57 protein-coding genes (2 of these 57 cut by a window edge) are annotated in these 57,671 nt (G+C 45.6%); 39 read left to right on the top strand and 18 right to left on the bottom strand.

Annotated features, from left to right (window positions below; all coding sequences use genetic code 11):
- The 5 genes from dcuC to VIA_RS09185 all read left to right on the top strand — a co-directional run.
- A protein-coding gene (gene dcuC, locus VIA_RS09205; protein WP_004412639.1) for a C4-dicarboxylate transporter DcuC crosses the window boundary here: on the top strand, window positions 1-848 show its 3' portion. Its footprint begins 514 nt before the window's first position; 848 of the gene's 1,362 nt are visible here — the last part of the coding sequence; the start codon falls outside the window, past its left edge; its stop codon occupies window positions 846-848.
- A 12-nt stretch (window positions 849-860) separates the two neighbouring features.
- Window positions 861-2,096: a peptidase T gene (pepT, locus tag VIA_RS09200; RefSeq protein WP_004412636.1), complete on the top strand. Its 1,236-nt coding sequence runs from the start codon at window positions 861-863 to the stop codon at window positions 2,094-2,096.
- 11 nt (window positions 2,097-2,107) lie between these two features.
- Complete coding sequence (pepE, locus tag VIA_RS09195) at window positions 2,108-2,839, top strand: dipeptidase PepE (protein ID WP_004412634.1); 732 nt, start codon at window positions 2,108-2,110, stop codon at window positions 2,837-2,839.
- Between the two features lie 122 nt (window positions 2,840-2,961).
- A complete protein-coding gene (locus VIA_RS09190; RefSeq protein ID WP_004412632.1) occupies window positions 2,962-3,960 on the top strand; it encodes a succinylglutamate desuccinylase/aspartoacylase family protein in 999 nt (332 codons plus the stop codon).
- A gap of 356 nt (window positions 3,961-4,316) precedes the next feature.
- Window positions 4,317-5,690 (top strand): YjiH family protein, encoded by a 1,374-nt coding sequence (locus VIA_RS09185; protein ID WP_004412630.1) that lies wholly within the window; start codon window positions 4,317-4,319, stop codon window positions 5,688-5,690.
- 57 nt (window positions 5,691-5,747) lie between these two features.
- On the opposite strand, the gene VIA_RS09180 is transcribed toward VIA_RS09185, so the two are convergent.
- Window positions 5,748-7,139, bottom strand: a complete 1,392-nt coding sequence (locus tag VIA_RS09180; protein ID WP_004417012.1) for an aminotransferase-like domain-containing protein — start codon at window positions 7,137-7,139, stop codon at window positions 5,748-5,750.
- A gap of 103 nt (window positions 7,140-7,242) precedes the next feature.
- On the opposite strand from VIA_RS09180, the gene VIA_RS09175 reads away from it, so the two are divergent.
- Window positions 7,243-8,139: an EamA family transporter gene (locus VIA_RS09175; RefSeq protein ID WP_004412626.1), complete on the top strand. Its 897-nt coding sequence runs from the start codon at window positions 7,243-7,245 to the stop codon at window positions 8,137-8,139.
- A gap of 44 nt (window positions 8,140-8,183) precedes the next feature.
- Here the strand turns inward: VIA_RS09175 and VIA_RS09170 are convergent, their stop codons facing one another.
- The 4 genes from VIA_RS09170 to VIA_RS09155 form a co-directional block, all read right to left on the bottom strand.
- Complete coding sequence (locus tag VIA_RS09170) at window positions 8,184-9,218, bottom strand: FAD-binding oxidoreductase (RefSeq protein WP_004412625.1); 1,035 nt, start codon at window positions 9,216-9,218, stop codon at window positions 8,184-8,186.
- Window positions 9,219-9,291: 73 nt separating this feature from the next.
- Window positions 9,292-10,953: a hydroxylamine reductase gene (gene hcp / locus VIA_RS09165; protein WP_004412623.1), complete on the bottom strand. Its 1,662-nt coding sequence runs from the start codon at window positions 10,951-10,953 to the stop codon at window positions 9,292-9,294.
- A gap of 192 nt (window positions 10,954-11,145) precedes the next feature.
- On the bottom strand, window positions 11,146-12,675 hold the full coding sequence (gene norR / locus VIA_RS09160) for a nitric oxide reductase transcriptional regulator NorR (RefSeq protein WP_004412621.1): 1,530 nt from the start codon (window positions 12,673-12,675) through the stop codon (window positions 11,146-11,148).
- 110 nt (window positions 12,676-12,785) lie between these two features.
- Window positions 12,786-13,724: a helix-turn-helix domain-containing protein gene (locus VIA_RS09155; protein ID WP_004412619.1), complete on the bottom strand. Its 939-nt coding sequence runs from the start codon at window positions 13,722-13,724 to the stop codon at window positions 12,786-12,788.
- A 123-nt stretch (window positions 13,725-13,847) separates the two neighbouring features.
- On the opposite strand from VIA_RS09155, the gene VIA_RS09150 reads away from it, so the two are divergent.
- The 6 genes from VIA_RS09150 to VIA_RS09125 all read left to right on the top strand — a co-directional run bounded on the left by VIA_RS09150 (window position 13,848) and on the right by VIA_RS09125 (window position 17,350).
- Window positions 13,848-14,270 carry a rhodanese-like domain-containing protein gene (locus VIA_RS09150; RefSeq protein ID WP_004412618.1) on the top strand — a complete coding sequence of 141 codons (423 nt, stop codon included), beginning with the start codon at window positions 13,848-13,850 and terminating at the stop codon, window positions 14,268-14,270.
- Between the two features lie 81 nt (window positions 14,271-14,351).
- Window positions 14,352-14,531 carry a hypothetical protein gene (locus tag VIA_RS09145; RefSeq protein WP_004412617.1) on the top strand — a complete coding sequence of 60 codons (180 nt, stop codon included), beginning with the start codon at window positions 14,352-14,354 and terminating at the stop codon, window positions 14,529-14,531.
- A 9-nt stretch (window positions 14,532-14,540) separates the two neighbouring features.
- Complete coding sequence (locus VIA_RS09140) at window positions 14,541-15,761, top strand: MFS transporter (protein WP_004417006.1); 1,221 nt, start codon at window positions 14,541-14,543, stop codon at window positions 15,759-15,761.
- Between the two features lie 82 nt (window positions 15,762-15,843).
- Window positions 15,844-16,572, top strand: a complete 729-nt coding sequence (locus VIA_RS09135) for a sulfite exporter TauE/SafE family protein (RefSeq protein WP_004412613.1) — start codon at window positions 15,844-15,846, stop codon at window positions 16,570-16,572.
- 35 nt (window positions 16,573-16,607) lie between these two features.
- Window positions 16,608-16,901 carry an antibiotic biosynthesis monooxygenase family protein gene (locus tag VIA_RS09130; RefSeq protein WP_004412611.1) on the top strand — a complete coding sequence of 98 codons (294 nt, stop codon included), beginning with the start codon at window positions 16,608-16,610 and terminating at the stop codon, window positions 16,899-16,901.
- Window positions 16,902-16,921: 20 nt separating this feature from the next.
- Window positions 16,922-17,350 carry a YccF domain-containing protein gene (locus VIA_RS09125; RefSeq protein ID WP_004417003.1) on the top strand — a complete coding sequence of 143 codons (429 nt, stop codon included), beginning with the start codon at window positions 16,922-16,924 and terminating at the stop codon, window positions 17,348-17,350.
- Window positions 17,351-17,407: 57 nt separating this feature from the next.
- On the opposite strand, the gene VIA_RS09120 is transcribed toward VIA_RS09125, so the two are convergent.
- Window positions 17,408-18,274 (bottom strand): hypothetical protein, encoded by an 867-nt coding sequence (locus VIA_RS09120; RefSeq protein WP_004412608.1) that lies wholly within the window; start codon window positions 18,272-18,274, stop codon window positions 17,408-17,410.
- Between the two features lie 49 nt (window positions 18,275-18,323).
- The gene (locus VIA_RS09115; RefSeq protein ID WP_004412606.1) at window positions 18,324-19,097 is read right to left on the bottom strand and encodes an AraC family transcriptional regulator; all 774 of its coding nucleotides are present in this window, start codon (window positions 19,095-19,097) and stop codon (window positions 18,324-18,326) included.
- Between the two features lie 99 nt (window positions 19,098-19,196).
- Between VIA_RS09115 and VIA_RS09110 the strand changes: the two genes are divergently transcribed.
- Entirely contained in the window at window positions 19,197-20,315 is a 1,119-nt protein-coding gene (locus tag VIA_RS09110) for an MFS transporter (RefSeq protein WP_004417001.1), read from the top strand.
- Between the two features lie 24 nt (window positions 20,316-20,339).
- Here the strand turns inward: VIA_RS09110 and nagA are convergent, their stop codons facing one another.
- Genes nagA through VIA_RS09095 form a run of 3 tightly spaced genes read right to left on the bottom strand, consistent with a single transcriptional unit; the run spans window position 20,340 to window position 23,050 of the window.
- Entirely contained in the window at window positions 20,340-21,473 is a 1,134-nt protein-coding gene (gene nagA, locus VIA_RS09105) for an N-acetylglucosamine-6-phosphate deacetylase (RefSeq protein WP_004412604.1), read from the bottom strand.
- A gap of 3 nt (window positions 21,474-21,476) precedes the next feature.
- Window positions 21,477-22,340: an N-acetylmannosamine kinase gene (locus VIA_RS09100; protein WP_004412603.1), complete on the bottom strand. Its 864-nt coding sequence runs from the start codon at window positions 22,338-22,340 to the stop codon at window positions 21,477-21,479.
- Window positions 22,328-23,050, bottom strand: a complete 723-nt coding sequence (locus tag VIA_RS09095; RefSeq protein ID WP_050778692.1) for a putative N-acetylmannosamine-6-phosphate 2-epimerase — start codon at window positions 23,048-23,050, stop codon at window positions 22,328-22,330. The genes VIA_RS09100 and VIA_RS09095 overlap by 13 nt, the downstream gene beginning before the upstream one ends.
- Before the next feature lie 237 nt (window positions 23,051-23,287).
- Here VIA_RS09095 and VIA_RS09090 point away from each other — a divergent pair, with 237 nt between their 5' ends.
- From VIA_RS09090 to VIA_RS09055, 8 genes are all read left to right on the top strand, one after another.
- Window positions 23,288-24,253 (top strand): sialic acid TRAP transporter substrate-binding protein SiaP, encoded by a 966-nt coding sequence (locus VIA_RS09090; protein ID WP_004412600.1) that lies wholly within the window; start codon window positions 23,288-23,290, stop codon window positions 24,251-24,253.
- Window positions 24,254-24,321: 68 nt separating this feature from the next.
- Complete coding sequence (locus tag VIA_RS09085) at window positions 24,322-24,831, top strand: TRAP transporter small permease (protein WP_004412599.1); 510 nt, start codon at window positions 24,322-24,324, stop codon at window positions 24,829-24,831.
- A 9-nt stretch (window positions 24,832-24,840) separates the two neighbouring features.
- Window positions 24,841-26,124 (top strand): TRAP transporter large permease, encoded by a 1,284-nt coding sequence (locus VIA_RS09080; protein ID WP_004412597.1) that lies wholly within the window; start codon window positions 24,841-24,843, stop codon window positions 26,122-26,124.
- Between the two features lie 26 nt (window positions 26,125-26,150).
- A complete protein-coding gene (locus tag VIA_RS09075) occupies window positions 26,151-27,041 on the top strand; it encodes a dihydrodipicolinate synthase family protein (protein ID WP_004412595.1) in 891 nt (296 codons plus the stop codon).
- Window positions 27,042-27,102: 61 nt separating this feature from the next.
- Entirely contained in the window at window positions 27,103-27,981 is an 879-nt protein-coding gene (locus VIA_RS09070; RefSeq protein WP_004412594.1) for an N-acetylneuraminate lyase, read from the top strand.
- A 79-nt stretch (window positions 27,982-28,060) separates the two neighbouring features.
- Window positions 28,061-28,894: a MurR/RpiR family transcriptional regulator gene (locus tag VIA_RS09065; RefSeq protein WP_004412593.1), complete on the top strand. Its 834-nt coding sequence runs from the start codon at window positions 28,061-28,063 to the stop codon at window positions 28,892-28,894.
- 223 nt (window positions 28,895-29,117) lie between these two features.
- Entirely contained in the window at window positions 29,118-30,275 is a 1,158-nt protein-coding gene (locus VIA_RS09060) for an N-acetylneuraminate epimerase (RefSeq protein ID WP_004412591.1), read from the top strand.
- A 12-nt stretch (window positions 30,276-30,287) separates the two neighbouring features.
- Window positions 30,288-31,355: a YjhT family mutarotase gene (locus VIA_RS09055; RefSeq protein WP_004412589.1), complete on the top strand. Its 1,068-nt coding sequence runs from the start codon at window positions 30,288-30,290 to the stop codon at window positions 31,353-31,355.
- A gap of 63 nt (window positions 31,356-31,418) precedes the next feature.
- Here VIA_RS09055 and VIA_RS09050 read toward each other — a convergent pair whose 3' ends face one another.
- A complete protein-coding gene (locus VIA_RS09050; RefSeq protein WP_004416996.1) occupies window positions 31,419-33,122 on the bottom strand; it encodes a diguanylate cyclase domain-containing protein in 1,704 nt (567 codons plus the stop codon).
- A 215-nt stretch (window positions 33,123-33,337) separates the two neighbouring features.
- Window positions 33,338-35,287: a glycogen debranching protein GlgX gene (glgX, locus tag VIA_RS09045; RefSeq protein ID WP_174269821.1), complete on the bottom strand. Its 1,950-nt coding sequence runs from the start codon at window positions 35,285-35,287 to the stop codon at window positions 33,338-33,340.
- A 442-nt stretch (window positions 35,288-35,729) separates the two neighbouring features.
- On the opposite strand from glgX, the gene lamB reads away from it, so the two are divergent.
- From lamB to VIA_RS09025, 4 genes are all read left to right on the top strand, one after another.
- Entirely contained in the window at window positions 35,730-36,953 is a 1,224-nt protein-coding gene (lamB, locus tag VIA_RS09040) for a maltoporin LamB (RefSeq protein WP_004412583.1), read from the top strand.
- Between the two features lie 149 nt (window positions 36,954-37,102).
- Window positions 37,103-37,936, top strand: coding sequence for a MalM family protein (locus VIA_RS09035; RefSeq protein ID WP_004412581.1), 834 nt, complete (start codon window positions 37,103-37,105; stop codon window positions 37,934-37,936).
- A 322-nt stretch (window positions 37,937-38,258) separates the two neighbouring features.
- A complete protein-coding gene (locus VIA_RS09030; protein ID WP_004412577.1) occupies window positions 38,259-39,266 on the top strand; it encodes a porin in 1,008 nt (335 codons plus the stop codon).
- A gap of 210 nt (window positions 39,267-39,476) precedes the next feature.
- On the top strand, window positions 39,477-40,091 hold the full coding sequence (locus tag VIA_RS09025) for a fumarylacetoacetate hydrolase family protein (protein WP_004412575.1): 615 nt from the start codon (window positions 39,477-39,479) through the stop codon (window positions 40,089-40,091).
- Between the two features lie 181 nt (window positions 40,092-40,272).
- Here the strand turns inward: VIA_RS09025 and VIA_RS09020 are convergent, their stop codons facing one another.
- From VIA_RS09020 to VIA_RS09010, 3 genes are all read right to left on the bottom strand, one after another.
- Window positions 40,273-40,581 carry an AzlD domain-containing protein gene (locus VIA_RS09020; RefSeq protein ID WP_004412574.1) on the bottom strand — a complete coding sequence of 103 codons (309 nt, stop codon included), beginning with the start codon at window positions 40,579-40,581 and terminating at the stop codon, window positions 40,273-40,275.
- Entirely contained in the window at window positions 40,578-41,297 is a 720-nt protein-coding gene (locus VIA_RS09015) for an AzlC family ABC transporter permease (protein WP_038211072.1), read from the bottom strand. The genes VIA_RS09020 and VIA_RS09015 overlap by 4 nt, the downstream gene beginning before the upstream one ends.
- A gap of 103 nt (window positions 41,298-41,400) precedes the next feature.
- Window positions 41,401-42,225 (bottom strand): AraC family transcriptional regulator, encoded by an 825-nt coding sequence (locus VIA_RS09010; protein WP_004412571.1) that lies wholly within the window; start codon window positions 42,223-42,225, stop codon window positions 41,401-41,403.
- Window positions 42,226-42,447: 222 nt separating this feature from the next.
- On the opposite strand from VIA_RS09010, the gene VIA_RS09005 reads away from it, so the two are divergent.
- The 6 genes from VIA_RS09005 to VIA_RS08985 all read left to right on the top strand — a co-directional run bounded on the left by VIA_RS09005 (window position 42,448) and on the right by VIA_RS08985 (window position 47,430).
- The gene (locus VIA_RS09005; protein ID WP_004412569.1) at window positions 42,448-43,080 is read left to right on the top strand and encodes a LysE family translocator; all 633 of its coding nucleotides are present in this window, start codon (window positions 42,448-42,450) and stop codon (window positions 43,078-43,080) included.
- Window positions 43,081-43,160: 80 nt separating this feature from the next.
- Window positions 43,161-43,580 (top strand): GNAT family N-acetyltransferase, encoded by a 420-nt coding sequence (locus tag VIA_RS09000; protein WP_004412566.1) that lies wholly within the window; start codon window positions 43,161-43,163, stop codon window positions 43,578-43,580.
- Between the two features lie 81 nt (window positions 43,581-43,661).
- Window positions 43,662-44,027 (top strand): hypothetical protein, encoded by a 366-nt coding sequence (locus tag VIA_RS21675; protein WP_038211061.1) that lies wholly within the window; start codon window positions 43,662-43,664, stop codon window positions 44,025-44,027.
- 85 nt (window positions 44,028-44,112) lie between these two features.
- The gene (locus tag VIA_RS08995) at window positions 44,113-46,224 is read left to right on the top strand and encodes a protein-disulfide reductase DsbD family protein (RefSeq protein WP_004412564.1); all 2,112 of its coding nucleotides are present in this window, start codon (window positions 44,113-44,115) and stop codon (window positions 46,222-46,224) included.
- Complete coding sequence (locus VIA_RS08990; protein ID WP_004412562.1) at window positions 46,221-46,721, top strand: protein disulfide oxidoreductase; 501 nt, start codon at window positions 46,221-46,223, stop codon at window positions 46,719-46,721. The genes VIA_RS08995 and VIA_RS08990 overlap by 4 nt, the downstream gene beginning before the upstream one ends.
- 10 nt (window positions 46,722-46,731) lie before the next feature.
- The gene (locus tag VIA_RS08985; RefSeq protein WP_004412560.1) at window positions 46,732-47,430 is read left to right on the top strand and encodes a DsbA family protein; all 699 of its coding nucleotides are present in this window, start codon (window positions 46,732-46,734) and stop codon (window positions 47,428-47,430) included.
- A gap of 96 nt (window positions 47,431-47,526) precedes the next feature.
- On the opposite strand, the gene aqpZ is transcribed toward VIA_RS08985, so the two are convergent.
- Both aqpZ and VIA_RS08975 read right to left on the bottom strand, forming a co-directional pair.
- Window positions 47,527-48,222, bottom strand: a complete 696-nt coding sequence (gene aqpZ, locus VIA_RS08980; protein ID WP_004412559.1) for an aquaporin Z — start codon at window positions 48,220-48,222, stop codon at window positions 47,527-47,529.
- Between the two features lie 241 nt (window positions 48,223-48,463).
- On the bottom strand, window positions 48,464-50,170 hold the full coding sequence (locus VIA_RS08975) for a phospho-sugar mutase (protein WP_004416984.1): 1,707 nt from the start codon (window positions 50,168-50,170) through the stop codon (window positions 48,464-48,466).
- A gap of 345 nt (window positions 50,171-50,515) precedes the next feature.
- On the opposite strand from VIA_RS08975, the gene coxB reads away from it, so the two are divergent.
- From coxB to VIA_RS08955, 4 genes are read left to right on the top strand one after another with little or no spacing between them, the layout of a single operon-like run.
- Window positions 50,516-51,670, top strand: a complete 1,155-nt coding sequence (gene coxB / locus VIA_RS08970) for a cytochrome c oxidase subunit II (RefSeq protein ID WP_004412555.1) — start codon at window positions 50,516-50,518, stop codon at window positions 51,668-51,670.
- Window positions 51,667-53,331, top strand: coding sequence for a cytochrome c oxidase subunit I (gene ctaD, locus VIA_RS08965; protein ID WP_004412553.1), 1,665 nt, complete (start codon window positions 51,667-51,669; stop codon window positions 53,329-53,331). Before coxB ends, ctaD begins: the two co-directional genes overlap by 4 nt.
- 9 nt (window positions 53,332-53,340) lie before the next feature.
- Window positions 53,341-53,943 (top strand): cytochrome c oxidase assembly protein, encoded by a 603-nt coding sequence (locus tag VIA_RS08960; protein ID WP_004412551.1) that lies wholly within the window; start codon window positions 53,341-53,343, stop codon window positions 53,941-53,943.
- On the top strand, window positions 53,940-54,824 hold the full coding sequence (locus VIA_RS08955; protein WP_004412549.1) for a cytochrome c oxidase subunit 3: 885 nt from the start codon (window positions 53,940-53,942) through the stop codon (window positions 54,822-54,824). Before VIA_RS08960 ends, VIA_RS08955 begins: the two co-directional genes overlap by 4 nt.
- 16 nt (window positions 54,825-54,840) lie before the next feature.
- On the opposite strand, the gene VIA_RS08950 is transcribed toward VIA_RS08955, so the two are convergent.
- Window positions 54,841-55,092: a DUF2909 family protein gene (locus tag VIA_RS08950; RefSeq protein WP_004412546.1), complete on the bottom strand. Its 252-nt coding sequence runs from the start codon at window positions 55,090-55,092 to the stop codon at window positions 54,841-54,843.
- On the opposite strand from VIA_RS08950, the gene VIA_RS08945 reads away from it, so the two are divergent.
- The 4 genes in view from VIA_RS08945 to cyoE are tightly spaced (at most 15 nt apart) and all read left to right on the top strand, a layout consistent with a single transcriptional unit that may run on beyond the window.
- On the top strand, window positions 55,091-55,828 hold the full coding sequence (locus VIA_RS08945) for an SURF1 family protein (RefSeq protein WP_004412543.1): 738 nt from the start codon (window positions 55,091-55,093) through the stop codon (window positions 55,826-55,828). The genes VIA_RS08950 and VIA_RS08945 overlap by 2 nt on opposite strands.
- Entirely contained in the window at window positions 55,828-56,376 is a 549-nt protein-coding gene (locus VIA_RS08940; protein WP_174269820.1) for a hypothetical protein, read from the top strand. Before VIA_RS08945 ends, VIA_RS08940 begins: the two co-directional genes overlap by 1 nt.
- Before the next feature lie 15 nt (window positions 56,377-56,391).
- On the top strand, window positions 56,392-57,423 hold the full coding sequence (locus VIA_RS08935; protein ID WP_004412539.1) for a COX15/CtaA family protein: 1,032 nt from the start codon (window positions 56,392-56,394) through the stop codon (window positions 57,421-57,423).
- Window positions 57,420-57,671, top strand: partial view of a heme o synthase gene (gene cyoE / locus VIA_RS08930; protein ID WP_004412537.1) — the beginning only. It continues 645 nt past the right edge of the window; 252 of the gene's 897 nt are visible here — the first part of the coding sequence; its start codon is at window positions 57,420-57,422; its stop codon lies off the right edge, out of view. The genes VIA_RS08935 and cyoE overlap by 4 nt, the downstream gene beginning before the upstream one ends.

Below are 57,671 nucleotides of genomic sequence, written 5' to 3'. Positions count from 1 at the left end.
GTCCAGCGTCTTCGGCAGCGAATAAAGCCGCAGAAGTGGCGGGCATTGATGTGGCGACTTACTTCATCAGTTACCAGATGATTGTCGCGGGTGTTGCCATGTTCGTTATTGCCGCATTGCACTTTGTTTGTCAGCGATACTTTGACCGTAAAGATGCAGAAAATGGCGTTGAGCATGACTTTAACTTAGAGATGAAAGAGCAGCGCGAAGTACCAAAATGGTTTGCGATTTTGCCTGTGCTACCCCTTCTATTACTTCTGACTTTCAGCAAGTTCGCAGTTACCAGCATCAAGATGAACGTGGTTACCGCTATGTTTATCGCCTTATTTGTCTCTATGGTCGCAGATTACATTGTGACTCGTGACGGCAAATCGGTAGCCGCCTCTCTCAAGGTCTACCTTGATGGTATGGGCGCAGTATTTGCGAGTGTGGTGAGTTTGATCATCTCTGCGCAAGTGTTTGTAACGGGTTTAAAATCCATTGGCTTCATCTCAATGTTGCTTAACTCAGCGTCTAGTCTTGGCTTTGGCTATCTAGCAATGGTGTTGGTACTGGTACTAATTATCACGGTCGTGACCTTATTATCAGGTTCAGGAAATGCGTCGTTCTTTAGTTTCTCTAACTTAGCGCCGGATGTAGCAGGACAAGTAGGTGCGTCGGTTGCGGCGGTTGCTTTACCTATGCAGCTAGCCTCAGGTTTGATGCGCTCAGCTTCTCCGGTTGCAGGGGTAGTGATTGCATGTGCTGGCGTTGCGAACGTCTCTCCTATTGAGTTGGCAAAACGTACCGCAATTCCGATGCTAGGTGGTCTAGCGACGGTGTTAGTTGTTTCTCAGATGTTAGCGTAACAGGAAAGTATTATGGATATTGTTGAACGCTTTTTGAGCTATACCAAAATTAATACCACTACCGATAGGGAAAAGGGTGCCGCGGGCATCATGCCTTCTTCCCCTGGGCAAATGGTGCTGGCAAAACAACTCGAGCAGGAATTACTTTCACTCGGTCTAGAAGAGGTTCAGGTTAGCGACAAAGCAATTGTTACGGCGACACTGCCAGCCAATATTGATGTACACACTCCGACGGTTGCCTTTTTCGCCCACCTTGATACCAGTGCTGAGCAAAAAGCCGATACCAATGCACAGATTGCGACTCATAGCAGTGACTCGATTTGCTTGAATGAAGCGCTAGATATTCACTTGACCGAAAAAGCGTTCCCAGAGCTTGCTCAATATCGCGGACAAGAGATTTTAGTGACTGATGGGACTAGCTTGTTGGGGGCGGATGACAAAGCGGCGATCGCATCCATCATGGATATGTTGCAATACTTCACTGCGAATCCTGATGTTCCCCATGGCCCTGTCAAAGTGGCATTCCTGCCTGATGAAGAGCAGGGGCTTCGAGGAGCAAAAGCCTTCGACGTGGAGAGTTTCGGCGCCGATTTTGGTTACACGCTCGATTGCTGCGGTATTGGCGAATTTGTGTGTGAGAACTGGAATGCGGGCAATGCTGTGGTGACGTTTACCGGGCAATCCGCGCATCCGATGTCAGCCAAAGGGAAACTGAAAAACTCGTTACTCATGGCCCACAAATTTATCGCTATGTTGCCTGCGGGTGAAGCGCCGGAGTATACCGAAAACAGAGAAGGGTATTACTGGGTTAAAGAGCTGTCTGGAAACAGTGCGAAAACCATACTTAAGCTTGATATTCGTGACTTTTGCCTAGAGGGTTACAACAAGCGCATGGCTTTTCTTGGTCGATTGGCTCAGCAGATGAGCGACCTTTATGGTGGTGTAGAGATTGAATTGAGTGATCGCTATGAAAATGTCGCCAATAGTTTGCAAGGAAGCAACCGTTACCCGATTGATATTGCTCAGCAAGCGTATCAAGATTGCGATATAGAGATGCGTCAAATACCGATGAGAGGCGGTTATGATGGGGCAGTGCTTTCACAGAAAGGGTTACCTTGTCCTAACCTCTTTACGGGTGCTCACAATTTTCATTCCATCTACGAGTATCTACCGGTGAATTCACTAAGATCCGCTAGTGAGGTCGTCCAGAAAATCGTATTAATTACACATAATAAATTCAGTCAGTAGCAGGTAATACTATGAATGTAATGCTTTTTAGTAATGGTAAAATTGCGGGAAACACTCAAATTTTAGAGTACGGCTTTGAGTGGATTGCGCCAATGATAGAAAAGACGCAAGCGAAGAAACTGGTTTTCATTCCTTATGCGGTTATACGCGGAAGTTACGACGAAAGAACAGAACAAGTTCAGCAATCATTTGCTCAATTTGATTGTGAGATTGTTGGTATCCATACCTGTGATAACCCAGTCAAAGCGATTGAAGAAGCGGATGGCGTTGTTATCAGTGGCGGAAATACGTGGGTACTGAACAGAGAGTTGCATGACAATGGGCTTATCGCGGCGATTCGTAAAGCAGTGCTAAAGCAAGATAAACTTTTCATTGGTTGGAGTGCTGGGACCAACGTTGCGACGCCGACAATTCGAACCACGAATGATATGCCGATTATTAGCGCTGCTATTCTTCCTGCACTGAACTTGGTGCCATTCCAGATTAACCCTCACTACATTGATGGCTCTATTTCTGGTCACATGGGCGAAACTCGTGATGAACGTATTGAAGAGTTTTTGGTGATGAACCCTTCTGAAGTGGTGGTGGGTATTCCTGAAGGAACCATGCTGCAAGTAGAGGGAGAACAGTTGACTTACCACTCAGCGAATAGCAAACCTCTTAAATTGTTCAGACATCAGAGTGAAGCAGTGACGTTTGCCCCTCAAGAAGACGTACAGTTTCTTATGGATGAGGGCATCTAGCCATCACAAAAATGTCACGTTCACTACTCAAGCATGCGAAGACAGTTTAAAGTAGCTTCAGCTTGTTAGAGATGATTAGAAAGGCGAGCCAATGTGCTCGCCTTTTGTTTTTGAGGATTACCATGACCAAACCATTAAACGAATGCATTGTGCCTATGTACCCAACCATTCAAGCACTGGATGTGGATGCGCTTGAAGCAGGGGAGCACAAATTTTGGTTTGCTGTTGCCACCGACGCGATTGGTCATCCACAAACGCTTCCTGTTCGAGTATTTAAAGGCGCCAAACCCGGTAAGCGTATTGTGATTACCGCGGGTGTTCATGGTGATGAGCAAAATGGCATTTTAAGCGCGCAGAAAATCGCGCGTGAGCTTGAAGGGCAGGATATTTCAGGTTGTATCACTATTGTCCCTGCCGTGAACTTATCGGGTATCGCTCGTCACAGTCGAGACTTTCACTCTGCTGCGCCAGATAGCTCTTCGGCGAACCTCAATCGGATTTTTCCCGGCAACCCACAAGGGGATGATGCCAGCCGTTATGCGCATAGCTTGTGGGAAAACCTACTCAAACCTAATGCGGACTTAGCGATTGATCTTCATTCTCAAACCAGTGGTAGCGCATATCCTCTGTACGCTTTTGCCGACTACCGAATTGAGGATGCGATTCGCATGGCGAGGCTTATTAACCCTGACGTTATTCTTAACGATCCTGGTGACCCTGGCATCCTAGAAACCGTTTATAATCGCGCAGGTATTCCATCGATCACCATCGAGGTTGGCGTTGGACGTTATACCGATCTAGAGATGGTAGAACGCGCGACCGCTGGGGTAATGAACGTCTTGCGTGACTATCAACTGCTTGAAGGTGACGTGATTGCCCCTGAGCAAAACTGTGTTGAGGGCAATAGCATCACCAGTGTTAGAGCTGAGCAAGGCGGATTTGTGATTTGCCACGTTGAGTTAATGCAGCCCGTTGAAACCGGTCAGAAGCTTGCAACGCAATACAACAGTTTTGGTGATGAAATTCAAACCTACTTTTCTCCTACGCAAGGTACAGTGATCAGTCACAATGTTGAATCGGTACGTGCTCCTGGCTCGCTGGTAGTTCGACTGATTCATTAGTCATTGATGGATACCTGACTTTTCTTGTGTTGGGTATCCTTCCTTTCATCTTTTTCTGACTTTATAAATCTCCCTTACTTGTATAAATATTCAAATTCTTCTTCAATTAGAGCTATCCTTTAGCCCGCTTACAGGGCTAAGTGTGTTTGGCTATCTAGATAAAGTGTCCTTGTGTAAATAAAAGATTAAAACTCTGGTTTGTGAATGTTAAATGGAGAGTGGTTTTGATTTTATTTTTATTAATGGTGAATAAATTTTCATTATTGCCTTGTTTTGGCGTTTTTTGCGGATATAATCAATTTCATTGAAAAGTTATTCATTATTTATGAGTTTATAGTCATCTAGGGAGTAGTCAGATGAGCGATACACTTCTTGCCCAAGAGAGCCAAAAATCAAGCAGAAACCTGCTGATGTTTGCGATTCCATCATTATTGGGTTTGTTCTTTTTCCTTGCGCCACTTACTCACGACGGTAGCTTTACCTTTCCTTTAGCTTTAATGGCGAAAGCATTTAAAGCGGTTCTTGGTGATGCAATTCTACCAACCGTAACTGGAGTCATTTGTTTTTCTGCGATTGCTTCGATTGCCGCAAGTCTTATTAAGCCAACTTTTGTTACTCAATCTCCTCTGCTGACTAGACTTTTTGTTCTTACACCAACTTGGTTGGCCATTCGTACTCTAGGTGCGGTATTTACTCTGCTAGCACTGCATCAAATCGGTCCAGAGATCATTTGGAATGGCAATACAGGTGGACTGGTTCTAAACGATCTTCTGCCATCACTGCTTGTGACTTTTTTCTTAGCTGGATTATTGCTGCCACTTCTACTGAACTTTGGCCTTCTAGAGCTGCTAGGCACCTTACTAAGTAAGTTTATGCGCCCAGTTTTCCGTCTACCGGGTAGAGCTGCGATTGACTGCATGTCTTCATGGCTAGGTGATGGTACGGTCGGTGTTATCCTGACTAGTAAGCAGTATGAAGATAAAAAGTACACAGCACGTGAAGCTGCGGTTGTGGCAACCATGTTCTCACCAGTGGGTATTTCGTTCTCGCTCGTTGTTCTTACTCAGGTCGGTTTAGCGAACTATTTTGTACCGTTCTACTTCGCTATCTGTCTATCGGGCGTGGTGGCGGCGATGGTGATTCAGTTCTTACCACCTCTGTCATACAAGAAAGATCTCTACATTGATGGTACAGCACCAAACCGTGACGATGAGCTAGTACCAGCAGGCAAATCGACCGCTGGCTATGGTCTTGAGCTAGCACTAAAACGTGCTGACAAAGTGAAAAGCTTAGGCTCAGTAGCAAAAGAAGGTTTCAGTAACGCGCTGGATATGGTGTTTGGTGTACTTCCAGTGGTAATGGCGATTGGTACCTTAGGTCTTATCGTTGCTGAGGCAACTCCAATCTTCTCACTAATGGGCGCGCCGTTTGTCCCACTGCTTGATATGCTAAATGTGCCAGAAGCAGCGGAGGCGGCAGAGACAATGTTGGTTGGCTTTACCGATATGTATGTTCCTTCGATCATTGCAGCATCGACGATTAGTACTGACTTAACCAAGTTTGTTGTGGCAGCTCTGTCAGTTACTCAGCTTATCTTCATGTCAGAAACGGGCTCTGTCATTCTAAGCAGTAAAGTGCCAATTAACTTCCTAGAGCTGATGGCAATCTTCCTGCTAAGAACGTTAGTGACTTTACCAATCATTGTTCTAGTGGCACACGCTATCTTTTAACTAGAACAGCGGTGAAACTTACAGCCCGATAGGCATTTGTCTATCGGGCTTTTGTTTTTAATTCAGTTTCGAATGGCTAATAATCAACGCAATTAGCGTGTCCAAATCCTGCTTTGCTTTATCTTGGAGTGGAAAGCCCATGTTGACTCGAATGCAGTCAGTGTAGAGATCTAACGTGCTAAACAAGCTGCCAAGACGAATATCCAATTGGAGCTTATCAACTTGTTCAGCAAATGCGTTATGCTCGAGATGTGGGATCTGAATCCACAGCACCATTCCCCCTTGAGGGTTACTCAATTTGATCTGTTTAGGCAGCTTGTTCGTTAGGTAAGTGAGGTATTCTTGCCTTAGCGTTAATAGCTGATTTCGTCTTCGTTTGACATGTTTTGCATACTGACCGGACTCAATAAAGTCTGCCACAGCTAGCTGAGTCGGTAAGGCGACACCATAGCTGGCGGCGGCGAACTGGGTTTTATACTGCTCGAAATATCGGCCCGGTAAGCACCAGCCTAGTCGGTAGCTTGGTGAGAGGCTTTTGGATACTGAGCCGCACCATAAGACGTAACCATCTTTGTCGTAATATTTGGCGGGCAGTGGGGTGTGGGATGAGTAAGACAGCTCTAAATAGACATCATCTTCGATAACCGGGACTTGATATTGGTTAGCCAACTGGGCGAGTTTTTGCTTCTGGTTAGCGGACATATTGATCCCTTGAGGGTTCATATGTGAGGTACAAAAAATCGCGGCATCGACACGTTGGTGCTTAAGATGGTTTTCAAGTTGCTCTAGATCGACCCCGTCGTCCAGAGATGGAATCTCGATAATCTTGCGCGACATCTGACCAAGAAGTTCTATGATGCCATTAAAGCAAGGAGAGCTGATAGCAATGGTATCGCCCTCTTCACTGCAAGACTCTAATGCCGCTTTGATTGCTGACATGCACCCAGCGGTGATCACTAACTCGTCTGAAGAAAAATGATGATCAAATTTGGCGAAATGACTAGCCAGTGCATCACGCAGGGACGGTTCACCTTGGATGTTAGGGTAATGATTGATGCGATCCCCCATGCGTCGAAGTGAGCGTCGAAAACTACGCTCTAACTCGGTGATGGATTGATCGTCGTTGGTGGTACTAGAGACACCTAGTGGACCATTGAGTGCGTTGTGAGTGGGGGCACTTCTCTTAACGTGAGAGACCTTACTGACAAACTGTACCAAGTCAGGGGTAAGGTGAGAGAGTTGACGCGGCGATACATAATAGCCAGCTTGCGGCCGGGCATGAATCCATCCTTGAGACTCTAACTCTTGATAACAGCTCACCACTGTCGACATGCTGACCGACTGCTGCTTAGCCAGTTGCCTCAGTGAGGGCATTTTGCCACCCTCTGTACGTTTACCGCTCTCAATCTCTTCAATAAATTGTTCGGCTAGCTGCTTATAGATACTCATCCGTGTATTCAAACTCAACTGTACTGGTTTTTGTTTTAAAAATTGTATCTGTATCTGATTCATGCCTCAAGGGATACTGCTGAAAAACATAGGAGGGATGAATATGAAAAGAAATGATTTGCTATTGGCTGTTCTCGTTATGGCGATTTGGGGATTTAACTTCTCGATGATCAAGATGGGAGTGACCAATGTCCACCCTCTGCTGGCGACTGCGGCACGGTTTGCGTTGGCGGTACTCCCTGCAATTTTCTTTATTCCTAGACCGACTGTGGCTTGGCGTTACCTAGTCAGTTACGGGTTGGTTTTTGGTGTTGGGATCTGGGGCATGGCATCTTGGTCAATTACTGCTGGGCTATCTTCCGGGATGTCGTCGGTGCTGCTGTCTGGAAACGTACTCATTGGTATGGCTGTGGGGATTGTGATCTTCAAAGACGAAGCGCCTTTTCGAAAGCTTGTCGGCGCGGCTCTGGCGCTGTGTGCGTTGGTGGTATTGGTTTCAGCGACCACGGGCAATGTTACGCTTAGTGGCGTTATTTTAATCATGATTGCAGCGTGTAGTTGGACATTAATGGGCGTGATCGTGAAAAAATCACAAACAACCCAAGCTTTTGCGTTTAATGTCTGGGGAATGCTTTTTGCGCCAATTCCGTTAGTGTTATTTGCGGTTTCTCTGCATGGTGAGCAAATTCTATGGCAAGCCGTTGAACTGTGGGACTGGAACACGACGATTGCCGTGGTGTTTCAAGCTTACCCGACCACCTTATTCGGTTACTGGGTGTGGAACATGATGCTGATTAAGTACCCGTTAAGTACCACTGCACCATTGACTTTGCTAGTGCCAGTCTTTGCCTTGATTAGTGGTTATTTTATGTATGACGAGGTGCTGTCATTGGCGCAAATAGTGGCATCTGGACTGTTTTTGATTGGCATTGGGCTGATTGTTAAACCAGTCAAGGCTTCCTCATTCAAAATGAGCCATAAGGCACCGTTGGCTCGTTAAAATAACGGCACCAAGTAACAACGTTTGCTTGGTGCCGATTTAAGCTAAACCAGTTCGACTTCTACGTTACTTTGAACTTGGCTGGAGCAAGCTAGGGTGTAACCATTGGCAATATCTTCTTCGCTCAAGGTTTCAGTACTGGTGCGTGAGACCTCGCCTTTGGTCACTTTACATTTGCATGAACCACACATACCGCTGCGACAAGCAATGATGATCGGCACGCCGTTCTCTTCCAATACGTCCGCAAGGGTTGAGCCTTGAGCCACTTCGGTTGCGACGCCAAATGCGGGCACTTCAAATTGAACCACCCCACCGGATTCGTTTTCTGAATGAGCTTCGATGGGGGTGAAGCTCTCTTGGTGGAACTGCTCAAGAGAAACACCAAGCGCTAAGGTATTGCTTTCCATATCTTGCATAAACAGAGTTGGGCCACAAAGGTAGACAGTGCGCTCAGCAATATCTGGGCAAAGTGTATTCAGCCACTCTTTGTCGAGGCGTCCCTGTGGATGACGCGTACCACTATTGTCTTTAAGTAGTAACTTAAAATCGAAGTTGTCATTGGCGGCATCCATTGATTCTAGCTGATCAAAGTAGATGGTTTTATCTGCACTTTTTGCCATATGGATAAAGGTAATGTCGATATTCTCTTTATCTCGTAGCCAAGTTGAAGCCATCGACATCACAGGGGTAATACCACAGCCTGCACTGAGCAAAGCGACCTTTTTCTTGGGCGGGCAATCGACACTATTAAATGGTCCTGTAGGCGCCAATACATCGACAGAATCGCCAATATTAAATTGGTCGATGACGTGATTTGACACCAGACCACCTTCAACTTGTTTAATCGTAAGTTTAAGATGGTCATCGCCGGGCATTGAAGCGAGGGAATAGGCGCGGTATTCGATTTTCCCATTTAGCTCGAATCCAAGTGACACAAACTGTCCGGGCTTAAAGCCACTAAAGTGAAGGTGACTGCCATCGGCTGCTTCAAGCTTGATGCTAACCGTATCGTCCGTTTCGTTCCATTTATCGACGCAACGCATTTTTGCAGGTTGATTATTTTGCCATTCAATAAACATCGTTTCTCTCGTACAAAAGCGCCCAATACCAAGAGCTAAACACTCTAAGTACTGGGCGTGAGCAGTGAAGGGATTAAGCCGCTAGGATCGTTTTTAGGTCTTCTTCTACGCTGCCAATACTGCGCATATCGAACTTATCTTGAATGACCTTGATTAGGTTATCAGTTAAGAACGCAGGAGCGGTTGGGCCGGTGTAAATGCCTTTTACACCTAGAGCAAATAGAGTCAGTAGAATCACGATCGCTTTTTGCTCGAACCAAGATAGAACCAAGGTTAGCGGTAGTTCGTTGATGTCGCAGTCGAACTCTTTAGATAGTGCGAGTGCAAGCTGAATTGCTGAATATGCATCGTTACATTGGCCAACATCAAGAAGGCGTGGAATACCGTTGATGTCGCCAAATTGATTCTTGTTGAAACGGAATTTACCACACGCCAGAGTTAGGATGACGCTATCTTCTGGAGCTTGCGCAGTGAAGTCTGTGTAGTAGCTACGCTCAGATTTATCTCCGTCACAACCACCCACGAGGAAGAAGTGTTTGATGTTGCCTGCTTTAACTTGCTCAACTACGGCAGGAGCCGCTTTCATTAATGCGTTGCGACCAAATCCTACCGTGATCATTTGTTCAATTTCATCGTGCTGGAAACCGTCTTGGGCAAGTGCACATTCGATAACTTGGCTGAAATCATCGCCTTCGATGTGTGCAACACCCGGCCAGCCGACGATGCTGCGAGTGAATAGGCGATCGGCGTATTGGCCCACGTTAGGGTTTAGCAAACAGTTTGACGTCATCACTATCGCGCCAGGGAAGTTAGCGAACTCTTTTTGCTGGTTTTGCCATGCGCTACCGTAGTTACCGACTAGGTGAGGGTACTTGTTAAGCTCAGGGTAGCCGTGTGCAGGTAGCATCTCACCGTTCGTGTATACGTTGATGCCTTTGCCTTCCGTTTGTTGAAGGATCTTTTCTAGATCGTGCAGGTCGTGACCCGATACCAGAATTGCTTTACCTTTGACTGTCTTGACGTTAACCGCGGTAGGCTCTGGGTGACCAAACGTTTCAGTTTCACCGTGATCGAGCATCTCCATCACTTTGTAGTTCATTAAGCCAATTTGCATTGAGCACTCAAGCAGTGCGTTCAGATCTTCAGGGTCAGTGCCTAACCACGCCATGATTTGGTGATACTCAGCAAAAATATCATTGTCAGTTTGTTCAAGTACGCGAGCATGCTCCATATAAGCCGCTGCACCTTTTAGGCCGTAAAGGCAAAGTAGACGCAAACCAATCACATCTTCACTGATGGTTTGGTAGCCGCGGTTTACCGCAACTTGTGGAGCATAAGCTAAGATTGCTTCTGCTGTTGCTGGAAGCTCAAAATCAGCGACGCTTGGTGCTTGTTCTAGTTCAACATTACCCAGTTTCGCAGCCGCAAGTGTTTGCTCTTTTAGGCGCGCTTTAAATTGTGCCGCTTGCGCAGAAAGCTCAAGGATACGCTCAGGATCGAAGTTGACGTTGGTCAGTGTTGAGAAGAAAGCGCGTGGAGCCCACTGGTTGATTTCATTGTCGATAATATCGAACTTTTTCGCTTGCTCTGCCCAGTAAGAGACGCCTTGCAGTGTGTAAACAAGCACATCTTGTAGATCTGAAACTTCAGAAGTTTTACCACACATACCTTGTGCGAATGAGCAGCCCTTTACAGTCGGGGTTTGAATAGTCTGTTCACATTGAATACAGAACATTGCGAGTCTCCAGTAACAGTTGTTTGTTTTGAGCGAATGAGTCCGCTTACTTTTATATGTCACTGTAAGAGCAGGTAACGTGCCAATTTATAAGTCTTTGATTTTGTATGGTTTATCGTGGAAGTCCTCAACGAGTGGTTGTAAAAAACACATCGTTGTTGATGTGTTTTTTACAACGAAAATCGAGGTGAGTTAGTTATCGATGTTGAGCTTCTTTCCCATACGGTACAGATTGCCACGATCCATCTGCAAAAACTCTGCGGCTTTTGACCAAGTTTTGTCCGACTTTTCAAGTGAGTGACGAATCAAATCTTTTTGGTACTCTTCGACCAATGAACGCATTCCAGTGCTTTGTTCTGGAAAATACTTTGATGTGTTTTTTACATCCTGACGGGTCGAGAGCCCATCAAAATGGTCGATTGTAATGATGTGTTGCTGTTCTTGAATCGCTCTTAATGCCGCTCGTGTTAACGTATGCTCAAGCTCGCGGACATTACCAGGCCATTGTTGTGATTCTAGCTGAGCTAACGCTTTAGGATGTAAATGTAAGTTTGGAATATTAAATTGGCTGCGAACCTTTTCGAGTAGATAACCTGCGAGTACGGGAATGTCACCTTCACGTTTTCTAAGTGGAGGAACGGAAATAGGAAACACATTCAGGCGATGATAAAGGTCGGCGCGGAAGGTTCCTTCTTCGACCTCTTTTTCTAAATTTCGGTTTGTTGCAGCAACGATGCGTACGTTGACCAATAGGTGCTTATCACTGCCGACTCGCTGTAACTCACCTTGCTGAATCACACGCAGTAACTTAGCTTGTAAAAGGAGCGGGAGCTCTCCGAGTTCATCTAAAAAGATGGTACCGCCATCGGCCAATTCAAACTTACCAGCGCGTGAGCTATTTGCACCGGTAAATGCGCCTTTAACGTGCCCAAACAGTTCACTTTCCGCCAGACCTTCAGGCAGTGCGGCACAGTTAACGTAAATCATAGGTTTGTTGTTACGATGAGACTGCGCGTGGACGCTATGAGCAACCAACTCCTTACCAACACCCGTTTCACCGGTGATCAGCACGGCATAATCCGATTGGGCTACCGTCGCGATGTTGTTTCTGAGCTGCTGGATTTGAGGACTAAGTCCAACCATCTCGCCTTCTTTCGAACGAGCCTGTTGGATTAGTGTCTCGGTGACATGTTTCTGCTTTTTGTTTTGCGCTTTCAGCGCCTTGATTTGACCGATATTACGCAGGGTTGCGGCAGCCAGAGCAGCAAAGGTTTCAATGGTAACGGACTCAATGGCGTCAAAGGCTCCGACGGTCATTGAGTCGAGCGTTAATATCCCGACCAGTTGGCCATCGACATGCAAACTACAACCTAAACAGTCATGCACATCCAATTCGGCTTCTTCACTGAGTAGGACGCCGCTAAAAGGATCAGGCAGCTCGCAGTTGGCGTCAAAACGCACTGGCTGTTTACTCTGCATTATGGCTTCAAGGCGAGGATGCGTTTTTGGAAAAAAACGTCGCCCAAGTACACTACTCGATAGCCCCTTCACGGCAACTGGAGTTAAGAATCCATCTTCATCAAAAATAAACAAAGCACTCGCATCACACGGAAAGACCTGATCAATACCATCAATTAGATGCTGATATTGTGTTTCATTGGTTAGGTTTGAGCTTAAGTTCAGTGCGATATCAAGCAGCACTTTGTTCATGTTTTGATGCATTGAGGGTGCCTTGCAGTATAGGTTTGCAGGCATCCTAACAAGTGGATGTCATTATTACATCGCACTAAAGGGTATAAACGCTATACACTTGATTTTGGTCAAGTAGGCGACTATTTGTTGTTGAATTGATTTCGGTATTGATGCGGAGAAATGCCGATTAAGCGCCTGAAGTGATGTCGCATTGTAGTCGCATTTTCAAAGCCTGCTTGATTGGCAAGGCGCTCGATCGATGTTGAATTATTCTCTAAAAGTCCTTTGGCGCGCTCGACTCGTTGTTGAATCAACCACTCTTTTGGCGATAAATCAAAACTAGCGCGAAATTTCCGATCAAAGGTTCGACGTGACATGTTGGCTTTGTTCGCAAGCGCATCCACACTGATACTCTTATCTAAATTTTGGTTTGCCCAATCTAAAGCATCAGAGAATTGGTTCGGTATTTCTAATATTGGCGTTTCGACGAACTGCGTTTGTCCACCTTGCCGATGTGCAGATACCACTAAACGTTTCGCTACTTGGTTAGCAATCGCATATCCGTAGTCTTGACGAATTACGGCTAAGCCAAGATCTAAGGCAGATGCACTACCCGCAGAGCAACCGATGCTGCCATCAAAAACGTACAGGACATCAGATTGATAGCGAATTTGTGGGAATTGTTCACGAAAGGCTTTTTCGTACATCCAGTGCGTCGTCGCGACTTTACCATCAAGTAACCCTAATTTGGCCGGTAAGAAGGCCCCAGAACATAATGTCAGTAAGCGTTTGCCCGCTGAGACAAAATTGGATACTTCACGTTCAATGATATCAGGGATAGGGTAGTCCCATGTTGGCCAGCCAGGGATAATTAAAGTGTCGTATTTCTCAAGGCTATCCGTGTATTGAGTCGTGAGAACGATATTGCCTGTCGTGCTGATCGGCTTATTTTCCATATTGATCACATCGGTTTGATACCAATCTTCAAATTCGGGCCTTGGTAGAGCAAACAGTTCGACGGCACAGGACATCTCAAATAGCGTGACATGCGAGTGGGCGAGGATAGCGACACGATTCATTTTCCGATCCTTGGGTAAACACCATTTGGCTTAATATTAACGAACATTGTCTATTAAGCCAATTTTGGTGGTGAAGTTTTGCTCGCATAATGGATTTTGTTCACTCAGATAAGGAGATAAAACATGGGAAGTGCAGTATCAAGAGTCGCGGCCGCAAGCAGCAAAGAAGCATTAGCGCATTTTGAATCACTACTAAAATTTGAGACCGATTGTTGGGATGTTCACCATGCCCTAACTAATGGTTTGCAAGATTTTGTGCTGGTGGATGTGCGTGGTGAAAGCTTATTTGAGCAAGGCCATATTCAGGGCTCAATCAATATTCCCCATCCAAGACTTAACGAAAAGCGCTTGGCTGAATTTCCTCAAGACACCTTGTTTGTTGTCTATTGCGCGGGCCCACATTGCAACGGAACGGAAAAGGCGGCGATTCGGTTAGCTAAGCTAGGTCGACCAGTAAAGAAAATGATAGGCGGAGTGACAGGTTGGATTGATGAAGGGTTTGAATTACTCTCACACAAGAATATATGCAAAAAACGCATAGCCTGATTGAATAAAGATCACTTGAGTCATTGCGCGTAGATCTCTACACTTCGCGCTCTTTTTTAACCCATGCTGAGATTTAGAATCATGTTTTCTCAATCACTTTTCGCTCAGCTGATGAGAATGACCCTGCTATTGGGCTTGTCTCTTGTTGTCGTTCACCATTCTCCGAAACTGTTGGAGTTGTTAGCGCAGCAGGCAATCAATAGCGGCTGCCACCAGACGACTGGTGGTGAGCACGACCATTCTCACCACCATCATCACTAAGGTTATGCGATGAGCATTTTTCGATTTCCAATCATTGTTTGGCTAGGGATCGCCATCTTAATTACCTGTCTGGGTATCAGACAATCATTTGGCATTTTTATGATGCCGATTTCGGAGCACTTCCAAACAGGGCGTGAGTTCTTTAGCTTTGCGATTGCATTACAGAACCTTTTGTTTGGTGTGTTTCAGCCATTTGTTGGCATGGCTGCTGACCGATTTGGCGCTAAACGTATCGTCATCATGGGTGCTATCGCATACGGATTAGGCTTATATCTAACATCCATTGCGGTTGAACCAAGCATGCTGTACCTATCACTGGGCGTGTTAGTAGGCCTTGGTCTAAGTGCGACAAGCTATGTGATTGTTCTTGGCGCAGTCGCGAAAGTTGTTCCTGCTGAACATGCTGCGAAGGCGTTCGGCTTGACTACAGCTGCTGGTTCATTCGGTATGTTTGCGATGATCCCAGGCGCACAGACTATGCTGACTGAGTTTGGTTGGCAGGGGGCGCTACAGGGTTTTGCAATTCTTTGTTCGACCATGATTGCCTTTGCACTGTTTATGCGCTCGCCTAAGCCGTCAGACTCCAATGCTGAGGCGCAAACTGCAGAGCAACAACAAACGCTTAAGCAGGCGTTAAAAGAGGCATTTAACCACAAAGGTTACTGGCTTATTCATGCGGGTTTCTTTGTCTGTGGCTTCCACGTAATGTTTATTGCTACGCATTTACCGAGTTACTTGGCGGATAAAAACCTATCGGCGCAAACTGCAGCCATGGCGCTCGCGTATGTCGGTATTTTTAACATTTTCGGCTCGTACTTCTGGGGTGTGATGGGTGATAAGTACAGCAAGCGTCATGTAATGTCTGCTCTATACCTAATGCGCACGGTTGTGATTGGTGCCTTTGTCACCCTGCCTGTAACCGAGCACACTGCCGCTATCTTTGGTGGTGCGATAGGCTTCTGTTGGCTAGGTACGGTGCCGTTGACATCAGGCTTAGTAAGACAGATCTTCGGCGCTAAATATCTATCAACTCTGTATGGTTTAGTGTTCTTCACGCACCAAGTTGGTAGTTTCTTAGGAGCTTGGGCAGGCGGTCGTATTTATGACTACTATGGCTCGTATGATCCGATCTGGTGGTCAACGGTCGTACTTGCTTTTGCCGCAGCATTGATTCATTTGCCGATTAACGACAAACCAATCGAAAGAGCTCTGTCTCCTACCACTGCGTAAGAAAACTGAATAAAAACTAAGCCCATCATTTTCATTTCGATTATGATGGGCTTAGTTTTTTCTATGATAATAAATACTGTATATGCTTGCTGAATGGATAACTCCCGAAGCATTGATCGCAGCCTTACTCATTTTCTTAGGCTCCTTTGTTCAGACTGCGATTGGCTTTGGTTTAGCGATTGTCGCTGCCCCGTTATTGTTTTTGATTTCACCCGACTACGTGCCTGCACCGATCTGCCTTGTCGCGTTGTTTATCTCAATACTCAATGCGCTTAAGCATCGTGATAGCGTTGAAATTGGTGGTTTAAAAATGGCGCTCATCGGTCGAGTTCCGGGCTCGATTGCTGGTGGTGTACTGCTAGTGATGGTCTCGACAGACTTACTGGCTCTATGGCTGGGGGCATTGGTGCTATTTGCTGTTATCGTAAGTCTACTGCCGTTTCGTATTGAACCGACGCCAGCGCGCATGACTATAGCCGGATTTTTCTCAGGATTCTTTGGGACCAGTTCCGGTATTGGCGGCCCGCCGATGGCGCTACTCTTGCAACATCAAGAAGCGAATCAGTTGCGTGGTAATTTATCCGCATTCTTTGTCTTTAGTTCGATGATCTCGTTGATCATTCAGATGCCAGCCGGTTTTCTAACTATGCACCATGTCTGGATTACCGTCCCTTTGATTCCTGCGGCTTGGTTGGGGTATAAACTGGCAAGGCTTACTACACAAACACTACCTAAAGAGAAGATCCGTATTGGCGCGCTGCTGCTTTGTTCTATTAGCGGAGCAACCGCAGTGTGGCAAGGTTTGCAATAAATTAGGTGATATTCATCTTACGTTAAGGAAAGATCATGATACTGGAAGTCGCAATCTTAGATGTAAAACCAAACCTAGAGGCAGAGTTTGAACATAATTTTGCAAAGGCACAGACGATTATTTCGAGTATGAAAGGCTATGTGTCGCATCAGCTACAACGCTGTATTGAAAACCCAAGCCGCTACATTTTGTTGGTAAACTGGGAAACATTAGAAGATCACGAGCAGGGCTTTAGGCAGTCTGCTGAATATCAGGAATGGAAGGCTCTTTTACATCATTTTTACGATCCATTCCCAACTGTAGAGCATTATAAGCCAGTCTACAGTTAGACTTTGATAGGAGAAATAGAGTGCTCAGAGTTCTTGGCAATATAATTTGGTTTTTGTGTGGTGGCGTGATCATGGGGCTAGCTTGGTGGCTAGTTGGTTTGATTTGCTTTATCAGTATTATCGGTATCCCTTGGGGACGAGCATGTTTCGTGATTGGTAACTTCTCTTTCTTCCCGTTTGGTCAAGAGGTGGTTAGCCGTGACGAGTTAACCAAAGAGATGGATATTGGTACCAGTCCACTTGGGACGATAGGTAACATCGTTTGGTTCTTACTGGCAGGTATTTGGCTTGCTATCGGCCATATCATGTCTGCTGTTGCGTGTTTTATTACCATCATCGGTATTCCATTCGCACTACAGCATTTGAAACTAGCGTACATGTCATTGGCACCAATTGGTAAAACCGTTGTGTCGAAGGAAGAAGCAGCGATGGCGCGCTACAGTAAGTAATTAAAGAGTATGGAAGAGCCCGCTTAGAGTGATTTAAGCGGGCTTTTTTGTATCAATTCAATAGGCTTTAATACCAAATGCTTTTAGGCGAGCAGGTAATACATCGTCCAATTGGGATACTTCTTCTGGCATGACTTCAATCAAGGCGAAGTTGTGTTGCTCATAGACTTGTCTAATTGACTGTCGCTCTGCTTCTGATACCTCTCCGGTGTCACTGCCCCAGTATTGTAGGTAAACTTTCCCACTCGGTAGGTAGAAGTCGCTTAACACATCTTGTTCGATTGGGAGTTGTCTATCGTACGCATGGACGACGCCATTCATATATAGCCAATTGTCGATGATGAGCTCACCTTTGGATCGAACATAATGGCCGTCTAAGGTGCGATGTTTAGCTTCAAACTTTTGTCTGAAGCTAGAGATAGACTTGTCGGTCGCGTGTGCTTCTGCGTCTTGTCCTGAGAACTCGACTACAGATTGGCGTAATCGCTTGTTGCGTACAATAGAGTCATGCCAAACAGCAAACTTTTGACCGCTCTCTTTATCTTCGCGTTGATAACCACCAACAGTAAGCCCTGAAGCGGTGATATGCCAACCATCTTCAGCTTTTTCTATCCAGCCGAGCTCTTGCAGCAGTTGGTTGATTTTCTTAGCGTTTAGAGAGAAGCGTTGGCCAATTTGAGTGGCACTTAGCGTCTTACCGCTGGTGGCATCGGAATCGATCAGTAGGTTCTCAGGCCAGACAATAAATTGGCCAAACTTGGTGTGATTAACGTATTCGCCGCCAAACTTGCTGCCTAGTTCGGTAAGCACCCAGCCATCTTCGCTACGATTAATGTAACCAGCGGTTTTTAACTCGTTGAAGAGTTCTTTTGCTTCTAGGCTACGCAGCTTGGCTAAAGCTGTGGTTGAGATCTTGTCAGACATGGGTACCTCCGGTTCAATATCGATATTGTTGGAGCAAAGGCCAATTTAATCAAGCAGATGAGTGCAAATATTGGAGAGGCGTAGCCCCGGTTTGTTGTTTGAAGAAGGTAATGAAAGCGCTATCGCTGGAAAACTCTAGTTGATAGGCGACGTCATTGACTTGCAAACCTTGTGATAGCAGTTCAATTGATCTCAATAAACGCCATTGTTGCCGCCAAGATTGGTAGGGCATACCGGTTTCTTTGTTAAAAATACGGCTGATGGTTTTGCTGCTTGCCCCCACTTGATTGGCTAATTGGTTGAGTGCAGGAGCAATGGATGTAGGTTGATCGAGAGAATTAAGCCAAGTGGTAAGCCGTGGATCCGATGGAAGCGGCAATGAGAGAGATTGCACCGGCGCTTGTTCGAGCTCTTCGACAAATAGGGCGAGTGTATTACTCATTTCTGGCTCTGGCTTATCCCACGGCCAAAAAGCCATGCGTTCAATCAGCGCTTGCAGCAAGGGGGTCACTTGAACAATTTTGATTTGATCAATAGGTGGGGTAACCCTTGGTGAAAAATAGAGTGAACGATATTCGACGATATTATTCATGGTTGCGCAGTGTTCGACACCCGCAGGGATCCAAGCTGCGCGCGTGGGCGGCAAAACACTTTTCTTCCCTTTTAGTTGAATGCTCATACACCCTTGTGGCGCATAGAGTAATTGAGCTTTGTTGTGGGTGTGCATGCCAGAATCATGCTTGCCAATTCTTGCTGCAATACCAACGACTGCGCTACATAACTCATCCGCATTGAAGCGAGTTGACTCATCAATTAGTGCCATTTGTCTCTATTTTGAAGTTTATTGTTCTGATGTCGTTATTTGGACTTTAGCACTCTTCATTAAACTGCGCCCACTTTTTAGAAACTTAGTGAGTAAGAGATGAATAAAATCCCTTCTGTTTGGCTCATGGTCGCATTGATGATGTTTCCGCAAATCATTGAGACGATCTACAGCCCGGTATTGCCTCATATCGCCCAAGCGTTTGAGGTAAGCAATAGTATGGCTGGCCAAACATTATCCATTTACTTTACTGCGTTTGCGGTTGGCGTGGTTTTTTGGGGTATTGCGGCAGACTATCTTGGCCGTAGGCGCGCGATGCTACTTGGTTTAACGGCCTATGGGTTGGCGGCGATAGGTGCTTTGTTTGCCACTCAATTTGAATGTTTGATGTTGTTTAGAGCATTGAGTGCCTTTGGTGCGGCTGTTGGTTCTGTGGTGACACAAACCATGCTGCGTGATAGCTATGATGGGTCAGGACTTGCTAAAGTGTTCGGTTACATGGGAATGGGGATCTCGATCAGCCCTGTACTTGGCTTAATGTCTGGCGGCTTGTTGTCTGAGCTCGCTGGCTATCAAGGCGTATTTTCTGCTTTGTCGTTATTGGCTTTAGTGTTGCTTTTAGTATGTTGTTGCTGTTTACCTGAAACCAAGGCGGAACATATTAGCAAGCCTGACATAGTTGGTTTAGCTAAGCAGATGCTGCTTGATAAGATCCTTTGGCTCGATGCTGTGATGGTTGCTAGCTTTAACGTTTTGTTGTTCAGTTACTATCTTCAAGGTCCGTTTGTGTTTGAAGCTATGGGACTGACCAGCCAACAATTTGGCTACAGTGGCGTGGTATTAGCGCTAGGTACTTTTATCGGCAGCAGCATCAATAAGAGTTTATTGCAGCGTGATTGGCGATCGGGCTTGTTGATCATGCTAGCGGTTAGCGGTGCATTAGTCGGTGCGCTCGGTGTATGGGCACTGCAATCAAGCTTATGGCTGTTGGTTCCTATGTTAGTGATTGTTGCCTCGTTTGGAGTGGGAATTCCTAATTTATTAAGCGGCGCGCTCATCAACTACAAGGCTCAGGCTGGCAGTGCAGGTGCGTTGTTTGGATTGATGTACTATTTGATGATTGGTCTTGGTTTATCAGCTGTCGGGGTAATGCAAGACCTTGGCATGGCGCTTAGTCTGTTTGGCGCTGTACTGCTGGTGGCGAAACTGACTCGATAAAAAAGGAGGCGATGGCCTCCTTTTTTAGTACAACTTCCCATCCACGAGTACCGCCTGACTTCGATAATCTTGGCCTAAAACGGTGGCAGAGGCACGGAAGCCATTCTTTAGTGCACCAAGCTTTTCGCATTGCAATGCTTGTGCTGGGTAGGTTGAGGCCATCTTGAGCGCTTCGTCCTCTGATATGCCCCATTCAATGACGTTTGCGACTGATTCATCCATGCCAATATGCGCGCCAGCGAGGCTGCCTCTGCTGTTGACCAGCTTATTGTCTACTACACTGATCACTTCGCCATCGAGTTCGAAATAATCTTTTTCGCTGCCAACCGTTGCCATCGCATCAGTGACAATCAACATTTTACCTTGCGGTTTGGCTTTGTGGGCAAGTAGGAAGCTTTGCGGATGAACGTGGATATTATCGGTGATGATTGAACACCAAGCGCTATCGGTATTTAGCGCTGTTCCTACCACGCCGGGTTCTCTGCCTTCAAAAGGCGACATGGCGTTAAATAGGTGGGTAAACCCGTCTACATAACTGAGTTTTTCTTCGGTTAACTGTGACGCCTTAGCGTTGCTGTGACCACAAGACAAGGTGAAGTTTTGCGCTTTCATCCAACTCAAAGCACTTGGCTCGATGTTCTCTACTGCAGCTGTAACCAAAACTTTACCTTGGCTTGGCCAAGCAAACTGCTTGAGGTCTTCGACGCTCGGTGCATAGAACAAATTTGGATCGTGGGCACCTTTCTTATCCTTGTTTAACCAAGGGCCTTCAAGATGAATGCCAAGTAAGCCGGCGATGTGATCACTCATGCCCTGCTGAGTCGCACTGAGCGCTAGCTGAATGTTTTCTGGCGTTGAACTTATCAAGGTTGGCAGTAAGTAGGCAGTGCCGTGTTTACGGTGAGCCGTGCAGATGGTGTCGATACCTTGTGGGGTAATGGTATTATTGAACATCACCCCTCCGCCGCCATTAACTTGAATATCGATAAAACCAGGGGCGATGAGTGCATCAGCAAAGTGTTGATGCTCAATATCATCGGTTAACTCAGATAGCGGAATAATGGTGTGAATATGTTCCTTATCCCAAACTAACGCAGCATCAGTATGATATTGATTGCCGTCAAAAATACGTGGGGCCGAGATAGCTTTGAGTCCCATTCTTTACTCCTTAAATTGATAGGCTGCGCCAAGTAGGCAAGCATCGTAGTTACCGATCGCTTCGGTCACTGGGATTTGAAACGCACTCGGTCGTGTTTGAATCGCTTTTCTTACACGATCTAAATAGCCTTTGGCGAGTCCAACACCACCACCTAGAACAATCACATCCAAGTCCAACGTCGCTTTCAAGTTACAGCATAGCGTAGCAATGGCTTGGGCACTGTGAGAGATGATCGTCTCGGCGACTGGGTTGCTGTCCGCTTGCTCAAAAAGATCAATATTGCTAATGGGTGGAGTAAACTCGGCATCACTGGCTTTTTTAATCGCGGTACCAGAAGCGATAACTTCCACACACCCTGTTTGGCCACAACCGCATTGCGGGCCTTGGCTATCAATAGAGATATGACCGATATGGCCCGCTAAGCCTGCGCCGCCTTGATGTAACTTACCATCAATGATAATACCGCCACCCACTCCGGTAGAGACAGTAATGAACGCCATATTTTTCACTGGTGTCTCAAGTCTAACAAATTCGTACCATGCCGCTGCTTGGGCATCATTGAGCATCGCGACAGGCTTATTTGTTAGTGATTCCAACGCTTGAGCAAGTGGGAAAGGGCTTGGAAAAGCTAAGGTATCTGGGTTGATGGCTGAGATACCGCCTTTGGTGACTAAGCCCGTTGTCGACACCCCGATATTATCTATTTTTGGCAGCCATTGCTCTGCACATGTCAGTATGACTTGCGCAAACTGCGCTGCACTTTGTGCCCTAGGCGTCGGGATCTGGGCTCGTTCGATCAGCTTACCATCTGTGACTAAGCCTAACGCTATCTTGGTTCCGCCAATGTCGATGGCTAGTGTGTGCATTGCTTTCCCCCTACCGCCTGCGTCGCGGCGTTAAACCAGTTGGTGACCACTTCTAGGCGAGTAATCGCTGAACCTACGGTTACCGCAACTGCGCCAGCTTCTATCGCTTGAGCCGCTAATTCTGGTGTGTTGTAGCGACCTTCTGCCATTGTAAAGAACCCCGCTTGGGAAAACTGTTTCACCAATTGCAAATCTGGTTCGGTAGGCTCAACCTCACCGACATAGCCAGACAGCGTTGAGCCGATAATCTCGACTCCTTGCGTGTGGGCCCACTCTCCGTCATCAAAACAAGAGCTGTCTGCCATCGCAAAGCACCCAGAGTTTTTAATTGCTTGAGCAATGTGATCGCGGCTCTCAGGGCGTTCACGATCTGTGGCATCAAAGGCAATGATGGTAGCTCCCGCATTCGCAAGGTTATCAACATCGTGGGCAAAAGGTGTGATGCGAACGGGACTGTCCTGCAAGTCACGTTTCACGATTCCAATAATTGGTACACTCACCGTAGCAGCGACAGCGGCGACATTTTCGACACCTTCGATGCGAAGGGCTCTTGCTCCTGCTTGTTCGGCAGCCAGCGCCATCGCGACGATAAATTCTGTTTTTTCTAATGGACTACCAGCGACGGGTTGAATAGAAACCACGGTTTGACCTAGTAAGGATGACTTTAACTCGTTGATATTTAGTGTTTTTGTTCTCACGACGGGCCTCATAAGTTAAGCGTTGAATTGCGGAGTGATGGGAAGAAAGCGATCCATCTCAATTCGTCTAATCAGTGTGCTAATTGATAACTCTGGCGAATTTTTGTCCGCGATCACATTTTGCAAAAAGTTGGTTTGAAAATAATCTTCACGGCAATAATAATCTATAACGAAGATTTTTTTCAAACAAAATAAAAGTTTTTTTTGAAATTGGTGAAGCAAGGTAAAAATCTAATAAAAGGGAATAATATGAAAGCCATCAACAAACTTACTATCGCTATGCTGGCTCTTGGTTGTGCCGTTTCTGTTAACGCTGAAACGACGCTAAAAATGGGTATGCAAGCTTCTGTTGGTTCTGTGGAGTACACTTCGGCGAAGCTTCTAGCGGACACAATCGAAGAGATGAGTAATGGCGAATTGAAGTTGGCGCTGTACCCAAGTGCACAATTGGGTGATGACAGAGCAATGCTTCAGCAACTGAGTATGGGTGATTTGGATATCACTTACGCTGAGTTTGGTCGTATGGGTCTTTGGATCCCACGTGCCGAAGCGGTAACGCTACCTTATGTTGCACGCGACTATGATCACCTGCGTCGTATGTTCGACTCGGAATTTGGTCAAGGTGTTCGTGAAGAGATGCTGACTAAGTTTAACTGGCGTGCGCTAGATACTTGGTACAATGGTACACGTGAAACCACTTCTAACCGCCCTCTAAATAATATTGAAGACTTTAAAGGTCTTAAATTACGTGTTCCAAACGCTAAGCCAAATCTAAACTACGCAAAACTGTCAGGTGCATCTCCAACACCGATGGCGTTTTCTGAAGTTTACCTAGCACTACAAACGAATGCCGTTGATGGCCAAGAGAACCCGTTACCAACCATCAAAACCATGAAATTCTATGAAGTTCAAGGCAACTTGGCGATGACTAATCACATCGTTAATGACCAGATGGTGATCATTTCTGAGCCAACATGGCAAAAGCTTTCTGCAGAAGAAAAAGAGATCGTGAGCAAAGCCGTTGCTAAAGCGGGCGCTGCACATACTGCATCCGTGAAACAGCAAGAAGCGGATCTGATTTCATTCTTCGAAAAAGAAGGTGTGAAGGTCACTTACCCAGATCTTGCTCCATTCCGTGAAGCAATGCAGCCTCTGTACGCTGAATTTGAACAAAAGATCGGCGAGCCTGTAGTTAAAAAACTCGCAGCTATGTAAGGAAATAAACACAACAGTTTATTTCGACTATTCAGGCTGGCCGCACTTGGCCAGCCATGGAGCTCAAGATGTTTAAGAAGATAATTGATAATATTGAAGAGATCTTAACCGTACCTTTAATGGTTGCATTGTTAGTGGTACTGACATGGCAAATTGGTACTCGTTGGTTGTTAAATGATCCTTCTCTTTGGAGTGAAGAACTCGCCCGAGTTCTATTTATGTACATGTCGTTAATTGGCTGTGCGATTGCGATTAAGCGCAATACACACGTCAACATCACTTTTTTCTCAGATAAATTGCCTGAAAAAGCCCGTTTGGCATTAGTGCTGTCACTAGAGGTCGCGGTGCTGTTTTCTATCATCGCCATCATCTATTTAGGCTACCAACATGTTCAACGAACTGCGTTCTTCGAGTTAATTACTTTAGGGGTATCAAGCAGCTGGATGAACTATAGCTTGCCGTTAGGTGGATTGTTCATGGTGTTCAGACAGCTTGAGAAAATGTTTGGACTTTCAAAGCAACTTTTTGGTTGTACTAAAGATGCGCAGGCATCGAATTCGCAAATGGCACAGAGGTAGGGAATCCTTATGGCAGGTTCAATTTTTGGCTGGCTAGGGCTGCTGTTTGCAGGTATGCCAGTGGGCTTTTCACTAATTTTCGTTGCATTGGTGTTCTTGCTTGTTACCAATAGCATAGGTATTAACTTTGCTGCTCAACAAATGCTGGGTGGTATCGACAACTTCACATTGTTGGCGGTTCCGTTTTTTGTTTTGACTGGTCACTTGATGAATAGTGCGGGCATTACAGAGCGAATCTTTAACTTTGCTAAATCTATGGTTGGTCATATTACGGGCAGTTTGGGTCACGTAAACATCATGGCGAGCCTACTATTTTCTGGTATGTCTGGTTCGGCTTTAGCCGATGCTGGTGGTTTAGGACAACTCGAAATTAAGTCGATGCGTGATGCAAAGTATGACGATGATTTCGCCGGTGGTTTGACCGCGGCTTCTTGTATTATTGGTCCATTGGTTCCCCCTTCAATTCCCTTGGTCATTTATGGTGTAGTCTCAAACACTTCCATCGGTGCTTTATTTTTAGCAGGTGCAATACCTGGCCTACTGTGCTGTGTCGCTCTAATGACAATGAGCTATTTTATTTGTAAAAAGCGTGGCTATATGACATTGCCGCGTGCATCACGTAAAGCGCAGCTAAGATCATTTAAAGAAGCGTTCTTATCGCTACTGACTCCGGTAATCATTATTGGTGGTATTTTCTCAGGTAAGTTTACGCCAACGGAAGCGGCTGTCGTTTCTTCTCTTTACGCTTTGTTCTTAGGTACAGTCGTGTACAAGCAGCTTACGTTAAGTGGCTTTGTTGAAATTTTAAGAGAAACGGTTAACACCACGGCTGTGGTTGCACTAATGGTCATGGGTGTGACTGTGTTTGGTTGGATTGTTGCGCGTGAACAATTACCGCAAATGCTGGCTGATTACTTCTTAACCATCAGTGATAACCCGCTAGTTTTATTGCTACTTATTAACTTACTCCTGCTGTTCTTGGGAACCTTTATCGAATCATTGGCGCTATTGCTGCTGCTGGTTCCTTTCCTAGTGCCTGTAGCGGGTGCAGTGGGTATCGACCCAGTTCACTTTGGTGTAATGGCAATCTTAAACCTGATGATCGGTATCTTAACTCCACCGATGGGCATGGCGTTATACGTCGTATCGCGTGTGGGTGACATTCCATTCCACGTTTTGACGCGCGGTGTTATTCCATTGCTTGTGCCGCTATTTATCGTGCTTGCACTCGTTGCTGTTTTCCCTCAATTCACTCTGTTGCTTCCTGAAATCTTCTTGGGCTACGGACAGTAGAAACAAAATTATTAAAGGTATTAAAAATGAATAAGTTAACTGGCCTAATTGCCGCTCCCCACACCCCGTTCGACGCAAACAATAAAGTCAACTTTGCGGCAATCGACCAAATTGCCGCGCTACTGATTGATCAAGGCGTTAAGGGGGCTTATGTATGTGGCACAACCGGAGAAGGGATTCATTGTTCTGTAGAAGAACGTAAAGCGATAGCAGAACGCTGGGTGAAAGCGGCAGATGGCAAGCTTGATTTGATTCTGCATACTGGCGCTCTGAGCATTGTCGATACGCTTAACTTAACTGAGCATGCGGAAACGCTCGATATTTTAGCAACTTCAGCAATCGGACCATGTTTCTTTAAGCCGGGTAGCGTTGATGATCTTGTCGATTATTGCGCGCAGGTTGCGGCTGCCGCACCATCGAAGGGTTTCTACTACTACCACTCTGGTATGTCTGGGGTAAATCTTGATTTAGAGCAGTTTTTAATCAAAGGTGAACAGCGTATTCCGAACCTATCAGGTGCTAAGTTCAACAACGCTGATCTGTATGAATACCAACGCTGCGTGCGCGTTTCTGGTGGCAAATTTGATATTCCTTTCGGTGTAGATGAGTTTCTGCCTGCGGGCCTTGCGGTAGGCGCAGTCGGTGCGGTTGGTAGTACCTACAACTATGCTGCTCCGCTTTACCTAAAGATTATTGAAGCGTTTAACCAAGGTAAGCATGACGAAGTAGCTGCATTGATGGATAAAGTCATCGCGATAATTCGTGTGTTGGTTGAGTATGGTGGTGTTGCCGCAGGTAAAGTAGCGATGCAGCTGCACGGTATTGATGCGGGTGACCCTCGCCAACCAATCCGTGCACTAAGCGCAAACCAAAAAGCCGATGTATTGGCGAAACTGCGCGACGTAAACTTTCTCTAACTAAATCAAAGGGGGAGGCTTGCCTCCCTCACATTGATGCTTCTAATTCTCAGAGGTTTATATGCAGGGCATTTACCTTCCCTTGATGACACCATTTTCATCTAATGGTTTGCTGCAACTTGATAAAATTCCCGCGATGGTCGAGCACCATATCACGCAAGGTGTACATGGATTCTATATCGGCGGTAGCTCATCAGAATGTTTTATGATGAGTATTGATGAGCGAAAACAGGTGCTCAATGCGGTTTCCTCAGTCAATAATGGACGTGTTCCAATGATTGCTCATGTTGGCACCATTGCATTGCATGAGTCTTTACAGCTAATCGATAGTGCGGTTGCTGCGGACTATGATGCCATTTCGGCAACGCCACCTTTTTACTACGGTTTCAGTAAGGCTGAAGTGATTCACTATTATAAGAGCCTTGCTCAATACTCGCCCATTCCCTTGTTGCTCTACAATATTCCGGGCACGACAGGTGTTACCTTTGAGCACCAAGAACTGCTGCAACTGTCAGAGTTAGAGAATGTAGTTGGCATCAAACACACCACTACCGATATGTTTTTTGTCGAGAGATTACGTCAGGCAAAACCGGAAAGTATTATCTTTCATGGTGAAGATACTATGCTCATCAGTGGTTTACAGATGGGAGCCAGTGGAGGGATTGGTAGTACCTATAACTTGATGTCAAAGCAATACGTCGAGCTTTACCAAGCGGTGAGAGAAGGCCATTTAGACAAAGCATTAGAACGCCAAAAGCAGGTCAATCGAGTGACGGAAGTCTTGCTCGATGTTGGAGTTTACCAAGGCATTAAGTATGCGATGGGAGAACTCGGTATCGACTATGGTGAATGCAGAGCGCCTTTCCTTGGGCTAGATAGTGAAGGCAAAAACAAGATCAACAAGATGATTGAAACTTTTAGTTTTAATAACTTTATTTGATTATCAAGCCAATGCTGGTGTTCAAAACAGATTGAGTTTGATACTTTTAGCTCAGCCATATAAATGTAAAGAGGCCTTCGTGAATTCGCCTAAAAATCTATTAGTTCGATTGCGTTCTAATATTGAGCCGTTGAGTAAAAAACTAAGACTAGTTGCGGATTACGTACTAGAGAACGCTCATGACGTTCAGTTTCAAACCATTACCGATCTTGCTCGTAATACTCAAACGAGTGAAGCGACGGTAGTGCGTTTATGTCGCGATATGGGCTACAAAGGTTATTCTGATTTCAGAATGGCACTGGCGGTTGATTTAAGCCAGACGGCCTCGCAGAATCAAACTCCAATGGAAGGTGATATCTGCGATATCTCTGCGCAAAGTGCCGTCGATAGCCTGCAAGATACTGCCAAATTGATTGACCGTAAATCATTGATGCGTATCTGCGAACTGGTTCATAGTGCGCGATTCATCGGCTGTGTCGGCGTCGGTGCATCAAGTATTGTCGGGCGTTACTTAGCTTATCGTTTAGTACGTATTGGCAAAAAGGCCATCATGTACGAGGACACGCACTTGGCTGCAATGAGTGCGGGCCGCAGTGACAGTGGCGATATGTGGTTTTCCGTGTCGAGCTCAGGCTCAACCAAAGAGGTTATCCACGCAGCGACACAAGCCCATCGACGCGGTGTCCCTGTTGTCTCATTAACCAACATTAGTCATAGTCCGCTCTCGGCTATTTCCGATGAACTGCTCGTAGCAGCAAGGCCAGAAGGTCCGTTGACAGGCGGTGCATTCGCATCCAAAGTTGGCGCGCTCTTATTGGTTGATGCTCTGATCAATACCTTATTAGACAGCTATCCTGAATATACTGAATCAGTAATGGAGACGGCGGAAGTGGTTCTGCCATTAATGAAGTAACTCTATTTTATTGATTTAAAAGTCATTATTAAAAGCTCATCGAAATGATGGGCTTTTATTTTATTTAATGGTGAAAATGTTTTTTATTGCCAAGTCGATCAAAGAAATATTTTTTCATTGATCAATAATTAGTATGAATTTTGTACAAAGGCGCAACAGGAAATGACTGCGCCAATCCATGACCGAATGAGTGGTAGGGTCACCCAATAAGGAAATAACAATAATGACTATCAAAAACTCAATACTTCATACACCTTTGCTTGCTGCTTCTCTGGTGTTGAGTGTTAACGCACTGGCTGCAAATGAGTGGCCTGATCTTCCTGTAGGCATTAAAAGTGGCGTGAGCGCCCAAGCGGGCAATAAAGTCTTCGTTGGACTCGGTTCGGCGGGACAAGACTTTTACATGCTTGATCTAAATAACCTATCTCAAGGTTGGCAAAAAAGAGCTGATTTTAGTGGTCCTGCCCGCAATGGGGCGACGGCATCTGTGATTGGCAACGAAATTTATGTCTTTGGTGGCTCAGGTAAGATCAACGCGTCTGATGCGGCGCCAATCTTGTTTGATAGTGTATATCGATATGATGTTGAATCAGACGCTTGGGCGCAAGCGAATACGACTTCTCCCGTGGGTCTACTAGGTGCCGCGTCCTATTCGCCGGACGGTAAACAAGTGGTCTTTTTTGGTGGATACAACAAAGCTTACTTTGACCAATATCTTAATGACGTACTGACGACGGATAAAAAAGCCGAACCAGAAGCTTGGCAGAAAATCGTCGATGACTACATGGGGATGAAACCGACGGATTATAAATGGAATCGCCAAGTTTTAAGCTACCAACCTGAGACAGGTAAGTGGAGTGATCTTGGCCAGTCACCGTATTTACCAAATTGTGGTAGTGCTCTGGTCGCTAAGGGTGAACAGGCTCTGTTGATTAGCGGAGAAATAAAACCCGGCCTAAGAACAGCAGAGGTCAAAACATATCGATTTGGCCGAGAGCAACCGTGGCAAAGCTTACACGCGATGCCAGCACCTAAGTCTTTAGAGGTGCAAGAAGGGGTAGCAGGGGCGTTCGCAGGTGAGAGTAATGGTGTGGTGATTGTTGCTGGTGGAGCCAACTTCCATGGCGCTAAATCTGCTTTTGAGAGCGGGAAAATGTTCGCTCATGATGGATTCAGTAAAGCATTCAACCCAGAGATTTATGTGCAAAAAGAAGGCTTGTGGACTCAAGTGAATAACCTGCCAGAGGGCCTTGCCTATGGAGCGTCATTTAATGCGTCGAAAGGTGTATTGATTGCCGGTGGTGAAAAGAGCGACCGCAGTGCCAGCAATAAAGTCTATATGCTGTCGTGGAATGGCTCATCAGTAGACATTAACGATTAAGGGAGTCATAGGATGTCGTTACTCATTGAAGATTTTCCACCCTTACCATGCGGGGTGAAAAACGGGGTAGGAGGTGTTATCGGCAACACGCTCTACACTGGTTTAGGGAGCGCAGGGAAGCGCCTATTTTTCTATGATTTAGATTGCCCTGAACATGGCTGGCAAAGCGCTGCAGAGTTTCCTGGAGTGGCTCGAAATGACGCGGCTTACACAGTGAGTAATGACAGACTGTATGTTTTCTCTGGAGCGGGATGTTTAAGTTCAGAACAGCCGCCTGTGGTGCTTGATGATGGTTATGTCTATGACCCGAAAATCGATCAATGGGACAAACTGAACACTCAAACACCAGTGGGTTTCTTAGGCGCTTCAGCATGCGAGTTAGAACCGGGTCGGTTGGTGTTTTTCGGTGGTTACTGCAAAGAGACATTTGATACGTTTCTCGCGGCAATTTCACAGCTTGATCCTAAGACTGAACAAGAAAAGCATCGCGCTATGCTAACGGAATTTATGTCTCGTCCGATTAAAGCCTACGGGTGGAATCAAAACATCTGGCAGTTTGAAACGACTCTGCAGAAGTGGTCGATCGTCGCGGATAATATTTTTCCAGCTAACTGTGGTGCAGGGATCGTGCGTCAGGGTAACAGTATTACGCTGGTTGAAGGTGAAGTTAAACCAGGGCTTAGAAGCTTAGAGACCAAGCGATTTGAGTTTCAATCTCCACATAACCTCAGCTCTACAAAATTGCCCTCAATACAGCAAGCCGCTAACAACCATGAAGGCTTAGCAGGTCACTTCTGTGGCATGGTGAATCACCAGATTATTGCAGCCGGTGGGGCGTTCTTCATCGGCAGTCAACGAAATTTCCTGAAAGGGCAGTGGTACAGCCATCAAGGATTGACCAAACACTACAACAATCAAGTATGGCGATTCGATGGCAACAAGTGGCACCAAGCGACCTCAATACCTGAAGGTGTTGCTTACGGTGTGTCGATTTCAACCAACAACAAAATGTACTTATTAGGAGGTGAAGGTAGTAACGGACAAGCTCAATCAAGTTGTTACGCGATCACTTGGGTGTAGTGTTTCCCCCTATAAAACTACACTGACAAAAAAGGGAAGTGCCCGTTGCACTTCCCTTTATTTTTATGCTTGGAAGGTATTTAGCACCACTTGGTTTCGACCTAACCCCTTAGCTTGATACAGCGCTTTATCTGCTCTACCAACGGAGATGTGCTGGCTGTCCCTATTGAGGGTAATACCAATGCTGACGGTGTATTGCACTGGAACGTCATCACAAACAAGCTTAGATTTCTCGACCAAGTGCCTAAACATCTCGCATTGCTCATACGCATCATTTTCATCATTGGCTCTAAACAGCACGCAGAACTCTTCTCCTCCAAAACGTGCCACACTGAGTGAGTTTGGTTTGGGAAAACACTTCTTCATTAAGTCTGCTGTGTGAATGATGACTTGATCGCCCACCAAGTGACCTAAGCTATCGTTAACTCGTTTAAAGTGGTCGATATCAATAATCGCTAAGTAAACATCTTCCTTGTCGATGTGTTTATCCAGCTTTTCTCTCAAGGTTAGCTTATTGTCTAGGTGAGTCATGACATCTTTACTGCGCAGTTTTTTGTGTAGCAGTAAATTGGTTAGAGCAACCTCTGAGTAATCTCGGATCATGCGCAGGATACTGCGATAGGTCGGAAAGGCGGCTTGCATATAGATTACCCCAATCAGACTCTTTTTATCGAATAAGGGAATGGTGTAGTGGCGCGAGTTTATCCGCAGCTTTTTCGCTAAAGGATCAGCGTATTGCTTCCCCGTGTAGCTTAAAGAGCTAGGTGAGAAATGCTTAGCAAACTCCCTGTCTCTGAGGATGATACTAGTGTTGCCATGATAGTCGACCGTCGTGAAGTGTCCGTAGTCGGCATCATAGAAGCAGAGTTGAATGCCTTTGTGGTGGCAGAAGCGATCTAAGATCTCTCTTAATTTGTGCTTAAAGTCGACCAGCTCTTCTTTGTTATTAAGCTCCGCCAAACTAGTGTTGAGCTGATAGGTTAAGTAGTTGATGACAATTGCCAAAAATAGCAGTGATGCAATAACGATAGCCGTCAATGAGAACTGGTAAGAAGAAGAGAGAATATCTGAGCGATCGGTGCCTGAGATAAACACCCATTTGTATGGATTGTCACCGTCGTAGACAGCCATTTTGAATTGGCCTTTGTAGTAGTACTCGTGTTTTCCAAACAATAAGCCACTGTTGATTTGTTCGCTGATCCCGGCGTGGTAGCTCACTGAAGGGGTGCCAATGCGCTTAGGATCAGGATGGAAGGCGAGTCTGCCCGTGGTGCTGTCCACGACAAAAACGTAACCCTCATTTAGTGTACGTAGCCCGCGTAAACTTTGTGTGGTGTATTTTAGGTCGAACTCCAACCAGATTTCGTTGGCGTTGTCTTGGGTGTATTTGACTGCGAATACCCACTCTTGAGGCGTTTTTTGATAGATAGATGAGACGGCTAAGTGCTCGGCGATACCATCGAGAGGACGCCAAGTAATATCAGGGTTCTTTTCTGCGGCAGTGGAGTTAAGTAGTGCGGAACGATATTGGTTAGTTTCACGATTGACATAGATAATGTCACTGTATGTGGGTGTGTGTTTCAATATCCGTTTGGAGATGGAGTCGAATTCAGAAACTGAAGATGTGTCGTCCAATAAGTAGAGTTTACTTGAAGCGGCTTCCACTTGGGAAAAGATAAGCTCAGAACCGGTTTTGAGATTGGAATAGGATTGCTGATAAGCGATGTGTTCTGATTTATTAAGCTGCTGATAGGCCGCGTAAATCATTCCTATCACGAGCAGTATGATATACGGCCTGAGCGTGCGAATAAGAAACTTGGGTAAAGCCATTATGTGCCAACTGATTGATGAGAAAGTATTGTAATTATGCGCCGTATAGTAAACGGATCTCTCAAGCACATCAATGCATATTAATCTAGTGAATGAGCTCTATTTGTTTATAAATTGAGTGATATGTCACCATACCACTCAATTATGTGAAGTTAAGCGTTAGCAAAAAAGATGGCTAATGAAGATGGGGCAACAAGAACTTGTTTGTTGTCGATGGTTTTGTGCAACTCGTGATCATCGGTATTGCAGATCATCGTCCACTCTTTACCTTGTGAGGTGGGTAGAGTAAAACGAGCAGGGGCATTGGTTTGGTTGATACAATAAAACAGTTCCTCTCCTTGCTTACCGATCCCCAAATGTAGTGCCACTGAGCTCAATCGATTCCAGTCATCATGTTCCATGAAGCTACCATCAATTCTGCGCCAGTAGATGCGGTTGGTATTGCGACTTTCTCCGCTGAATGCGCGAATAAAAGGCACCATGTACTCTTGACGAGCTTTGACCATCTCGGCCAACCAAGCTTTAAACGTATCTTTGGGGGCTGAGTCTGACCAGTCTAACCAGCTAAGCTCGTTGTCTTGGCAGTAGGCGTTGTTATTGCCTTGCTGAGTATGGGAAAGTACATCTGCGGTTAAGATATGTGGAATACCAAAGGCGAAAAGTAGGCTCGCCATAAAATTACGTTTCTGCTTTTCACGCTTTTCTAAAATAGCGGGGTTTTCCGTTGCACCTTCTACTCCATAGTTATCTGAGCGATTGTCACCATGGCCGTCGCGGTTTTGTTCACCATTTGCTTCGTTATGTTTGTGTTTGTAAGAGACGAGGTCTTGCATACAGAAGCCATCATGGTAAGTGATGTAATTAACGGTAAGCTTATAAGGCCAATTTGCTGCGCTGTAGAGATCGCGTGAACCCATTATTCGAGTAGCGAACTCTTTTAGGAAGCCTTGATCGCCACGCCAGAAACTCCGTGTTATATCGCGTAGGCGGTCATTACATTCATTCCAGCCAAATGGGAAGTTACCTACTTGATAACCATTTGGGCCGATATCCCATGGCTCAGCAATCAGTTTAACTTCTCGTAGAACCGGATCTTGAGCCACGGCTTTAAAGAATGCAGACTCAGGACTAAAGTGTTCGCCATGTCGCCCTAAAGTGGCGGCTAAGTCAAAACGGAAGCCATCGACTTGGTACTCATTAACCCAGTAGCGTAGCGTATCCATGACTAGATTTAATGAAGGTTGATATGAAAGATCAACCGTATTACCACAGCCAGTATAGTTAGCGTAATGCTCACCATGTTTGATGTAGTAACGCTCATCTAATGCTTTTAAATTGAAGGTTGGCCCGTCGGCTCCTCCTTCTGCAGTGTGGTTGTAGACGACGTCGAAAATGACTTCAATACCGTTACGGTGTAGTTCACGAATCGCGGTTTTGAGTTCGCTGACCGCATCTTTATTTGCATACCTTGGATCCGGCACCATAAACAGGTAAGGGTTGTAACCCCAGTAGTTTACCTTGTCCATTTTAAGTAGATGGGGCTCATGCATACACGCTGCAACAGGCAACAATTGCAGTGTGTTGATGTTCTGCTGTTTGTAGAATTCAATCATTGCAGGGCTGACAAGACCTAGATAGCACCCTTGTTCTTGCGCTGGGACTTTTGGGTTGAGCTTTGAAATGCCTTTTACATGAGTCTCAAATAAAACCATCTCTTCACGAGGGCGGTTCGGCTTTGCTACTCCTTGCCAATCGAAACTATCATCCACCACAACACATTTAGCGAGAGCAAAGCTGGTTTCATGGTCAAAAGGGAGAGTGTAGTGAAGCGGCTTTTCTAGTGCTTTGGCATAAGGGTCGGCAATAAGGAGTGGCTTGCCGTTTTCCTCGACAATATAAGCGTATTTTTGTCCAGCTTTTATATCTGGCAGATATGTGAACCGAATACCTGCGTATTCTTGCTCTAAAGCGAAGGTTCTAAACTCTCCGTTATCGTCAAAAATGGCGAGTTGGATGTTCTTGGCCTTTGGAGCAAATATAGAAAAGTTACACCCGTGATTATCTGGTGTGGCACCCAAAGGGTATGGACGAGAGCACTGCATCATTATGGCTTACTAATAATTTATTTATTGCTTGAGCTTTAGTTAATAGGTTTGCTAACAGTAGGTCAAGCTCCATTCTAAAAAAGAATAACTGTAATTTTGTTTCACTAATTTGATGTTATTTATATAAATAGTGAGCTACTTGGCATTTTGATCTAACTAATTTTCCTCTGACGTTCGAACTCACCCCTATTATTGTGATTTAGTGCTTAAAAATATCGTTCTGTAAATTTTCTCATCCTTTCTCATCCCCCCAAATTATTTCTCATCTGGAGGAGTCGGTTTTTCTACTCCCCAGTTAATCTTGCTTCAGTTGAAACAGAGAGGGACTAAGACATGAGCCCTAGTCCCGCCTTACCTCTCTTTAGCAACAATCTGTTACTGCCTTGCAGAGTGGACCGAAAGAGAGCTAAAAAATAAAAATCTCTAAATGGAGTTAATAATGAAAAAAGTAAGTGTAATTGCTGCTGCAGTGGCTGCGACTTTAGCTGCAGGTTCAGCATTCGCAGTGGATTTTAACGGCTACTTCCGCGCTGGTACGGGTATTAGTGGTAATGGTGAGTCTGATCTTTCAGTCAACAAAAATGGTGTTGGTCGTCTAGGTAATGAAAACGACAACTACTATGAGTTTGGTTTTTCTGAAGAGCTGAAAACCGGTGAGCAAACTTGGCGCGTAGAGTCGATGATTGCACAGGGTAATAGCGGTGCAAGTGGCTGGGAAGATGGCGATTTTAACGTTGCTCAATTCGCAGTTAAAGCGAAAGGCCTGATTGCTGCAGACACAGACGCAACAATGTGGGCAGGTAAGACTTACTACCAACGTAAAGACATCCACATCACTGACTTCTACTACCTAAACACGTCTGGTACTGGTGGCGGTATCGAAAACCTATCAATTGGTGATCAGAAACTATCTCTAGCATTAATTCAAGACGGTGAAGATGATAATGGCGCAGGCTACATCTTTGACGCTCGCCTAGCGAATATCGGCCTATGGTCTGATGCTTCACTAGAACTAGCGCTTGCGTACAACTTTGCGACAGAAAAAGATGATAAGAACTACGACGGTGACGACGGCGTTCTTGCTACAGCGGTTGTTCATCAGGGAATGAGCAATGGCTTTAACCAAACTGTATTCCAATATGGTACAGCGGGCTACGGTGTTCAAGCTGCTAACTTCTGGGGCGCAGGTACTTATTACGACCGCTCAGGCGCTCATAACGATGCGACTGGTTTCCGTATCATCAACTGGGGTGTAATGAACCTTGGTGAAAGCTGGGAAATGGGTCATCAGCTAGCATATCTAGCAGGTTCTGATATCGGCGGTACTGACTCAGATGGCAACATCACAGGCCAAAAGCTTGATATCGACCAGTACTCAGTTGTTGTTCGTCCAATGTACAAGTGGAACGATACAATGCGTACTGTCTTTGAAGCGGGTTACAATGCAGGTGAGAAGATTGCAAGTAATGGTCTAGAGAAAGAAGACTTCGGTAATACTAAACTGACTGTAGCTCAAGCATGGGCAATGGGTGATAGCTTCTGGGCTCGTCCTGAACTGCGTGTTTACGGCTCATACATTACTGATACTGAAAACGACGACGCATTTGGTACTGGCGAAGATTCTGAGTACGTAGTAGGTATTCAGGTTGAAGCTTGGTGGTAATAGGCGGATTACTGTCCAAATCGCCTAGTCCGTAACTTGTTAGCCGGCCCTGAACTGCCGGCTATTTTTCTAAGTATTTGTTGGTAGGCTTTGATGATTCGAAATCAGCTATCCTGCGAGTTCTTAGCAAAATAACAAAAGGACAAACTATGTATTTACGTGCCCTCGTTCTTAGCAGCTGTGTTGCGTTAACCGCTTGCCAAACAGCCCCGACTCCTGAGCATGTTCAGCTATCTCAAGCTGAACAAGTAAGCTCTGTTTCCAATTTGCAATCTGTCGCAATGAAGCTGCCTAGCTCAGCGACAGTAGAAATAACAGATAATTCTCAACGTTTTAAAGGTATCGGAATCGATAGTCCGGTTGCCGTTTTTGAGCTGCCAGCAAACCGCGGCGAGTTTTCGATTGAAATTACTAGCCTTATCGGCGATACCGCATTTTCTCCGCGAGCCGTCATCGTAGATAAATCGGGAAAGGTGCTTGAAACGTACGACAACAATAAATTTGTTTATGAGAAACCACGATTAAATTTAGGCAATCGTCTGGTAGCCGAGTTTGACTTTTTTCCACCGACGGGAACAGAGTCTGTTTATTTAGTGGTTTACAGTGATGATTCTGAATTAGGCAAGTTTACCAATGTTATTCATCCGGCTCGGTTGGATGCAGAAGGTCGCGGCAACTATTTACCTGAAGTGAAAGACATCCCAATTCCAAATGCATTGGTTGGAAAAATAGAGGTTTCAATTGATCGCGTCAGCCTGTTTTCACTCTCGAGACCGACGACAGACGATGCGCCACTTAAGCCATCACTAGCTTCAACTCCAGAAGTGATTCAACCTGAAACTCAAACCTATTATCACAACGCGATTATTGCTGCAGTCGAATCGAATGATTTAGACAAAGCTTTGGCGCTACTTGAAGAAGCGAAAGCGTTAAATATTGATAGTGCTCAGCAAGTGTTTATTAAAGCGGTTAACGCTCAATAACGTATGAAAAATGTGGAATATTGAGTCGTGATATTGATTTATTGCGACTCATATTCTAGGAAAGTTCCCATAAAATAACAAAAACGTGACATGTGTCACTTTTTATTTTTAGTGCAAATATGGCTTTAAAAATCATAGATAATTCATATGGTTAAAAAGTACTGATATTTTTGCTGATTGGGTTATTTCACTAAAAGATAGTCAATAAGCACTTGGTTGCACTTCATTTTTCTTGTTTCCGTACTACGTTTTAGTTGTTCGTGCAGTTTTCGGTCGTTAGCGGCTGATTCGAACGTGGTTAAACCAAATACGGACATTAAAAATGAATACTAAATTATTAGTCGCAACCATCGCGGCAACAGCATGTGGTACAAACGCTTTCGCAGCCGAGATCTACAACAGCGAAGGTTCAACTATTTCTCTTGGCGGTTATGTCGATGTCGGCATTGGTGAATATTCCAGTGACGAAGTTGAAGTCCACCAAGTATCTCCTCGATTGAATGTGTCTGGGACACAAGATGTTGGTAACGGCATTACGGTCGATGCAAAAGGAGAATGGGCACTTAAATACCTTGATGGGGGTGATACATCTTTCACAACCCGTCTTGGTTACATTGGTATGACGCACGAGCAAGCGGGTCGTTTGGCGTTAGGTACTCAATGGTCTCCATACTATGACGTTGCTGGCGTAGCCGATATGCCAATTGCGTTTGCCAATGATTTCCTTTATGTCAACCATGGCAACTTAGCGACAGGTCGTGGTGATAAAATGGTCACTTACCGTAAAGGCTTCGCATTTGGTGAAGATATGTCACTAGACTTTGGTCTGGGTTGGCAAGGCAAGCATACCGAGACGGTCACCAACGTTGGCGTTTATGACGCTCGCGGACAAGTTGCGGTTTCATTCTCCATGATGGGTGCTTCACTGGGTTACGTATACAACGGCGGTGAAGTTAGCAATGTTGATGCGGAGTCGCATGTTGTTTCACTAAAATACGGTAGTTACGGAGATGGTATCTACGCAGCTCTTGTTTACGGAGACAATGAAAACTTCTACGCAGGTAACTATGAGTCTGAGCAATCGGAAGCATTACTTGCGTACGGGCTTGGCAATGGACTTAACCTGAGTGTGAACTATGAAAATGTCGAAGCGAAAGCATTGTCATCTTCGAGCAAGCAGACCCAGTTCAGTCAAAGTGCACTTCAGGCTGAATATAACTTCACACCGAAGCTGGTTGGTTTCGCGGGTTATCAAATTGACCTAGGTGATGACGATCCGTCGACTGAAGATGATGACAAATGGACGATTGGTGCACGTTACTTCCTATAACAACGGTTCTACTGCCTTAACACAATAATCGTGTTGACGCCTATCCACTCTTGGATAGGCGTTTTTCTATCTTATGAGCAACACTCTGCTTGTCGCGCTAACGATCAATATTGTTGGCATAGCTCTTAATTTTGCCTCCTCGAGCAACACTTTAATGATTGATTCGATTAGAATACGAGCACTTTAATCAATGAGCTCAAGGATGGTGAGATGACTTCAGTTAAACTTGGAAATACCTATGTTAAGCCAACAAAAATACTCTGTGTTGGACGCAATTATCTTGAGCATATCCAAGAACTGAATAATGCCATTCCTGATCAAATGGTGGTGTTTTCCAAACCACCCACATCCATTACTTCCCAGTTACACGCTTTTCATCAAGAACGCCTGCACTATGAAGGTGAGATCTGTTTTATTGTTGAGCAAGGCCAACTTACCGCAGTTGGTTTAGGTCTAGATCTGACCAAGCGTGAACTTCAGTCGAGCTTGAAATCGAAAGGGTTACCATGGGAGCGAGCAAAAGCATTTGATGGCTCTGCGGTATTTAGCCGTTTTGTACCGCTCAATGGGGTCGATCTTGAGTCACTCGAAATCGAACTGTTCATTAACTGTGTTCGAGTACAAAAAGGTTCGGTGAAACAGATGATGTATTCACCACAAGCGATCCTAGATGAGCTAAAAACCTATACCACCCTTTGTGATGGTGACATCATCATGACCGGTACACCGCAAGGTGTTGGAGAAGTACACGCCGATGATGTTTTCTTAGCTCGCTTGAAGTTAGCCGAGACAACGCTTATCGAAATTGAATGGGTTGCACAGTAAATTCCTGCTTTACCTTCACCTATGGTTAAGCTTTATCTTCTATTGGAGCATCAAGCACAGGGGGAGATGAAATGGGATGTTGTAATCAAGCACCAAAAGGCGGAAGCACCAATCTGGGTTTGTTGATTAAAAGTATCGCCGCGTTGGCAGTGATACTTTTTTTGTTGGCCGCTGTCTTTGGTTAGAGCAGTTTTAAGCACAGAAAGAGCACCATACTGACAATCGTAGTGAGCAGTACATTCTTAGTTTTCCAGGCTAGCAACGCTGCTGCAATTGCTCCGATTAGATACGGGTTGGATGGCGCGAGCCATAGCTCTTTTTCTGGCATGAATACGATCGGCGCCCAAATAGCAGTGAGTACCGCAGGGCTAGAGTAAGCCAGTAATCTCTGAGTGGCTGGATTTAACCGCAAAGGTAGCTTTGGTTCAAGAAACAGGTAACGGCTTAAAAAGACCAACACTGTCATTGCAAGAATTGACCACATGATCATGATTGGCCTCCTTTTAACTGTTCTGCGCAGTAGCCAGCCAACATGCCAGCCACGCTTGCTATCATTAATCCTGACTCGATCCCCTGAGCGTAACAGGCAACAGACGTGACCAATGAAACGGCGACGGCTATCAGTGTCGGGGATGTTTTTACATTAGGTACGACAATCGCAATAAAGGTCGCCGCAACCGCAAATTCTAGCCCTAGCTCATTAAGGGCAGGGATATAACTGCCCGCTACTATCCCGGCAAAGGTCGCAATGTTCCAACAAAGATAAAAACTTAGCCCTGCCCCTAGTGCATACCAACGATTAAATTGTTTTTCTGATTGCTGCCCACATATGGCAAACAGCTCATCTGTTAGCAGAAACCCTAGCCCTAATCGCCATTTTAACGGCAGTGGTGCGATACGATCTCGCATTGAAACGCTATAGAGTAAATGGCGAGAGGTGATAAACAGTATCGCAAGTAACATGGTGGCTAGCGAAGCGCCCGCTTTGAACATCCCAGTGGCGACGAGTTGTGCTGAACCAGCAAAGAGAATTGCCGATAGTGCTTGGCTTTCGACAACCGTTAGCCCTGACTCTATCGCAAAAGAGCCGGCTAATAGTCCCCAAGGAATCACAGCGACGCTTAACGGCACCATGGCGAGTGACCCTTGCCAAAAGAGTTGTGAACGGCTTAACGATGAGTTGGATTCGATAGTCATGGTGCTCATGGTTGTTTTCGGGGTTGGTGAGTGGTCAGGGTATTTACTCATGGACGGAGTTTGCGGGCTTGTACATTATTGCTCAACCATAACAAACCTTCGCCAGTTGAGTTTAAGTTCCGATGAACTGTTTAGGGGTCACCCCCATAGCGCGCTTGAAGTGTCGATGAAAATGACTTTGGTCATGAAAGCCACATTCTTGCGCGACATCTGAAATCGTCAATCCTTTGCGAAGGAGCTGCTTAGCGACCCTTAACCTCGCTTGGATCTGATAAGCGTGAGGAGGCAGCCCAAAGGCTTGCTGAAAGCTTCGAGTGAGATAATACGGGCTCAGCCCTGCGAGCTTTGACAGGTCATCTAGACTGACATCAGCTTGAGGGAAGTCATCAATAAACTCTTTAACTAATAGCAACTGCTTTTGACTGCGAGTCTTTGGCTGCCAATCAAGCTTGGTTTTACTATGGCGAGAAACGAGTTTGACGAGCGTGCCATAGATTAACGTCTCTCTAAGCAATTTATTTTCAGATTGCGCAAGCGTATCGAACACCAGTCGAAGCTGCTGGGCAAGTTCTGGATCATGGACAACAGGTTCTGGAAAGTAAGGAATAGATGACCCAGGGGTAAGCCCTTCAGTGATTTTTTCAAACTGCTCGGGTAAAGGGTACATGGCTTTGTATTCCCAGCCCCCTTCGCTTGCCGTTTGTCCATTATGTACTTCGTCTGCATTGACCAAGATGATGCTATCTTGCGGGGCAATATGGTTACCACCTGTTCGATAAAAGCGCTGAGCTCCTTTTTCTATTACACCAATGGTATAGCCTTCGTGACTATGGCGAGAAAAGTTCTGATTGGTGTATTTGGCATCCAGCAATTCAAGCCCACCTAGCTCATTAGCTAACTGGAAGCTGGCCGACTCTTTCTTACCGTGATTTGCCATGAGCTCTCCTTGCACTTTTCACATTACTCGGTGGACTGTTCAGTCTAGCTTAAAGCGAACCGTTATTTTTGTACAAAATTGCTCAATGCCACTGAAGTGATTTTAACTATGCGTATCGATTTATATACCGTGTTATTGATGTTGTTTTTACTGTTTATCGTGGATTTTGTTGTTTTGTTGAACTAAAATTCTGCCCCTTCCTGTTCCTATGAAATTATAACGATGATTGATTTTTCTGTGCTGCCGGTCTACCTCACCGCAGTCGTCGCGCTCCTTTTGCTGCCGGGGCCTGATATGTTGTTGATTGCTAGCTCAAGCATGAGCTACGGTCGTAAAGTGGGTATTTTTGCCAGTTTAGGTAATGCAACTTCGGGCATCATCTTAACCTTACTTGCTGCATTAGGTGTCTCTGCTCTTATCGCAATGAGCCCTCTTGCGCTAAAAGCTCTGCATTTATTGGGTGGCGCATATTTGTTGAAAATGGGTTGGGATTGTTTACGCGCAAGTGCCGCTGATGCACCTGAAATGGACGGAAGCAGTAAAGTTGCCACAACCTTTTATCAGCGCGCCTTAGTCAGCAACTTACTGAACCCGAAAGCCCTGGTGTTCTTTGTCATGTTCTTGCCTCAGTTTGTATCGAGTAACGTCGCAGCGAGTTCGGGCGAGCAAATGCTTGCGTTGGGATTATTGCTAAATGTTTTAGGTTTACTGTTCAACTTCTTGTTGGTTGCATTAGTTGGGATACTAGGTAAACCGTTGTTAGAAAACGCAAAGTTTCGCACCTATCAGCATAAATTTATGGGCGCGGTGTTTGTCGTTCTCGCCCTTTGGATGCTAAGCTCATTTGCGAGCTAACTCAGCCTGATTCCGTTATATTGAGCCGGCGTTCGCTGGCTTTTTTTGTGTCTAAGGGATCGGAAGTAAAGGAAGTAATTATGAATGTGCAGTTTACCCTCAATCCGCCAAAGAACATTAAAGATGTTATCTATAATGGCCTCAAAGCATTCAACTTAAAGCATTTCCCCGATGAAGAGGTGACGAGTCTTGCGTGTTATATCGAAGATGAAGCAGGGGATTTTGTCGGTGGATTGACTGGCGAAATATTCACTCACACCTTATTTGTTGAGTTTCTATGGGTGGATGATCGCAAAAGGCATGCAGGTATCGGCTCGATGCTTATGGAACGATTAGAAAAAGAAGCGGTCAAATTCGGCGTAACGGATCTTTATCTTGATACTTATAGCTTCCAAGCTCCTGATTTTTATAAGAAGCTTGGTTTTGTCGAAGTGGGTCGATACACCAACTTCCCAACGGCAGATATCGATAAGGTTTTCTTACAAAAGAAAATTGTGTAGGGCGATTCTTGCAATACACTAACAATGTTTCCCATTAGCTTGTCATAATCCGCAAGCACTACTAATTGGCGATAGATTACTTTGCTCAAACACTTTGCTACGACTAAATCGGCGAAAATCACTCTGATTCTTATCGGGTGGGTTTTTGCTATCTGTTTGTCGCAAAATGCAGGCTGGCAATCCGTATGCGAGTTTAAATATTCCGCTCTTGCTGATCTCGCCCATATCTCTAAATCTCCTTCTGATATTGGTGAACAATGTGATTTGACTGAAAAGTTGTTGAGCAGCGCACAAGTGAACTTAGAGCATGTCGTCATTTCGATGTTTGTTGTCGCTCTGATTGTCGTCGCATGGTTTGTCTCAACGCGGAGCGCCACATCTCAATTTACCGAGCCGATTGTCCCCCGGCAACGGCTGCATTTAACGTTTTGTGTGTTTAGAGAATAACGATAGTTCCGACTAACTTTGTGTTAGGGCACTGCTCTATCTGTTATTTTTTCACCCGCTTTGGGTGATGTATTTGGACACATAAATGAACAATCGAACGAATTCTATACTTCGTGCTGCTCAGCGTATGTTGCTGACCATCAGTGCACTGTTATTTTCTGTGGCGTCTTTCGCTCAGACTGAAACGGGCTGGCTTACCAACCCTAATCACCCACCGGTGAAAACACGGTTTGTGTTAACCGGGCAAATGAACCCTGCTGACAAAACCGTTGAAGGCTTTTTGGAAGTTGAACTTTCTGGCGACTGGAAAACGTATTGGCGCTCTCCAGGAGAGGGCGGCATTGCCCCTAGCATTAATTGGGATAAATCCACTAACCTAAACAACGTTGATTGGCACTGGCCTCACCCAGAGCATTATAGCCTGTTGGGTATTAACACTCTTGGTTACAAAGGCGATGTTGTTATTCCAATGACGCTGCATGTCGACGACTTTAATCAGCCTGTATTTATTGATGCCAAGTTGACACTGTCATCGTGCACGACGATTTGTGTATTGACTGACTATCCTCTTTCACTGTCATTTACACCCAATGAGTTAACGGTTTCTGAGCAAGCGATGTACATCCATGCTCAAGCGATTAGCATGGTACCTAAACCATCACCGCTGATTAGTGATCAGCAAGCAAAGTGGGATAAACGTACCAATCAGCTTGAAGTGACGTTGAACAAATCACTAGGTTGGCAAAAGCCAGATGTGATCATCGATAGCAGCGCAGAAGCTATCAGCGACTACAGCTATAAACTGAAGAAGGTAAATGTAGAAGGCGATACGCTGACCGCTATTTTCGAAGTATCGACTTGGTTGGGTGATATCGACCTTACCGAGCAGTCGGTTAACATCACGATTAAAGATACCGATTTTATTGCTGAACAGACTGCGCCAGTCACTATTGGTGTCATCTCCAATATCTCGGCCGACCTTAGCCTTATCGAAATGATCGGCTTTGCTGTGCTTGGCGGTTTAATCCTTAACGTGATGCCTTGCGTACTACCAGTGTTAGGTATGAAACTGAGTGGCGTTATTGCAGCGCAAGGTCTTGAGCGTCGTAAGATTCGTTTGCAGTTCTTAGCCTCATCAGCGGGTATTTTAACTTCGTTCTGGCTACTGGCTGCGTTCCTACTGATCTTAAAACTAACCGGAAGTGCGATAGGTTGGGGAATTCAATTCCAAAGCCCGTGGTTTATCGGCTTTATGGTGATGGTCACTGCGTTGTTTGGCGCGAATATGCTCGGTTTGTTTGAGATTCGACTCTCTTCCGGTACCAACACTTGGCTCGCATCAAAAGGTGATAACTCTTACGGTGGGCATTACCTACAGGGTATGTTTGCGACACTATTAGCGACGCCATGTTCGGCTCCGTTTTTAGGCACGGCAGTCGCTTTTGCTCTAGCGGCCAGTGCACTAGATATGATCGCCATTTTTACTGCGTTAGCCATTGGGATGGCATTGCCTTGGATAATTGTCGCTCTGTTTCCAGGACTGGCTTCTTATCTACCTAAGCCGGGCGCGTGGATGAATAAGGTTAAGTTACTATTTGGCGTAATGATGCTTATCACCAGTGGTTGGTTAGTTTATCTTCTTGCGAATCATTTACCTATCTTCTGGATAGTGGTGATTGTCGCAATGACGTTTGTGTGGATCCTTGCTCGAATCAAACAAGTCTACGGCAATAAAGCGTTAGCGATTACTGGCTCGGCCTCTCTGGGGCTTTTAGCTGGTGGATTAATCCTAGGGAGTGTAACGGCTGATCATTGGTCAACACCGCTGCCTCAAGATTTAGCATGGAAGCCATTATCGAATGAAGCGATCGCAAATTCGGTTGCGCAAGGAAAGACGGTATTTGTTAACGTGACCGCCGATTGGTGTGTGACCTGTAAAGCCAACAAGATTGGTGTGATTTTACAAGATCCAGTATATAGCGCATTGCAGCATTCGAATGTTGTCCCTATTCAAGGCGATTGGACCCACCCTGATGGTATGGTCACCGACTACCTAAGAGCCAATGGACGTTTCGGTGTGCCGTTTAACATCGTTTATGGCCCAAATGCTCCTGAAGGTATTCCACTGCCTGTGATATTAACATCTGATTCGGTCATGTCTGCGTTGAAAAGCGCAAGTGGCGAGGGAAGCGAATGAAAACAAATGCATTGCGATGGGCAAAAGAAATCGCTCTCTATTTGTTACTAGCGATTGCTATCACTACTGCGGTTGATATCTATCGCAGCCAACATGTACCAATGGATATAGCCCCAGATCTGGTCGGTTATGACCAAAACGGGGAAATGGTCGATGTGGTAGAGATGAGCTACGAATCACCAGTCGTTGTCTACTTTTGGGCAACGTGGTGCTCTGTTTGTCGTTTTGTCAGCCCGACCGTGGACTGGGTTAGCCAATACTATCCAGTGGTAGCGGTATCAGGGGCCTCCGGCGCGAGTGCTAGGGTAGACGCTTTCAAGGCAGCAAAGGGATATCAGTTTCCCAATATTAATGATGAAAACTCATCACTGTTTAGGCAGTGGGGTATCACTGTCACGCCAACCATATTCATAGTCAAAGATGGAACAATCCAATCCATCACAACAGGCATTACGACTCCGCCTGGATTGCTGATTCGTCTTTGGTTAAATCAATAGGAAAAATTTCATGTTAAAACAACTTACGTTAGCCTTAGCTATCAGTTCGCTTATTTCACTGCCTGCTTTGGCGGATACACAAGACAAAAAAATCGCTGACATTGTCGAGATGTTAGAAAGCAACCCTCAGGTGATTGATGGACTACACGAAAGCTTGGGCATGTATATCAAGCAGCAACAGCAGTTTAGTCAGTTACTGGAAAGCAGTGGCAAGTACCTTAACGATCCTAGTCATACTTATATGGGCGCTGAGAACGGTGAGTTTACTTTGATTAACGTCACTGATTTTAGCTGCCCATACTGTAAGAAGCTGGATGCAGAGTTAGAGAAGTTGGTGTCCAACTATCCTCAAATTAAGGTGATTAACCTCTACGTTCCATTGAAGGAAGGGACGGACTCTTTAAGTTCCGCGGCTTATGCGCTCAATGTCTGGAAAAACGACCGTGAGAAGTTTGAGCAAGTTAATCAGCTATTGATTGCTAAACCGGGTGTACACAATATGACATCACTGATGAAAATTGCGCAAAAAACCGGAACAACAGATCAGCTTAACGTCAGTGATGATGTTAAGAAACAACTTGAGAACAACTACACGATGTTTAATGCGTTAGGTCTTCGCGGTACGCCAGCCTTAATCTATGGTGAGCAAGTTATCCCGGGTTATTTACCTTACCAACAGTTGGAAGAAATACTGAAAGAAGAGCTGTAATCATATGAAGTTGCCGTTCGTTACTCAGTAACGGAGCAAAAAAAATCCCTACTTAAATAAGTAGGGATTTTTTGTTTTACAAAGATTTATTAGTGATTAATCTTCAGCTGAACCGGCCATTGCTTTATAAACAACCGCGCCAAGTAGAGCACCGACAATTGGCGCTACCCAGAATAGCCATAGCTGAGATACCGCCCAATCACCGACAAATAGTGCAACACCTGTACTACGAGCAGGGTTAACCGAAGTATTTGTTACCGGAATACTAATTAGGTGAATAAGCGTTAGACCTAGACCGATAGCAATAGGGGCAAAACCTTGCGGCGCGCGTTTATCTGTTGCACCTAAGATGATCACTAAGAACGCCATTGTCATGACAACTTCAGTCACCAATGCTGCAGTCATAGAGTATTGACCCGGAGAATGAGCGCCATAACCATTTGATGCGAAACCAGAAGCAACAGCGTCGAAGCCCATTTGACCGCTAGCAATAACGTATAGAACGCCACCTGCGATAATACCGCCAAGCACTTGAGCGATGATGTACGGAGCCAACTCTTTCGCTTCGAAGCGACCACCGGCCCATAGGCCAATACTTACCGCTGGGTTTAAGTGACAGCCTGAGATATGGCCAATTGCGTATGCCATTGTGAGAACGGTTAAACCGAACGCAAGTGACACACCGAGTAGACCAATACCGACATCTGGAAAAGCGGCAGCCAGTACAGCGCTACCACAGCCGCCGAGAACCAGCCAAAAGGTGCCGAAACACTCTGCGATATATTTGTTCATAATCGTTCCTAACCAAAATAAAAAACAATAAAAACTGATAGTTATCAGCAACACCTGATTAGTAAAGTTCAGTATTATGAACTCTGTGTCGGTAAATTGTTATTTCCCTGTAAAGTCTCATTATTTGATTAGATATACAGCAGCAGACAAAGTAATTTCGATAAGCATTACATTTATTAGCTTGGGAAATGTAGGATTTTGCTGAATGCCCCTAGTGATAGAGGCACTCGTTGATGAAGGGTTAGATCAGGCTATGTTGATGTTCAGAAATCAGCATTCCCATCGATTCAGACGCTTTATCTTGAACATGTTCAAAACTGTCTGCTTCATCGAATGACTCAATAACTTCGTAATAGCACTTGAGTTTAGGCTCTGTGCCTGAAGGCCGAACGATAACGCGAGCACCACAAGAAAGGTGGTAAATCAATACATCACTGGCGGGTAAGTCGATGCTTTCACTGCTGCCATCAGCAAACTGACGAGTAAGTGATTTAAGATCTTCGGTGACCACAACTTTACTGCCTGCAATCATACTTGGAGGATCCGCACGAAGCTTGTCCCCTACAGGCGGCGCGTTAGGATCTAGGGCAATACTGCGCTGAGCATTAAGATACATGCCATGCTGACGGTATAGTGCTTCGAGCTGATCCCAAATGGTTTTTCCTTGGCTCCTGAGCTCTGCGGTCAATTGCGCAAATGCGACTAGGGCAGACAAGCCATCTTTGTCCCAGACTTTATTACCAACGGTATAACCAAGCGCTTCTTCATAAGCGAATAAGAACTCGCGGTCCTCAGTTTGCTTTTGCATCGCAATGTTGGTCAGCCATTTAAAGCCGGTCAATGTTTGGTAGTACTCTGCGCCTTGGGATTGTGCAATTTTCTTTAGTAGTGTCGATGACACAATGGTGTTACCAACCAGCGATTTAGTGGCATCAGATTTCGACAATAAGTAATGACCAAACAGAGAACCTACTTGGTCACCGGTAAGCATTTGATAATCACCATCCGGCTTACGTACTGCTACAGCAAAACGGTCAGCGTCAGGATCGTTCGCACAGGCGAGCTCGGCGCCATGCTGCTTAGCCAGTGCCATCACCATATCCATTGCGCCCGCTTCTTCTGGGTTGGGGAAGTTAACGGTAGGGAAGGTGCCATCAGGCTCCCTTTGCTCTTTGACGCTATAAACTTGGGTGAAACCAGCATCAGCAAGCAGCGTTTCAGCCATGTCTGCACCTACGCCATGCATTGCCGTGTAAGCAATACCAATTGACTCTGGTTGAGTGTGGTTAGTGAGCAGAGCGTTGCTATTCATTGCTTGGCGATAGGTTTGGTAGTAGTCATCTTTGAGCCAAACAAGCAAGTCGTGTTTTTCTGCGTCATCCAGCGCCATAAGCGGTATAGGTTTGCTAGCAGCGATATCAATTTCTGCGGCAATACCTGAATCATGCGGCGGGATAATTTGCGCGCCATTTTCCCAGTAAACCTTGAAGCCATTATATTCTGGTGGGTTATGGCTGGCAGTGACTACGACGGCGGCAGCGGCGTTAAAATGATTGACGCCAAATGCCACGATCGGTGTAGCGGCGACCGCGTGAGTTAAAAATACTTTGATACCTAGTGCGGTGAGAACAGAGGCGGTGTCATGAGCAAACTGCTTGGAATCAGTGCGGCCGTCGTAACCAATCACAACGCCGCGTGATTTAGCATTGCTTACTTGTTCAATAAGGTAGTGGCCAAGCCCTGTTGCAGTCTCTTGGATCACCAGTCGGTTCATTCGGTTTGGACCGCAGCCAACTTTACCTCGCAGGCCCGCAGTGCCAAACTCAAGCCTTTGACTGAATCGATCTTCAAGCTCACTAAATGCTTTTTCATCAATAAGGTGTTGTAGCTCTTCTCTTGTATGCGGGTCGGGATCTTTTTCTAACCAATAGGTCACTTTTTCCATCATGATGTTTTTACCTTTTCCATGCCTCAAGTCAGCGTTTAACTTAAGTCTATGTTAATTACAGAAAGTTGTTAGATTTTAATTGATATTGATTATCATTTGCGAGAGCGCAATCGCTAAAACTTACTTAGTTAGCTGAGTAGTCATTTCTAGTTGGACTTTCTTGCACAATTTAAAAACGCCAACTAGGTTTTATTAACATAAATATAACAAATTACATTGAATTTGCTGTTTGAAAGGAAATAAATAAGTCCAAAGGCTGATTGGTACTTTCTTGCGTATTTAAGCACTCCGAGCGGGATTGAGTACTAGCATCACGGTTGATGACTCTGGCATAGGAGAGGTCTTTTGAAAAGTTCACCCGTTTCACTGTGGCGATTGAGTAATGTTTTGTTGGTTGGGTTTACCGCTTCTGTTGCCGCAGAAGAGAGCGCCTACAACATGACGCAAGGTGTGACCGATATCAGCGAAAAGGTCTATGACCTTCATATGCTGATCTTTTACATTTGTTGCGCCATTGCGGTCATCGTATTTGGTGCGATGTTCTATTCCATGTACCACCATCGCAAATCGAAAGGTGCAGTTGCTGCTCATTTCCATGAAAGCACCAAGGTTGAAGTGATCTGGACGGTTATCCCGATCATTATCTTAGTGTTGATGGCAATACCTGCGACCAAAACCTTGGTGGCGATGGAAGATACCTCCCAATCTGATCTGACGGTCAAAATCACCGGTTCTCAATGGAAGTGGCATTACAGCTACTTCGGTGAGGATGTTGAATTCTTTAGTCTGCTTGCGACCAGTCAAAAAGCCATCGACGGAATTGAAGAAAAGGGCGCTCACTACCTGCTCGAAGTTGATAATCCGCTCGTGTTGCCAATCAATCGTAAAGTACGTTTCCTGATGACGTCTGATGATGTTATCCACTCATGGTGGGTGCCCGATTTTGCGGTGAAAAAAGACACCATCCCAGGCTTTATCAACGAAGCATGGACACGCATTGATAAGCCAGGCGTGTACAGAGGTCAATGTGCTGAGCTGTGTGGCCGCGCCCACGGCTTTATGCCTGTCGTTGTTCATGCCATGGAAGAAAATGACTATGACGAATGGTTATTAGCGAAGAAAGCCGAGATAGAGCAAGCCAAGCAAGAGGCCGCAGCATCACTGACTGCTTCTTTGTCGATGGATGAGTTGATGGCGATCGGGGAGAAAGTGTATGTCGACCGATGTGCCGTTTGTCACCAAGTAAGTGGCGCGGGGATTCCGGGGGCGTTCCCGGCCATTACAGGGAGTAGCGTCGCGACAGGCAGTATCGACGAACATATTGATGTGGTGGTGAATGGACGAGCAGGAACCGCGATGCAAGCTTTCGCAAACCAATTGACCGAAAAAGAGATTGCCGCGGTAGTGACTTACCAACGTAACAGTTTAGGAAATAGTGTCGGAGATATGGTTCAAGCAGCGGATGTGAACCAATTTAAGGCGTCTAAGGAGGGACAATGAAAACGTCCAAACCTGATTCTGTAATTGAAGATAAAACCAAATCAGCACCTGTAACCGACGCTGATATTACTCGCGCAAACAGTTCAATCGCGGCAGAGATCGATGAACATGATCATCATGAGCCGCCAAAAGGGATCACGCGCTGGCTCTATTCCACCAACCATAAAGATATCGGGACGCTTTACTTATGGTTTAGCTTCATCATGTTCTTAACTGGGGGCGCGATGGCGATGATCATTCGCGCGGAGTTATTCCAGCCCGGTTTACAGTTGGTGGAACCGCAGTTTTTTAACCAGATGACCACGGTTCACGGCCTTATCATGGTATTCGGTGCAGTGATGCCTGCATTTACAGGTCTTGCTAACTGGATGATCCCGATGATGATTGGTGCGCCAGATATGGCGTTGCCGCGGATGAATAATCTTAGTTTCTGGATTCTACCGTTCGCTTTTGCCATTTTACTGGCTTCGTTATTTACCGAAGGTGGCGGTCCTGATTTCGGGTGGACGTTCTACGCGCCGCTTTCTACCACCTATGGACCTGACAGTACGGCCTTGTTTGTGTTTTCAGTCCATATCATGGGGATTAGCTCGATCATGGGCGCAATCAACGTGATAGTGACCATCGTCAACATGCGCGCACCGGGTATGACGTGGTTCAAAATGCCAATGTTTGTTTGGACATGGCTTATCACCGCTTTCTTACTCATTGCTGTTATGCCAGTGCTCGCCGGGGCTGTGACCATGGTGTTAACTGACAAATACTTTGGTACCTCTTTCTTCGATGCGGCGGGCGGTGGTGATCCGGTGATGTTCCAGCATATCTTCTGGTTCTTTGGTCACCCGGAAGTCTACATCATGATCTTGCCATCATTTGGTATCATTTCAGCGATTCTCCCAGCATTTAGTGGCAAAAAACTGTTTGGCTACCACTCGATGGTTTACGCGACCTGTAGTATCGCATTGTTGTCGTTTTTAGTCTGGGCTCACCATATGTTCACCACTGGGATGCCGGTGTTTGCTGAACTCTTCTTTATGTACTGCACCATGCTAATCGCCGTGCCCACCGGAGTTAAGGTGTTTAATTGGGTGGCGACTATGTGGCGCGGGGCGATGACGTTTGAAACGCCGATGTTGTTTGCCATCGCCTTTATTATTCTGTTCACCATTGGTGGCTTTTCTGGCTTGATGCTGGCGATTGTTCCGGCTGATTTCCAATACCATGATACTTATTTTGTCGTGGCTCATTTCCACTATGTATTGGTGTCGGGTGCGGTGTTCTCGATTATGGCGGCGGCGTATTACTGGCTACCGAAATGGACCGGAAATATGTATGACCACAAACTGAGCCTGTGGCATTTCTGGTGTTCGGTGATTTCAGTCAATGTGTTGTTCTTCCCTATGCATTTCTTAGGTCTAGCAGGCATGCCAAGACGGATTCCCGATTATGCGATTCAGTTTGCCGATGTTAACCAGGTTGTGTCGATCGGTGGCTTTGCCTTTGGACTGTCGCAGCTCATTTTCTTATGGCTGGTCATCAAATGTATCAAAGGTGGTGAGAAAGCGTCTGCGAAGCCATGGGAAAGAGCAGAAGGCTTAGAATGGACAGTACCAAGCCCAGCGCCACATCATACCTTCTCTACGCCACCAAAAGTGGACTAGGTGGCGACCATGGATGGACAAGCGAAATCAAACCATAAACTGACTTTAAAACTATGCGTTGCGGTGCTAGCGATGTTTGGCTTTGGCTTTGCGCTTGTGCCGCTTTACGATGTGATGTGCGATGCACTGGGTATCAATGGCAAAACCAATAGTGAATCTGCGATTCAGCCGCAAGGTATGGTGCCAGATACGTCTCGGCTAATTCGAGTCGAATTTATGGCCCACAATAATCAAGGTATCCCTTGGTCATTCACGCCAACGCAGACTTCTATGGATGTTCATCCCGGTCAAGTGATTCAAACGGCTTACTTGGCAAAAAACCTCTCTGGCCAAGAGATTGTTGGTCAAGCTGTGCCGTCGGTTTCGCCAGGTCTTGGTGCGACCTATTTTAATAAAATTGAGTGTTTTTGCTTCAACCAACAACCGTTGCAAGCGAAAGCAAATGCTGAAATGCCTCTGATTTTTTATATCGAACCTGATATTCCCGAATCCATTCATACGCTAACGCTGTCTTACACCCTTTACGACATTACCGATAAGACAGCCCCGCAAGAGATAGCGAACACTTCACCTGTCATTAACAGTGAAGCGATGCAAGGAGCAACACAATGAGTTCTAAACATCAGCCTTATTACGTTCCCGCTCAAAGTAGTTGGCCAATTGTTGGCGCGGTATCTTTATTTTTGATCGCAGTCGGCGCAGGGCTGACGGTACAGAACATGGCAGAAGGGGGCGATGGAAGCGTCTTTGGTAAGCTGATTTTGTTATCTGGCTTTCTATTTCTGCTCTACATGTTCGCTGGTTGGTTCAGCAATGTGATCACCGAATCGATGAGCGGCAAATATTCGGCGCAGATATCACGCTCATTTCGCCAAGGAATGAGTTGGTTCATTTTCTCTGAGATTATGTTCTTTGGCGCCTTCTTCGGGGCGCTATTTTACGCGCGAATCATTTCGGTGCCTTGGCTCGGAGGCGCAGGCAACAATGAGATGACACATGAGGTGTTATGGCCTGCCTTTGAAGCATTGTGGCCGCTGACTTTGACTCCCGGAGGTGATACGACCACGGCTATGTCTTGGAAAGGGATTCCGCTGATCAATACGCTGTTACTATTGGCGTCGTCAGTCACACTGCACTTTGCTCATGTCAGTTTAGAAAAGAACAAGCGAATGGCGCTGATTGTCTGGCTTGAAATTACCATCGTCTTGGCGTGTTTCTTTCTGTATTACCAAGGTGTCGAATACGCCCACGCATATCAAGACTTAGGACTGACGTTGCAATCAGGCGTTTATGGCAACACCTTCTTTTTGTTGACGGGTTTCCATGGCATGCACGTATTCCTTGGCACAACCATTTTGATTGTCTTGTTGGCGAGGGTTGCCAAAGACCATTTTACGCCGAAAGATCATTTCGCCTTTCAAGCGGGTAGTTGGTACTGGCACTTCGTTGATGTCGTTTGGCTATGTTTATTCGTCTTTGTTTATGTGATTTAACGTTTAATTAAGCCGTTTAGTATGGACGGACATTGGGCTCGATAAAACCGGAAAGTAGAGCAGCAACCATCAATATCACGGCTAGGGCAGAAAGAAATACGCGGCGACCCAAATAGAAGCTCATAGGTTTGTCATCTTCAAGTGAGTCGTCAGACTCTTCTTCGTCGTTTGAGTTGGGGCCTTTGACCATTTCAAACATTGCTCGGCCAAGGTTGATTAGGATGAAAAGCAGTAGCAGCACTAATAACAGTTTAAAAATGAATACCATGAGGAGCTCCTTTTTTGCTCAGCTCAATACCAGACGTGTTTGGATTGTTGTTCTTTTAACTGTGGTTGCCTTTTCAATATTGGTCAACTTGGGGTTGTGGCAGCTTTCGAGAGCTGAAGAAAAAAAAGCGATAGAACAGCAGGTTAGTCAGAGAGAGTCTCAACAATGGATTTCGTTAGAGCAAATATCGGCAGTTCAGCTAGCGATACCAACTGGGGTAAAGGTCGAGTTTCAAGCGCTGCCAGTGAAAGATAGATATTTGTTACTCGATAATCAGAGCTATCAAGGTGAGGTCGGTTATATCGCCTTGCAACTGGTCAAAGCGGAAGGTGGTGAGTGGGTCTTGCTAGAGAGAGGTTTCATTCGAGCGCCTAAGCTCAGAACGCAATTACCTGAGGTCGATTGGCTGGTGGAGCCTATGACGGTGCAAGGGCGTTTATATCGAAAGTTGCCGAATCCTCTGAGTCATGATTTATACCTAGAGTCAGGTGTCCCAAGTCGGATTCAAAACTTAAACTTCGATCAGCTAGAGAAAGCTTGGGACATCGAACTGGCAAGATATGTTGTACAGCCGAAAGCAGATAACTGGCCTTACCCGCAACCTTGGCAACCTGTTGCGATGAAGTCGGAAAAACACCATGGATATGCGGTGCAATGGTTCTCAATGGCTGCCGCCTTATTACTGCTAAGTAGCATTATTTTGATTCGCTTGTTTAAGCAAGGAGCGCAAAGATGATTAATAACCCAGTCTATCGTGGCCGCATCATTTTCATCAGTCTTGTCGTGATGTTCGCTCTGCCAGCGATTATGGCGAAAACAGTACTCAGTCAGCATTGGTATCAATCGGGAGTGACCAATAAAGGTGAGCTAATTGAGCCACACTCAACGCTTGACTCTTTCGGCTTAACCAATCCCTATCAGCAGCAACAGTGGCAACTGGGCTACGTTATTCCTGATAAATGCGATGAGTTTTGCCAGCAACAAATTTATCTGCTGGGGCAAAGTCACCTTGCACTCGGTAAATACCAGCAACGTGTTCAACCAGTGCTCCTCATCACTCCAAATAGCGACTCAATTGAAGCACCTGAGGGCAGCTATCAGCGCTTGGAAGTCAACCAAGAGTTTGCTCAAGTGGTCGGGCAGTTTGAATTTGTGATTGTCGATCCATTGGGTCAATTAGTTATGCGCTACCCGAAAGTGAATTCACCATCAGAGCTGGTCCCTCAGAGTAAAGGCTTGCTGGCTGATTTACGTAAGCTATTAAAACTTTCTCGTGTCGGTTAATGGAGGAGCTTGGGTATGAAACTGATTAATCTTATTCGTTTTAGCCTGTTTCTCACCTTTGTTGTGGTGATGCTTGGTGCATACACAAGACTTGCAGATGCCGGGTTGGGTTGTCCTGATTGGCCCGGTTGTTACGGCCAACTTACCGTACCGAACGAGCAACATGAGATTGCTTTAGCTAAGACACTTTATCCCACCTTGATAGTCGAAGCAGATAAAGCTTGGCTTGAGATGATTCACCGCTATTTTGCCGGCACTCTAGGGCTTGTTGTGTTTGCCATCACCTTAGTCGGGATCCGTACGCAGATGCTCTCGACGCTATTGGCGACTTCGCTTTCAATTGTGGTGGTATTCCAAGCTTTACTCGGAATGTGGACCGTGACTATGAAACTGATGCCTTTGGTGGTGATGGGGCATTTACTGGGTGGCTTTACCCTATTCAGTCTGTTAGCACTTGCTTACTGGTCAGCAATTGCTAACAATGACTTAGAGAGCCATACTTTGCGGAATTTAGCGTGGATAAAACCATTTGCGCTGGTGACGTTAATTGTGGTGATTGGCCAAGTCGCATTAGGTGGTTGGACATCATCAAACTATGCTGCCTTAATGTGTACGACGTTACCGATTTGCCAAGGGGACTGGGTATCCCACTTAGATTTCAAACATGCATTTGATTTGATTCAACCAGAAAAACAGAGTTACGAATTTGGCACACTCGATTACGGCGCGAGGATGACCATTCATGTTACCCACCGTATTTGGGCCTTGGTAGTCACAGTGTTTACCGTGGCGCTGGCAATACAGTTAATTCGATATGGAAGCAATTTGCTTCGTCGCAACGGTCAAATAATATTAGCGCTGTTAACGTTACAAATCGCTCTAGGGGTAGGCAACGTGGTATTTAGCTTACCGTTGGCCGTCGCCGTGGCGCATAACCTAGGTGCTGCGCTGCTATTGCTATCGGTCTTGAGGGCGAACTACCTAATATGGCAACTCTCTAGCGTTTACTCGACACGATCTGCGGAACAACAAGGAGAATACTCATGAGTAAATCGATAAGTGTTACTTCTATCCCCCAAAAAGCCTTATGGCGAAGCTATTTGTCACTGACAAAGCCGAAAGTGGTCGCCTTGATGTTGCTTACCGCACTGGTTGGTATGTGTTTAGCGGTTCCGGGAGCACTGCCGATTCAAGGTACTGTTCTTGGCTTGCTAGGTATTGGTTTGATGGCAGGTTCAGCGGCTGCATTCAATCATCTGATTGATCAAAGAATCGATGCGATTATGGCGCGAACT

This window comes from Vibrio orientalis CIP 102891 = ATCC 33934, assembly GCF_000176235.1.
GTDB lineage: Bacteria > Pseudomonadota > Gammaproteobacteria > Enterobacterales > Vibrionaceae > Vibrio > Vibrio orientalis.
Note: the sequence above shows the minus strand (reverse complement) of the source record. Positions and strands in the feature narration are given on the sequence as shown.

Bases quoted from the DNA above. Each gene is read 5' to 3' on its own strand.
- VIA_RS09080 (WP_004412597.1), top strand. From the start codon at position 24,841: ATGGCAGGTTCAATTTTTGGCTGGCTAGGGCTGCTGTTTGCAGGTATG.
- ctaD (WP_004412553.1), top strand. From the start codon at position 51,667: ATGAAAACGTCCAAACCTGATTCTGTAATTGAAGATAAAACCAAATCA.
- VIA_RS09020 (WP_004412574.1), bottom strand. From the start codon at position 40,581: ATGATCATGTGGTCAATTCTTGCAATGACAGTGTTGGTCTTTTTAAGC.
- glgX (WP_174269821.1), bottom strand. From the start codon at position 35,287: ATGCAGTGCTCTCGTCCATACCCTTTGGGTGCCACACCAGATAATCAC.
- VIA_RS09055 (WP_004412589.1), top strand. From the start codon at position 30,288: ATGTCGTTACTCATTGAAGATTTTCCACCCTTACCATGCGGGGTGAAA.
- VIA_RS09150 (WP_004412618.1), top strand. From the start codon at position 13,848: ATGGGAAGTGCAGTATCAAGAGTCGCGGCCGCAAGCAGCAAAGAAGCA.
- VIA_RS09100 (WP_004412603.1), bottom strand. From the start codon at position 22,340: ATGCACACACTAGCCATCGACATTGGCGGAACCAAGATAGCGTTAGGC.
- VIA_RS09115 (WP_004412606.1), bottom strand. From the start codon at position 19,097: ATGGCACTAATTGATGAGTCAACTCGCTTCAATGCGGATGAGTTATGT.
- pepT (WP_004412636.1), top strand. From the start codon at position 861: ATGGATATTGTTGAACGCTTTTTGAGCTATACCAAAATTAATACCACT.
- VIA_RS09155 (WP_004412619.1), bottom strand. From the start codon at position 13,724: ATGAATCGTGTCGCTATCCTCGCCCACTCGCATGTCACGCTATTTGAG.
- VIA_RS09135 (WP_004412613.1), top strand. From the start codon at position 15,844: ATGCTTGCTGAATGGATAACTCCCGAAGCATTGATCGCAGCCTTACTC.
- VIA_RS08975 (WP_004416984.1), bottom strand. From the start codon at position 50,170: ATGATGGAAAAAGTGACCTATTGGTTAGAAAAAGATCCCGACCCGCAT.
- VIA_RS09130 (WP_004412611.1), top strand. From the start codon at position 16,608: ATGATACTGGAAGTCGCAATCTTAGATGTAAAACCAAACCTAGAGGCA.
- VIA_RS08990 (WP_004412562.1), top strand. From the start codon at position 46,221: ATGAAAACAAATGCATTGCGATGGGCAAAAGAAATCGCTCTCTATTTG.
- VIA_RS09025 (WP_004412575.1), top strand. From the start codon at position 39,477: ATGACTTCAGTTAAACTTGGAAATACCTATGTTAAGCCAACAAAAATA.
- VIA_RS09075 (WP_004412595.1), top strand. From the start codon at position 26,151: ATGAATAAGTTAACTGGCCTAATTGCCGCTCCCCACACCCCGTTCGAC.
- VIA_RS09050 (WP_004416996.1), bottom strand. From the start codon at position 33,122: ATGATTTACGCGGCCTATCAGCAGCTTAATAAATCAGAACACATCGCT.
- VIA_RS09180 (WP_004417012.1), bottom strand. From the start codon at position 7,139: ATGAGTATCTATAAGCAGCTAGCCGAACAATTTATTGAAGAGATTGAG.
- VIA_RS09090 (WP_004412600.1), top strand. From the start codon at position 23,288: ATGAAAGCCATCAACAAACTTACTATCGCTATGCTGGCTCTTGGTTGT.
- VIA_RS09140 (WP_004417006.1), top strand. From the start codon at position 14,541: ATGAGCATTTTTCGATTTCCAATCATTGTTTGGCTAGGGATCGCCATC.
- VIA_RS08950 (WP_004412546.1), bottom strand. From the start codon at position 55,092: ATGGTATTCATTTTTAAACTGTTATTAGTGCTGCTACTGCTTTTCATC.
- VIA_RS08935 (WP_004412539.1), top strand. From the start codon at position 56,392: ATGAAACTGATTAATCTTATTCGTTTTAGCCTGTTTCTCACCTTTGTT.
- nagA (WP_004412604.1), bottom strand. From the start codon at position 21,473: ATGGGACTCAAAGCTATCTCGGCCCCACGTATTTTTGACGGCAATCAA.
- lamB (WP_004412583.1), top strand. From the start codon at position 35,730: ATGAAAAAAGTAAGTGTAATTGCTGCTGCAGTGGCTGCGACTTTAGCT.
- VIA_RS09070 (WP_004412594.1), top strand. From the start codon at position 27,103: ATGCAGGGCATTTACCTTCCCTTGATGACACCATTTTCATCTAATGGT.
- VIA_RS09145 (WP_004412617.1), top strand. From the start codon at position 14,352: ATGTTTTCTCAATCACTTTTCGCTCAGCTGATGAGAATGACCCTGCTA.
- VIA_RS09015 (WP_038211072.1), bottom strand. From the start codon at position 41,297: ATGAGCACCATGACTATCGAATCCAACTCATCGTTAAGCCGTTCACAA.
- VIA_RS09170 (WP_004412625.1), bottom strand. From the start codon at position 9,218: ATGTTTATTGAATGGCAAAATAATCAACCTGCAAAAATGCGTTGCGTC.
- hcp (WP_004412623.1), bottom strand. From the start codon at position 10,953: ATGTTCTGTATTCAATGTGAACAGACTATTCAAACCCCGACTGTAAAG.
- aqpZ (WP_004412559.1), bottom strand. From the start codon at position 48,222: ATGAACAAATATATCGCAGAGTGTTTCGGCACCTTTTGGCTGGTTCTC.
- pepE (WP_004412634.1), top strand. From the start codon at position 2,108: ATGAATGTAATGCTTTTTAGTAATGGTAAAATTGCGGGAAACACTCAA.
- VIA_RS09120 (WP_004412608.1), bottom strand. From the start codon at position 18,274: ATGTCTGACAAGATCTCAACCACAGCTTTAGCCAAGCTGCGTAGCCTA.
- norR (WP_004412621.1), bottom strand. From the start codon at position 12,675: ATGCATCAAAACATGAACAAAGTGCTGCTTGATATCGCACTGAACTTA.
- VIA_RS08985 (WP_004412560.1), top strand. From the start codon at position 46,732: ATGTTAAAACAACTTACGTTAGCCTTAGCTATCAGTTCGCTTATTTCA.
- VIA_RS09110 (WP_004417001.1), top strand. From the start codon at position 19,197: ATGAATAAAATCCCTTCTGTTTGGCTCATGGTCGCATTGATGATGTTT.
- VIA_RS09190 (WP_004412632.1), top strand. From the start codon at position 2,962: ATGACCAAACCATTAAACGAATGCATTGTGCCTATGTACCCAACCATT.
- VIA_RS08960 (WP_004412551.1), top strand. From the start codon at position 53,341: ATGGATGGACAAGCGAAATCAAACCATAAACTGACTTTAAAACTATGC.
- VIA_RS08945 (WP_004412543.1), top strand. From the start codon at position 55,091: ATGAGGAGCTCCTTTTTTGCTCAGCTCAATACCAGACGTGTTTGGATT.
- VIA_RS09030 (WP_004412577.1), top strand. From the start codon at position 38,259: ATGAATACTAAATTATTAGTCGCAACCATCGCGGCAACAGCATGTGGT.
- VIA_RS09035 (WP_004412581.1), top strand. From the start codon at position 37,103: ATGTATTTACGTGCCCTCGTTCTTAGCAGCTGTGTTGCGTTAACCGCT.
- VIA_RS09060 (WP_004412591.1), top strand. From the start codon at position 29,118: ATGACTATCAAAAACTCAATACTTCATACACCTTTGCTTGCTGCTTCT.
- VIA_RS09185 (WP_004412630.1), top strand. From the start codon at position 4,317: ATGAGCGATACACTTCTTGCCCAAGAGAGCCAAAAATCAAGCAGAAAC.
- VIA_RS09010 (WP_004412571.1), bottom strand. From the start codon at position 42,225: ATGGCAAATCACGGTAAGAAAGAGTCGGCCAGCTTCCAGTTAGCTAAT.
- VIA_RS08955 (WP_004412549.1), top strand. From the start codon at position 53,940: ATGAGTTCTAAACATCAGCCTTATTACGTTCCCGCTCAAAGTAGTTGG.
- VIA_RS09095 (WP_050778692.1), bottom strand. From the start codon at position 23,050: ATGAGGCCCGTCGTGAGAACAAAAACACTAAATATCAACGAGTTAAAG.
- VIA_RS09085 (WP_004412599.1), top strand. From the start codon at position 24,322: ATGTTTAAGAAGATAATTGATAATATTGAAGAGATCTTAACCGTACCT.
- VIA_RS09000 (WP_004412566.1), top strand. From the start codon at position 43,161: ATGAATGTGCAGTTTACCCTCAATCCGCCAAAGAACATTAAAGATGTT.
- VIA_RS08995 (WP_004412564.1), top strand. From the start codon at position 44,113: ATGAACAATCGAACGAATTCTATACTTCGTGCTGCTCAGCGTATGTTG.
- VIA_RS09175 (WP_004412626.1), top strand. From the start codon at position 7,243: ATGAAAAGAAATGATTTGCTATTGGCTGTTCTCGTTATGGCGATTTGG.
- VIA_RS09005 (WP_004412569.1), top strand. From the start codon at position 42,448: ATGATTGATTTTTCTGTGCTGCCGGTCTACCTCACCGCAGTCGTCGCG.